The organism is Corynebacterium marquesiae (assembly GCF_030229635.1).
GTDB lineage: Bacteria > Actinomycetota > Actinomycetes > Mycobacteriales > Mycobacteriaceae > Corynebacterium > Corynebacterium marquesiae.
This window is the reverse complement of sequence record NZ_JASPII010000003.1, coordinates 115344-173014: the sequence shown is the minus strand read 5'-3', so window position 1 is coordinate 173014 and position 57671 is coordinate 115344. Positions and strand designations below refer to the sequence as shown.

General features: G+C 58.5%; 55 protein-coding genes and 1 riboswitch (2 of these 56 cut by a window edge). Of the genes, 32 read left to right on the top strand and 23 right to left on the bottom strand.

Going from position 1 to position 57671, the window contains the following annotated elements; all coding sequences use genetic code 11:
- On the top strand, positions 1-148 hold the 3' portion of the coding sequence (locus tag QP971_RS03450) for a hypothetical protein (RefSeq protein WP_049377728.1). The gene continues 41 nt to the left of window position 1, outside the view; 148 of the gene's 189 nt are visible here — the last part of the coding sequence; its start codon lies beyond the left edge, outside the window; the stop codon is at positions 146-148.
- Between the two features lie 59 nt (positions 149-207).
- On the opposite strand, the gene QP971_RS03445 is transcribed toward QP971_RS03450, so the two are convergent.
- Both QP971_RS03445 and QP971_RS03440 read right to left on the bottom strand, forming a co-directional pair.
- Positions 208-1944, bottom strand: coding sequence for a CYTH and CHAD domain-containing protein (locus tag QP971_RS03445; RefSeq protein ID WP_284810873.1), 1737 nt, complete (start codon positions 1942-1944; stop codon positions 208-210).
- Positions 1945-2079: 135 nt separating this feature from the next.
- Positions 2080-3138, bottom strand: coding sequence for a DUF2786 domain-containing protein (locus QP971_RS03440; protein WP_284810872.1), 1059 nt, complete (start codon positions 3136-3138; stop codon positions 2080-2082).
- A gap of 192 nt (positions 3139-3330) precedes the next feature.
- Between QP971_RS03440 and QP971_RS03435 the strand changes: the two genes are divergently transcribed.
- From QP971_RS03435 to QP971_RS03410, 6 genes are all read left to right on the top strand, one after another.
- Positions 3331-4668 (top strand): glutamine synthetase family protein, encoded by a 1338-nt coding sequence (locus tag QP971_RS03435; RefSeq protein WP_005324400.1) that lies wholly within the window; start codon positions 3331-3333, stop codon positions 4666-4668.
- Positions 4669-4675: 7 nt separating this feature from the next.
- Positions 4676-7747, top strand: a complete 3072-nt coding sequence (locus QP971_RS03430; protein WP_284810871.1) for a bifunctional [glutamine synthetase] adenylyltransferase/[glutamine synthetase]-adenylyl-L-tyrosine phosphorylase — start codon at positions 4676-4678, stop codon at positions 7745-7747.
- Positions 7748-7844: 97 nt separating this feature from the next.
- A complete protein-coding gene (locus QP971_RS03425; RefSeq protein ID WP_239273537.1) occupies positions 7845-8189 on the top strand; it encodes a Cgl2226 family protein in 345 nt (114 codons plus the stop codon).
- A 10-nt stretch (positions 8190-8199) separates the two neighbouring features.
- Positions 8200-8649, top strand: coding sequence for a hypothetical protein (locus QP971_RS03420; RefSeq protein ID WP_239273538.1), 450 nt, complete (start codon positions 8200-8202; stop codon positions 8647-8649).
- 145 nt (positions 8650-8794) lie between these two features.
- Complete coding sequence (locus QP971_RS03415) at positions 8795-9013, top strand: hypothetical protein (protein ID WP_239273539.1); 219 nt, start codon at positions 8795-8797, stop codon at positions 9011-9013.
- 10 nt (positions 9014-9023) lie between these two features.
- Positions 9024-9731 (top strand): AAA family ATPase, encoded by a 708-nt coding sequence (locus QP971_RS03410; protein WP_239273540.1) that lies wholly within the window; start codon positions 9024-9026, stop codon positions 9729-9731.
- Between the two features lie 14 nt (positions 9732-9745).
- Here the strand turns inward: QP971_RS03410 and QP971_RS03405 are convergent, their stop codons facing one another.
- Positions 9746-11053, bottom strand: a complete 1308-nt coding sequence (locus tag QP971_RS03405) for an MFS transporter (protein ID WP_284788889.1) — start codon at positions 11051-11053, stop codon at positions 9746-9748.
- Positions 11054-11092: 39 nt separating this feature from the next.
- Here QP971_RS03405 and thrC point away from each other — a divergent pair, with 39 nt between their 5' ends.
- The 4 genes from thrC to QP971_RS03385 are packed head-to-tail and all read left to right on the top strand — an operon-like array spanning position 11093 to position 14071.
- Positions 11093-12535: a threonine synthase gene (thrC, locus tag QP971_RS03400; RefSeq protein WP_284810870.1), complete on the top strand. Its 1443-nt coding sequence runs from the start codon at positions 11093-11095 to the stop codon at positions 12533-12535.
- A gap of 3 nt (positions 12536-12538) precedes the next feature.
- The gene (locus tag QP971_RS03395) at positions 12539-12685 is read left to right on the top strand and encodes a hypothetical protein (protein ID WP_005328137.1); all 147 of its coding nucleotides are present in this window, start codon (positions 12539-12541) and stop codon (positions 12683-12685) included.
- A complete protein-coding gene (locus QP971_RS03390) occupies positions 12663-13496 on the top strand; it encodes a trypsin-like serine protease (RefSeq protein WP_284810869.1) in 834 nt (277 codons plus the stop codon). Before QP971_RS03395 ends, QP971_RS03390 begins: the two co-directional genes overlap by 23 nt.
- A 29-nt stretch (positions 13497-13525) precedes the next feature.
- Entirely contained in the window at positions 13526-14071 is a 546-nt protein-coding gene (locus QP971_RS03385) for an NUDIX hydrolase (RefSeq protein WP_049377718.1), read from the top strand.
- Between the two features lie 2 nt (positions 14072-14073).
- Here QP971_RS03385 and QP971_RS03380 read toward each other — a convergent pair whose 3' ends face one another.
- Genes QP971_RS03380 through QP971_RS03370 form a run of 3 tightly spaced genes read right to left on the bottom strand, consistent with a single transcriptional unit; the run spans position 14074 to position 15647 of the window.
- On the bottom strand, positions 14074-14448 hold the full coding sequence (locus QP971_RS03380; protein ID WP_284810868.1) for a hypothetical protein: 375 nt from the start codon (positions 14446-14448) through the stop codon (positions 14074-14076).
- Positions 14448-14657 (bottom strand): hypothetical protein, encoded by a 210-nt coding sequence (locus QP971_RS03375; protein WP_049377716.1) that lies wholly within the window; start codon positions 14655-14657, stop codon positions 14448-14450. Before QP971_RS03375 ends, QP971_RS03380 begins: the two co-directional genes overlap by 1 nt.
- An 18-nt stretch (positions 14658-14675) precedes the next feature.
- Positions 14676-15647: a TDT family transporter gene (locus tag QP971_RS03370; protein WP_258172066.1), complete on the bottom strand. Its 972-nt coding sequence runs from the start codon at positions 15645-15647 to the stop codon at positions 14676-14678.
- A gap of 576 nt (positions 15648-16223) precedes the next feature.
- Here QP971_RS03370 and QP971_RS03365 point away from each other — a divergent pair.
- Both QP971_RS03365 and QP971_RS03360 read left to right on the top strand, forming a co-directional pair.
- Positions 16224-16628 carry a DUF3800 domain-containing protein gene (locus tag QP971_RS03365; RefSeq protein WP_284810867.1) on the top strand — a complete coding sequence of 135 codons (405 nt, stop codon included), beginning with the start codon at positions 16224-16226 and terminating at the stop codon, positions 16626-16628.
- The gene (locus QP971_RS03360; protein ID WP_239661067.1) at positions 16625-16891 is read left to right on the top strand and encodes a hypothetical protein; all 267 of its coding nucleotides are present in this window, start codon (positions 16625-16627) and stop codon (positions 16889-16891) included. The genes QP971_RS03365 and QP971_RS03360 overlap by 4 nt, the downstream gene beginning before the upstream one ends.
- Positions 16892-17209: 318 nt before the next feature.
- Here the strand turns inward: QP971_RS03360 and glnA are convergent, their stop codons facing one another.
- Entirely contained in the window at positions 17210-18643 is a 1434-nt protein-coding gene (glnA, locus tag QP971_RS03355; RefSeq protein ID WP_284810866.1) for a type I glutamate--ammonia ligase, read from the bottom strand.
- A 118-nt stretch (positions 18644-18761) separates the two neighbouring features.
- On the opposite strand from glnA, the gene QP971_RS03350 reads away from it, so the two are divergent.
- A complete protein-coding gene (locus tag QP971_RS03350; RefSeq protein WP_049377713.1) occupies positions 18762-19235 on the top strand; it encodes an RDD family protein in 474 nt (157 codons plus the stop codon).
- Between the two features lie 73 nt (positions 19236-19308).
- Here the strand turns inward: QP971_RS03350 and QP971_RS03345 are convergent, their stop codons facing one another.
- From QP971_RS03345 to sucB, 7 genes are all read right to left on the bottom strand, one after another.
- Positions 19309-20094, bottom strand: a complete 786-nt coding sequence (locus QP971_RS03345) for a DUF4191 domain-containing protein (RefSeq protein WP_225746687.1) — start codon at positions 20092-20094, stop codon at positions 19309-19311.
- An 80-nt stretch (positions 20095-20174) separates the two neighbouring features.
- Positions 20175-21239 (bottom strand): lipoyl synthase, encoded by a 1065-nt coding sequence (gene lipA, locus QP971_RS03340; protein ID WP_005327094.1) that lies wholly within the window; start codon positions 21237-21239, stop codon positions 20175-20177.
- A gap of 127 nt (positions 21240-21366) precedes the next feature.
- The gene (gene lipB, locus QP971_RS03335; RefSeq protein ID WP_269953171.1) at positions 21367-22170 is read right to left on the bottom strand and encodes a lipoyl(octanoyl) transferase LipB; all 804 of its coding nucleotides are present in this window, start codon (positions 22168-22170) and stop codon (positions 21367-21369) included.
- Positions 22171-22250: 80 nt separating this feature from the next.
- Positions 22251-22643 (bottom strand): glycine cleavage system protein GcvH, encoded by a 393-nt coding sequence (gene gcvH, locus QP971_RS03330; protein ID WP_269953170.1) that lies wholly within the window; start codon positions 22641-22643, stop codon positions 22251-22253.
- A 36-nt stretch (positions 22644-22679) separates the two neighbouring features.
- Entirely contained in the window at positions 22680-23792 is a 1113-nt protein-coding gene (gene gcvT / locus QP971_RS03325; RefSeq protein ID WP_284810865.1) for a glycine cleavage system aminomethyltransferase GcvT, read from the bottom strand.
- 2 nt (positions 23793-23794) lie between these two features.
- Positions 23795-26638, bottom strand: a complete 2844-nt coding sequence (gene gcvP / locus QP971_RS03320) for an aminomethyl-transferring glycine dehydrogenase (RefSeq protein ID WP_284810864.1) — start codon at positions 26636-26638, stop codon at positions 23795-23797.
- 294 nt (positions 26639-26932) lie between these two features.
- On the bottom strand, positions 26933-28966 hold the full coding sequence (gene sucB / locus QP971_RS03315) for a 2-oxoglutarate dehydrogenase, E2 component, dihydrolipoamide succinyltransferase (RefSeq protein ID WP_284810863.1): 2034 nt from the start codon (positions 28964-28966) through the stop codon (positions 26933-26935).
- 125 nt (positions 28967-29091) lie between these two features.
- Here sucB and QP971_RS03310 point away from each other — a divergent pair, with 125 nt between their 5' ends.
- Entirely contained in the window at positions 29092-29502 is a 411-nt protein-coding gene (locus QP971_RS03310) for an oxidoreductase (protein WP_284810862.1), read from the top strand.
- Here QP971_RS03310 and thiC read toward each other — a convergent pair.
- The 3 genes from thiC to QP971_RS03295 all read right to left on the bottom strand — a co-directional run bounded on the left by thiC (position 29494) and on the right by QP971_RS03295 (position 33764).
- Positions 29494-31275: a phosphomethylpyrimidine synthase ThiC gene (gene thiC / locus QP971_RS03305; protein ID WP_284810861.1), complete on the bottom strand. Its 1782-nt coding sequence runs from the start codon at positions 31273-31275 to the stop codon at positions 29494-29496. The genes QP971_RS03310 and thiC overlap by 9 nt on opposite strands.
- A riboswitch (TPP riboswitch) is annotated at positions 31274-31384 on the bottom strand. (Overlaps the previous gene by 2 nt.)
- 317 nt (positions 31385-31701) lie before the next feature.
- The gene (locus QP971_RS03300) at positions 31702-32238 is read right to left on the bottom strand and encodes an isochorismatase family protein (protein WP_284791529.1); all 537 of its coding nucleotides are present in this window, start codon (positions 32236-32238) and stop codon (positions 31702-31704) included.
- 38 nt (positions 32239-32276) lie between these two features.
- Positions 32277-33764 carry a leucyl aminopeptidase gene (locus tag QP971_RS03295; RefSeq protein WP_284810860.1) on the bottom strand — a complete coding sequence of 496 codons (1488 nt, stop codon included), beginning with the start codon at positions 33762-33764 and terminating at the stop codon, positions 32277-32279.
- 103 nt (positions 33765-33867) lie between these two features.
- On the opposite strand from QP971_RS03295, the gene QP971_RS03290 reads away from it, so the two are divergent.
- Positions 33868-34965 (top strand): branched-chain amino acid aminotransferase, encoded by a 1098-nt coding sequence (locus QP971_RS03290; RefSeq protein WP_284810859.1) that lies wholly within the window; start codon positions 33868-33870, stop codon positions 34963-34965.
- A 7-nt stretch (positions 34966-34972) separates the two neighbouring features.
- On the opposite strand, the gene QP971_RS03285 is transcribed toward QP971_RS03290, so the two are convergent.
- Both QP971_RS03285 and QP971_RS03280 read right to left on the bottom strand, forming a co-directional pair.
- Entirely contained in the window at positions 34973-35767 is a 795-nt protein-coding gene (locus tag QP971_RS03285) for a nicotinate-nucleotide--dimethylbenzimidazole phosphoribosyltransferase (protein ID WP_284810858.1), read from the bottom strand.
- A gap of 11 nt (positions 35768-35778) precedes the next feature.
- Positions 35779-36471, bottom strand: a complete 693-nt coding sequence (locus QP971_RS03280) for a DUF3043 domain-containing protein (protein WP_284810857.1) — start codon at positions 36469-36471, stop codon at positions 35779-35781.
- 141 nt (positions 36472-36612) lie between these two features.
- Between QP971_RS03280 and QP971_RS03275 the strand changes: the two genes are divergently transcribed.
- Entirely contained in the window at positions 36613-36957 is a 345-nt protein-coding gene (locus QP971_RS03275; RefSeq protein ID WP_005324455.1) for a HesB/IscA family protein, read from the top strand.
- Positions 36958-37022: 65 nt separating this feature from the next.
- Here the strand turns inward: QP971_RS03275 and asnB are convergent, their stop codons facing one another.
- The gene (gene asnB, locus QP971_RS03270) at positions 37023-38945 is read right to left on the bottom strand and encodes an asparagine synthase (glutamine-hydrolyzing) (protein ID WP_049377674.1); all 1923 of its coding nucleotides are present in this window, start codon (positions 38943-38945) and stop codon (positions 37023-37025) included.
- Between the two features lie 390 nt (positions 38946-39335).
- On the opposite strand from asnB, the gene ctaC reads away from it, so the two are divergent.
- The 12 genes from ctaC (at position 39336) to QP971_RS03210 (ending at position 52544) form a co-directional block, all read left to right on the top strand.
- The gene (gene ctaC / locus QP971_RS03265; RefSeq protein WP_005324460.1) at positions 39336-40409 is read left to right on the top strand and encodes an aa3-type cytochrome oxidase subunit II; all 1074 of its coding nucleotides are present in this window, start codon (positions 39336-39338) and stop codon (positions 40407-40409) included.
- A gap of 19 nt (positions 40410-40428) precedes the next feature.
- Positions 40429-40860, top strand: coding sequence for an aa3-type cytochrome oxidase subunit IV (gene ctaF, locus QP971_RS03260; protein WP_049377673.1), 432 nt, complete (start codon positions 40429-40431; stop codon positions 40858-40860).
- Positions 40861-41406: 546 nt separating this feature from the next.
- Positions 41407-42018, top strand: a complete 612-nt coding sequence (ctaE, locus tag QP971_RS03255) for an aa3-type cytochrome oxidase subunit III (protein ID WP_431831072.1) — start codon at positions 41407-41409, stop codon at positions 42016-42018.
- Between the two features lie 53 nt (positions 42019-42071).
- Positions 42072-42959: a cytochrome bc1 complex diheme cytochrome c subunit gene (gene qcrC / locus QP971_RS03250; RefSeq protein WP_005324465.1), complete on the top strand. Its 888-nt coding sequence runs from the start codon at positions 42072-42074 to the stop codon at positions 42957-42959.
- A complete protein-coding gene (qcrA, locus tag QP971_RS03245) occupies positions 42956-44176 on the top strand; it encodes a cytochrome bc1 complex Rieske iron-sulfur subunit (protein WP_198491715.1) in 1221 nt (406 codons plus the stop codon). Before qcrC ends, qcrA begins: the two co-directional genes overlap by 4 nt.
- Complete coding sequence (gene qcrB / locus QP971_RS03240) at positions 44176-45798, top strand: cytochrome bc1 complex cytochrome b subunit (RefSeq protein WP_284791537.1); 1623 nt, start codon at positions 44176-44178, stop codon at positions 45796-45798. The genes qcrA and qcrB overlap by 1 nt, the downstream gene beginning before the upstream one ends.
- A 962-nt stretch (positions 45799-46760) precedes the next feature.
- The gene (locus QP971_RS03235) at positions 46761-47390 is read left to right on the top strand and encodes a C40 family peptidase (protein WP_198491713.1); all 630 of its coding nucleotides are present in this window, start codon (positions 46761-46763) and stop codon (positions 47388-47390) included.
- Positions 47391-47504: 114 nt separating this feature from the next.
- Positions 47505-48548, top strand: coding sequence for a C40 family peptidase (locus QP971_RS03230; RefSeq protein WP_239273564.1), 1044 nt, complete (start codon positions 47505-47507; stop codon positions 48546-48548).
- A complete protein-coding gene (locus QP971_RS03225) occupies positions 48549-49652 on the top strand; it encodes a glycosyltransferase family 4 protein (protein WP_284810856.1) in 1104 nt (367 codons plus the stop codon). It abuts the gene before it with no gap.
- 38 nt (positions 49653-49690) lie between these two features.
- Positions 49691-50623 (top strand): ROK family protein, encoded by a 933-nt coding sequence (locus tag QP971_RS03220; protein ID WP_284786817.1) that lies wholly within the window; start codon positions 49691-49693, stop codon positions 50621-50623.
- 23 nt (positions 50624-50646) lie between these two features.
- Complete coding sequence (locus QP971_RS03215) at positions 50647-51387, top strand: lysophospholipid acyltransferase family protein (RefSeq protein ID WP_284791539.1); 741 nt, start codon at positions 50647-50649, stop codon at positions 51385-51387.
- Positions 51388-51452: 65 nt separating this feature from the next.
- The gene (locus QP971_RS03210) at positions 51453-52544 is read left to right on the top strand and encodes an acyltransferase family protein (protein WP_239273568.1); all 1092 of its coding nucleotides are present in this window, start codon (positions 51453-51455) and stop codon (positions 52542-52544) included.
- On the opposite strand, the gene QP971_RS03205 is transcribed toward QP971_RS03210, so the two are convergent.
- Positions 52450-53631, bottom strand: a complete 1182-nt coding sequence (locus QP971_RS03205) for a glycosyltransferase 87 family protein (RefSeq protein ID WP_269953160.1) — start codon at positions 53629-53631, stop codon at positions 52450-52452. The genes QP971_RS03210 and QP971_RS03205 overlap by 95 nt on opposite strands.
- 74 nt (positions 53632-53705) lie before the next feature.
- On the opposite strand from QP971_RS03205, the gene QP971_RS03200 reads away from it, so the two are divergent.
- The gene (locus QP971_RS03200) at positions 53706-54215 is read left to right on the top strand and encodes a polyadenylate-specific 3'-exoribonuclease AS (protein WP_269953159.1); all 510 of its coding nucleotides are present in this window, start codon (positions 53706-53708) and stop codon (positions 54213-54215) included.
- Positions 54216-54259: 44 nt separating this feature from the next.
- The gene (locus QP971_RS03195; RefSeq protein WP_239273571.1) at positions 54260-55648 is read left to right on the top strand and encodes a class II 3-deoxy-7-phosphoheptulonate synthase; all 1389 of its coding nucleotides are present in this window, start codon (positions 54260-54262) and stop codon (positions 55646-55648) included.
- Here QP971_RS03195 and QP971_RS03190 read toward each other — a convergent pair.
- The gene (locus tag QP971_RS03190; protein WP_284810855.1) at positions 55645-56997 is read right to left on the bottom strand and encodes a protein kinase domain-containing protein; all 1353 of its coding nucleotides are present in this window, start codon (positions 56995-56997) and stop codon (positions 55645-55647) included. The two genes, QP971_RS03195 and QP971_RS03190, sit on opposite strands and share 4 nt — an antisense overlap.
- Before the next feature lie 10 nt (positions 56998-57007).
- Here QP971_RS03190 and QP971_RS03185 point away from each other — a divergent pair, with 10 nt between their 5' ends.
- On the top strand, positions 57008-57412 hold the full coding sequence (locus QP971_RS03185) for an Rv2175c family DNA-binding protein (protein WP_284810854.1): 405 nt from the start codon (positions 57008-57010) through the stop codon (positions 57410-57412).
- Here the strand turns inward: QP971_RS03185 and QP971_RS03180 are convergent.
- Positions 57381-57671: the end of an alpha-(1->6)-mannopyranosyltransferase A gene (locus QP971_RS03180; protein WP_269953156.1), read on the bottom strand. Its footprint extends 1200 nt past the window's final position; the window shows 291 of its 1491 coding nt (coding positions 1201-1491); its start codon lies beyond the right edge, outside the window; its stop codon occupies positions 57381-57383. The two genes, QP971_RS03185 and QP971_RS03180, sit on opposite strands and share 32 nt — an antisense overlap.

Genomic DNA, 57671 nt, shown 5'->3' with positions numbered 1-57671 from the left:
TAAGGAAGTCAGCCAAGGCAAAACTTCTGGCTGGGAAAATCGGATGGGCCCGTATGACACCCGCGAAGAGGCAGAAAACGCCATCGAAATCGCCCAAGCCCGCAATGATGCGGCAGATGCCGCAGACAAAGAGGATGACTGGAAGTAAATAACCTCCAGCCATCTTTTTCTACGCCGTGTTTCCCAGTAACTGTCTGGGAAGCGCGGCTACTTTAGTTTCTTACGCAGCGGCTTAAACGCCGCCTTGATGTCCTTGAAAGACTCGGCGTAATCATCAAGAGCCTTTAGACCAATGGTTCGCTCGCGCTGGTAAAGCAGGCCGTAGCCAAAGGTATTCTCCCCACGACGGCGAGCGGACTCTGCCAGATCGAGCAGCTTATCGCGCGAAGTCACCGAATCCTGGAAGTCACCGAGCACCGACTGCATCTGCTTGCAGGCCTTGTAGAGGCGCTTGGTCTTGAGGTTGGTGGCAGAACCAGCTGCTTCAGCTGCATAGCGCAGCTTTTTTGCTGCCTTGCGCATATCGTGGAAATAATCCTCGCGCTCGTGCAGGGACAATTCCTGGTTATCCCAGTTCTCCACGGCCTTCTTATGGCGCTTAACCAGCTTTTTATAGGCCTTTTCAAGGTGCTGCGCCATCACGGTATCCATGTCGGCGGACTTGTCCTTGGACTTCTTTTTCTCCGGCTTGTGCTCGGACTTCTCTGCAGCAGGCGCGCTGTCCTCGCTGGATTCGGTAGGGGTAGCGGCGTCCTCTTCCGCAGAGGACTGTTCCTCCGTCGCCTCCGCCTCGCTTGCTGCCGGAACGGACTCCTGCTGCTTATCGGCCGTTGGCGGGTCTGCGAGCAGGCGGTCAAGGGACTCCAGCAGCTCTAGGTAACGCTCGGAATCAAGGGCTGCGATAACGCGGCGGTGCGCACGGCGGTAGGCGGTGCCCATATCTTGTGCAATGTGCTCGCGGGTGGAGTCATCCAAGGTGTCAGAATCTTCGGATTCCAACAGCTTCTGCCAGCGCTCTTCCACAACTTCCGCATCGCGAGCAACGCCCAAGATGCCGGCGAGCTCCTTGAGCTCGGCTTCAATTTTTTCGATTTCTGGGCCGACCACAATGCCGTGGAAGGTCTGAAGGTGGCTGCGCAGCTCGCGGGTAGCTACACGCATCTGATGCACCGAATCCCACTCATCGCGGCGCACGCGAGGGTCGTAATCAACCAGCTTGTCGCGGTTAGCTTGCAGCGCGGTGATCACGGCGGCGGCAGGGGAGTCCGAGTCCACGTCCGGCGTTACCAAGGCCGGGGGAAGCGGGGCGTTGGCATAAGAATCACCCAAGGCCGATTTCAGCTTGGATGGGGAAGAAGATACGCGAGCACCGGCACCGATGAGAAGAGAGGTAGCACGGCGAATGAACTGCGTTCCTTCCTCGGTACCAGGTAGCTCACCCGCGAGCTCTACTTCCCACTCGCGCCACGACTGCTGCTGGCCACCTGGAAGGAAGGAAAAGGCGGTGACGTGGTCATCGCAGAATTCTGCTACCGGCTTATTCTCGGTATCCGCTAGAATCATCTCGGTTCGCTTGTTGTCTACCTGAGCAATTGGGGCGAGCTCATTGTGGCGGATAATGGAGCGGACCTGGTGGAGAAGCTCCTCGGGTACTTCGTAGCGGCCATCGACAGGCTCTCCCAGATCGGCGTGGATTTCGGTGCGGCCAGCCTCGCTAGGAATCTTGATATGCCAGCCATCATCATTGCCACCGGTGCGACGGCGGAGGGTGACCTTTGCGTGGGTGAGGCGGAGGTCTTCAGTGTCGTAGTAGATGGCGGATAGTGCGTGGTGGCGCGTGTCCGCGACGTGGTCAACTCCCTCAAGGCGGGTCAGTTCAGGGAGCTGAGTGGACTCGGCTACGGAGAATTTCGCTTCAACTTCGAGAAAAGACTGTGTAGACATTCACGTACCTTCTACTTTCTAGACCTAATCAATCTCATCGGTGATCTTACCTGTAATGACCTCGTTGTGGTGCCATTATTCGCCCCCCGTTCGCTAGCAGGGAACGGGGGCGAAGATGCGTATTGAACAGGGAAATTACCGTGTAATTTCTGGAACCGAACCGAGCCCTGAGGCGTCTCTTCCTAAGTGAGATTTATCGGCAGCGGCAATGCCATCGTTGATGCCGTGCAGACTGTTCATTGATAGTGACATCTCTGTGAGATTGGGGAAGAGACGGTTGCGGGTATCGATGGCGTGATCGGTGCGTGCTTGCAATGCGGGAAGGGTTTGGGTGGCTACAGCCTCTGCATGGTGTGAGCAATACTGAGACTCACGCAGGTTTTCAGCAATTCCGTCCTCATTGGCTTGGGTGAGCAATTCACCGATGCGGGCTGCATAAGACAGACGGAAGCTGCGGCGATAAGCGGCAGTGGAATTGGTAGCGCGGGCGATTTCCGCTCCATCGCCGTTACGCATAAACCAGTCGCATTGGCGGTTGAGGGAGGCAAAAAGGTCGGCGCAATGGGCGGCATCGGCAGGAGCGCCAATCACACAGGCTAGACCTTTGTCATGGATGAGGAGCGTGGTGCATCCATTGGCGTCGGAGATGGTGCTGAGCAGGGAAGCCTGGTGTTTGATGTAGGGCGGGTGTATGTGCACGCGATGAGAAATGAGATCAGGGAGCTCGGATGTAAGCAGATCCTCGATGCGATACTTCTGTTGCAGGGACTGCGCTTTAGAAATAAGAACCTCGGCCTCATCTTCAAAACTGGTGGACTCAGCCTTGCGTAGAAGGCCTAGGACCTTCGTACGAATTTTGCGTTGTTTATCGCTAAGGCCGTCTTCTCGCAAGGATTCGCCAGAGGCCAAAAGTTCAGTATCGCGTAACCTAGGCAGATGAATTAGCTCTTTAATAATGGCGCGCAGCTTATCGCGCGGAATGAAATTTTCTTCCGGCGGTGCCATTTGTAGCCAAGCCTTGCGTAAGGCAGGGGAGGTAATCCGTGCCGGCACATGAGGGCTAGCACGGTAGATAATGGGATAGGCGTGTGGGCCTAAGATATGCTCTAAATCCGCCGGTGCCCAACCGTGTTGCGCAGCGGTGATGAGGCGTTCGATTACGTGAGCAGAAAGGTCATCGCAGTGTGAGGTCATAAAACTTAGTCCTTTAACAGGTGTACGTGTGTTCGCTTGCTTCCTCAGCAAAGCATGCGCACCAATTGGCACGTGAAGGAAAAGCCCCCGCTAGATACCCCCTAGATACTCTTGCGACCTGCGCTTTTCTCCCTGGAAAAACTGTCGCATGAACTGTACATCCCTCGGAGGTAAGCCGGTAAGGTCTAAGGCATGAATAGCCAACACGAATTTGTCCTACGAACCGTTGAGGAACGCGATATCCGCTTTATCCGCCTGTGGTTTACGGATATTTTGGGTGCCCTCAAATCCGTGGTCATGAGCCCGTCCGAGCTGGAATCGGCCTTTGAAGAAGGTGTTGGCTTCGATGGTTCTTCCGTGGAAGGGTTCTCCCGTATCTCTGAGTCTGACACCATCGCCCTGCCAGATCCCTCCACCTTCCAGATTCTGCCCTTTGATATGGATGAGCCGGACCTGCAATCGGCCCGCATGTTTTGCGATATCGCCCAACCAGATGGCCAGCCCTCCATGGTGGACCCGCGCCATATCCTGCGCCGCCAGGTCACTGAGGCCGCCAACGATGGATTTACCTGCATGGCCTCGCCAGAAATCGAGTTCTATCTTTTGGAGCGCGGCCGCGAACTTACAGACTTGGTGCCCACGGACAACGGCGGTTACTTTGATCAAGCAACGCACGATACCGCCCCGCTTTTCCGCAGGAAGGCAATGTTAGCGCTGGAATCGCTGGGAATTGCCACGGAGTTTAGCCACCACGAAACCGCGCCAGGCCAGCAAGAAATTGATCTGCGCCATGCGGACGTGCTCACCATGGCCGATAACATCATGACCTTCCGGCACGTGATCAAGCAGGTGGCCACCAATTCCAACGTGCGCGCCACCTTCATGCCTAAGCCCTTCGAACATTTGCCGGGCTCTGGCATGCACACCCACTTGAGCCTTTTTGAAGGCCAATCCAATGCTTTCCACGATCCGGATGATGAATTCTCTTTGTCCCAGACCGGCCGCCAGTTCATCGCCGGCATCTTGGAGCACTCCACGGAGATGTCCGCGATTGTGAACCAGTGGACCAATTCTTATAAGCGCCTGATGTTCGGCAACGAGGCGCCGGGCGCAGCCACCTGGGGAGTATCGAATCGCTCCGCGTTGGTCCGCGTTCCCACCTACCGGCTTACCAAGGAAGAATCGCGCCGGGTAGAAATCCGCTCCATTGATGCCTCGATGAACCCCTACCTGGGGTATGCGGTGCTACTAGCAGCAGGCCTGCGAGGCATCCGCGAGGGCTACGAGCTCGATGATCCGGCCGAGGACGATGTCCACCAGCTCACCCGCCGCGAGCGCCGGGCAATGGGCTATAAGGATCTACCCACCAGCTTGGATCAGGCCTTGCGAGAATTTGAAAAATCCGAGTTCATGGCAGAAGTCTTGGGCGAGCACGTCTTTGAGTTCTTCCTGCGCTCCAAGTGGGATGAGTGGCACCACTATCAGAGCCAAATCACCACCTTTGAGCTGCGCAATAACCTGAATTTCTAGGAGAATAATGCGTCCTGCTGCTGTGCCTTCACCGGCCACACTAGGTCTTACCCGCCCGCATGCTGCGCAGGATATTGAGCAGCTGGGGTGGAAGAATCCGGAATCAGCGGATCTGTTGTGGACCCTCGCTGCCGTGGGTGACCCAGACCTGGCTCTCAATAATCTGATCCGCATCTATGAACAAGCCCCAGAGCTAGATGATGCCGTGCGGTCCAATGAAACTTTGCGCGTGCGCCTCTTCACACTACTGGGGGCGTCCACCGCCTTTGGCGATCATCTCGCGGCGCACCCTGAACTGTGGCGAGAGTTAGAAAAACCCCTTCCGCAGCCCGAAGAGATGCTACAAAGCTTGCTTGGCGCCGTCGATGCACAGCCTGCGGATTTTGCTCACGACGTGGACCGGCCCGATCCGGCGTGCGAGGACTTGAGCGCGGCGGGCACCTACCGCGCCGGCGAGGGGGAGCATAAGCAGGCGCTGCGCACGACCTACCGCACTTTGATGATGCGCATTGCCGCCTGCGATGTGGCGGGTACCTTCCATTCCCGCAAGGGCCAGACCAGGCTGCAGCCGGAGGTAGGATTCCGCCAGATTACGGCGCTGACGACCGCGCTTGCCGACGCCGCCTTAACCGCCTCCCTTGCCTGCGCCGTGCGTACCATCTACGGCGATGAACCCTTGGATGCACAGCTGGCAGTCATGGCGATGGGCAAGTGTGGCGCAGGCGAGCTGAACTATATCTCCGATGTGGACGTCATCTTCGTCGGCAGCGAGGCAACCCCTAGGGCCACGCGGCTAGCGGCGGAGTTTAATCGCATTGGATCCACCACCTTTTTCGAGGTGGATGCGAACCTGCGCCCCGAGGGAAAGTCGGGCGCATTGGTGCGCACTTTGGAATCCCACGTGACCTACTACAAGCGTTGGGCGGAGACGTGGGAATTCCAGGCGCTCCTTAAAGCGCGCGCTATGACGGGCTACCTCCCGCTAGGCCAGGACTATTTGGACCAGATCCGCCCGATGGTGTGGACGGCGTCGCAACGCGAATCCTTCGTGGAGGATGTACAGGCCATGCGCCGCCGCGTGCTGGCCAATGTTCCTGATGACCTTAAACATCGCGAGCTGAAGCTAGGCGTGGGCGGTCTGCGCGATATCGAATTTGCTGTCCAGCTCTTGCAATTGGTGCACGGGCGCTCCGATGAGACGCTGCGCGCACTTTCCACGGTGGAGGCGCTGGAGGCGCTGATTTCAGCGGGGTACGTCGGCCGAGAGGATGGCACCCAGCTCATTGAAGCCTATGAGTTCCTGCGCTTGCTTGAGCACCGCCTGCAATTGGAGCGCTTTCGCCGCACGCACACGCTGCCGGAAAAGGACGACGAAGAGGGGATGAAGTGGCTGGCGCGCATCGCCGGCTTTTATCCGCAGGGCACCAAGTCGGCGGCCGAGCGCATGCTGTCGCACCTGCGCCGGATCCGCCTGCGGATCTCCGAGCTGCACTCGCGCCTGTTTTACCGGCCGCTGCTCAATTCCGTGGTCACCATGTCTGCCGATGAGCTCAAGCTTTCGCCGGAGGCCGCCAAGCTGCAGCTGGCCGCGTTGGGCTATAACCACCCCGACCGCGCATTCGAGCACCTGACCTCCTTGGCGGCAGGAACCTCGCGCAAGGCACGCATCCAGGCGATTTTGCTGCCAACCTTGATGGAATGGCTGGCTGATACCGCAGACCCCGATATGGGCCTGTTGAACTATCGCAAGCTCTCGGAGGCCGCGAACGATAGGTCGTGGTTCTTGCGCATGCTGCGCGATGAAGGAATTGTGGGCCAGCGGCTCATGCACATTCTAGGTACCTCGCCGTTTACCTCTGATCTGATTATTAGCGCCCCAGATTCGGTCAAGCAGCTTTCCGACGGCGCCACTGGCCCCAAATTGCTAGAAACCAAGCCCGAACAGGTTTCCAAGGCGCTGGTCAATTCCAGCAAGCGCCACGCCGATCCGGATAAAGCGGTGGCGGTGGCGCGCTCGTTGCGCCGAGTGGAGCTGGCCCGCATCGCCAGTGCGGATTTGCTGGGCTTCATGCCGGTCAAGCAGGTGTGTCACGAGCTATCCACAATTTGGGATGCCGTTCTTGAGGCTGCACTTCGCGCCGAGGTGCGCGCGTGGCGCCTGGCCAACGAGGACGCAGAGCCACCAGCCCGCATTGCCGTCATTGGCATGGGCCGCTTGGGAGGCATGGAGCTGGGATTTGGCTCAGATGCGGATGTGCTCGTCGTAGCAGAACCTCGCGAACCGGCCAATGACTCTGGCGCGGAAGGGGAGGCCGTGAAGTGGGCCATCGGGATCGTCGATAAGCTTCGGCGCCGCCTGTCTAAGCCTTCGGGCGACCCACCACTGGACGTCGACCTAGGCCTGCGCCCAGAGGGCCGCTCCGGTGCGGTGGCACGCACCATCTCCTCCTATGAGCGTTACTACCGCGAGTGGGGCGAGTCTTGGGAGCTGCAGGCTTTGTTGCGGGCGGCCTTCGTGGCTGGCGATAGGGAAGTAGGCGAGCGTTTTATGTCCATGGTCGATAACTTCCGCTACCCAGAAGGCGGCGCGAGCGCCTCGACCATTCGCGATATCCGGCGCATGAAGGCGCGCGTGGACAATGAGCGCCTCCCGCGCGGCGCGGACCGCAATACTCATACCAAGCTGGGGCGCGGTGCTCTCTCAGATATTGAATGGACCGTACAGCTCCTGACCATGATGCATGCTCACGAGTATGCCGAACTGCACGATCCGTCCACTCTGCGCGTGCTCGACGCCTTGGAGGAAAACGCAATCCTCTCTGCCGAGCAGGCCTCGGACCTGCGCGAAGCCTGGCTTATGGCTACCGACGCCCGCAATGCACTGGTGCTTGTGCGCGGCAAGCGCGTGGACCAGTTGCCCGGGCCCGGCCCGCAGCTGGCCCAGGTAGCCGGTGCCGCGGGCTGGCCGCCGGAGGAGAACCAAGAGTTTCTAGAGAGCTATCTGAAACTTACCCGCCATGCCCGAAAGGTTGTGGATGAGGTCTTTTGGGGCGAGGAGGAATCCTTCGAGCATTCGTAGAGTTGGCCTTGAAAGTCCTCGAAGTGCGCATTGTGGCCTTACTTTTTGCACTTTCGGACTCTAAAGTGGGAGGAGAATAAGAAAGGACTGGCTGGTTATGTCTTTCAAATTGCAACTCGATGTGGACACCGCCACGGTGGGCGAGTTATCCGCGCTGCTTTCCGCAGCGCGTGCCGCGGGCGTGCGCGACGGCGACGCCCTCCACCTTGATGGCACCACCTTGACCATCGAGGTCTCCACGCCGCGGGAGGAAAAGCCAGCGCCGCCGCGCCAGGAACCATCGCCCGATAGTTCCCGTCAAGCGCCTCGCTCGTGGGGGCGAGCCGACCGCATAGGGGAGGCCACCATCCGCTCCATCATTGATGCCCTCAATGATCGCGGCGAGAACCCCCGCGGCAATGACTACGGTTCCTTCGGCGGTGGCGCTGGTTACCATGGCTAAAATCAGCGGAGTGCATCGACATAAGCTCATCTACCTGTGGACCTTTGTAGCCGTGGCCGTCATCGTGGCCATTGCTGTCGGGGTGTGGGCCACCAATCGCGATAAGCCGCCCAAGGGGACGAGGACGGTGGGCGAGGCCGTGGCTGGTGGCGTGGTTCAGGAAGACATGCCCGCACAGGTCAATGGTGCTATCAAAGGCGATGATTCCACCGACGCCAACCGCGTGACCTCCCTAGCTAAGGCGCTGGGCATTCCGCTCAATTCCGTCCCGAGGGATATTACCCAGACGGAAAACGGCAAGTCCGATGTGCGCGTCTACCTCGAGCGTGAGCTCAGCAGCGCGGTGGAGGCCGGAGACATCAGCGAATCCGATGAAGAGGCAGTCCTCGTAGCCTTTGAGCGGGGACTTGTGATGCCGGCCAGCGATGGCATCGTGGCTGAAAGTTACCCGGCAAACTAGCCCTTTATTTCCTCGCGAACTGGGTGCAAAAATTCAGGCAACCCGCAGCCGAGCGGCATGGCCTTGGCAGCGATTCTCCCTAAGCTAAAACATCACAAATCGGTAACGGGCAAGGTGCTCGGTGCCGAAGCTTCTGGAGGAGACTATGACTTTCAAGACCACGCTGTCGACCGCGGTGGGAGTGCTTGCCGCTATCGCCATACCTATCACCGGCGGGATAGGGGTGGCCTATGCCGTTAATACCGTGCCGGCCGATACCATTGCCCAATCGGTTCCGTCCGGCGACTTGGGTGACCACCTGAAAGACTTTGGTGCGGCGGCAGCGCAAGAAGACGCGCTGCACGTACTCGATGAACTGAATTAACCTAGGGCCCATGCTGGTTGATGCCCTAAGCCTGAAATTCAAGCCTGATGACTACCGCGCCGAGCTGCCTGTCTTTGACTATTTGGAGGATTTAGGCAGCTTCAAGCTGCGGAGCCCAGTAACTGTTTTCGTAGGTGAAAACGGCATTGGCAAATCTAGCTTGCTCGCGGGCCTAGCTAGTGACTTGGGTTGTTCTCCCTCGGGCGGCCGCATGGGTGACCCAGATGAAATCGTTCCTCGCAGCCCCATCCGCTGCGATACTGAGGAAGTAATCCATCGCGCCTATTTCCTGCGCGCCGAAAAGCACGAGTACTTGATTGAGCGTGGGGATTCAGCGGCCGAACGGGGCGGACGTTCGACTCTTTCTCAGAACGTGGATTTGTCGCGCCGCTCGCACGGGCAATCCGTCTTTGACCTGCTCTATGAGCACATCAATGGCCAAGGCGTCTACGTCCTTGATGAGCCAGAATCTGGGCTGTCCGTTATCCGGCAACTGGCCCTCGTAGGGGAAATTGCCCAAGCAGTTGACCGCGGTGCACAGGTCATTATTGCCACGCACTCGCCGATTCTTCTGGCCTGCCCTGGTGCGGACATTGTGGAGCTCAACGATACTGGCTTTGAACGCATCGCCTTCGACGAAGCGGAAGCCGTGGCGGCGACCCGGGAGCTTTTGGCGGACCCTGAGGGAACCATTCGCTTTATCCTCAACCCGGAGTAATCAACCGACGGTTTCTAGGAAACCTCCACGATGGTGACAGAAGGCCCGTCTTCGCCAGCGCGACGGCGAAGGAAGTGGGTGATGACCACACCAATCATGCCTACTACCCAGACGGCTAGCACCGCAGCCGCGGCGGCAGTGAAATCCGGCATAGAATAATTGGGGGCGTCGGAGGAGTGGTCCAACACCATGCCGAAAAGCTGCGCGCCCAACATGCCAGAGGTAAAACCGCCCATATTTCCCAAGCCCGTAGCCGTGGCTACCACAGAGCGGTCCATGCGTTCGCGCACAATATCGAAGCCGTAATTGGCCGTTGGTGTACACAACGCGGTAATAAAGGACACCACCAAGATTGCCGGCAGCCCGCTGTCAGTGCCAAAGGCAAAGAATACGAGCCAAGTCAGCACGTGAACAGCCACAAATCCGAGGCTCAGCCACGGTCGAACATGCTGTGCGCGAGAGGAAATTTTGCCGTGCAGGGGGCCGACGAAGACCAAGAATACCGCCAGCAAGGTAAGTACCAGGCTGGACTTGGCCTTGGACATCTCCATGCCCTGGGTCATCATGGGCATGCCCCAGAGCATGACAAAGACGATGAGCGGGAGCATGCCGATGTAGTGGATGAAGTAAGCCTGCCAGGCCACCGGGGAGCGGAAGACCTTCTTCAAACGGGCCGGTATGCTGGTGGCCTGCGAGTTGGGTGGTTCCTTCTCCGTGGGAATAATCCCCAACTTCTCTGGTGAGTCTGCCACCGCCACGATAGCGGCGATGGCTACCAAGATTCCTACCGCGCCAAGGGTAACGAAGGCGGCGGTCCATCCGGCCGCACCCAGCAACCACAGGAAGGGCACCGCGGAAATGAACTGGCCCATTTGTCCTAGCGATGACGTCACCTGAGTAAACATCGGCGTGCGGTGTAGTGGGAACCAGTAGGGCAGGATGCGCATCACGGAGAGAAATGCCGTGGCATCGCCCGCGCCGATGAGAACGCGGGCGGCGATGGCCACGCCATAGCTGGTGGTAAATCCCAGGACGACCTGGCCGATGCCCATAATGACGGCACCGACCACGAGGAGTAAGCGCGGGCCGAATTTATCAATCAAGATGCCGGTGGGGATTTGGGCTAGGGCATACACGCCTAGCTGCACAGAGGTAAAGACCGCGATACGGCCGGCATCGACATCGAAGCGCTCAATGGCATCTAAACCGGCCACACCAAAAGAGGTACGGCCGGTAATCGCTACGAGGTAGACCGCCATGGCGGCTACCCAAATGCTTAAAGCCTGAGTGGTAATGACTTCTCTAGGATTCGGCTGCGACATGGCTGATACCTTACGCCTTAACTACTAAGATTCTTTTGTGTGAAGTACATTTCGACCCGCGATACCGCCCGTCAGCCCGCATCTTTTACAGATATTCTCCTCGGCGGGCTTGCCCCCGATGGCGGTTTATACCTGCCTGAGAGCTACCCACAACTGGATCCCGCCACTTTAAATTCATGGCGCACGTTGCTTGCGGATAAGGGCTACGCGGCGCTTGCGGCCGAGATACTTAAGCTTTTCATTGACGATATTCCGGCGCAAGACATCGAGGCCATCGCCGCGCGCGCCTACACCAGCCCCAAGTTCGCCGATCCTGAGATTGTGCCCGTAACGGAGCTAGGCGAGGGCCTTTTCATCGGTCATCTATCTGAGGGACCTACCGCGGCTTTTAAGGACATGGCCATGCAGCTTTTGGGGGAGCTCTTTGAATACGAGCTTGCTCGCCGCGGCGGGACCCTCAATATTTTGGGCGCCACCTCAGGCGATACAGGGTCCTCTGCAGAGTATGCGATGCGCGGGCGCCACGGCATTCGCGTCTTTATGCTCACCCCGGCCGGCCGGATGACGGCCTTCCAGCAGGCACAGATGTTTGGATTGGATGACCCGAATATCTTCAACATCGCCCTCGATGGCGTATTCGATGATTGCCAGGATGTGGTCAAGGCGGTATCGGGAGATGCTGATTTTAAGGCTGCCTACCGCATTGGCGCGGTCAATTCCATTAACTGGGCACGGTTGATGGCGCAGGTGGTCTACTATATTTCCTGCTGGCTCAAGGTCACCGAAAGCGCCGATCAGAAGGTTTCCTTTAGTGTTCCTACCGGTAACTTTGGCGATATTTGTGCCGGCCACATCGCTCGCCAGATGGGTCTTCCCATTGATCGTCTTATCGTGGCTACCAATGAAAATGATGTGCTGGATGAGTTCTTCCGTACCGGAAACTACCGGCCGCGCCCAGCCGCAGAGACCATGGCTACGTCCTCGCCGTCTATGGATATCTCGCGCGCCTCGAATTTTGAGCGCTTTGCGTTCGACTTGCTCGGCCGCGATGCAGCCGAAACCGCGGTTCTTTTCGGCACCAAGGTGAAAGAGGGCGGGTTTAGCCTCGACCACGACAAGATTGCCGCTGCCCGCGAGGACTATGGTTTCTTGTCTGGTTCCTCCAGGCACGCCGATCGCCTAGCCACCATTAAGGACGTACACGAGCGCTTTGATTACCTGGCGGATCCGCACACGGCCGACGGCATCAAGGTGGCTCGCGGCGCACAGCGCGAGGGCGTAAAAACGCCCATCGTGTGTCTGGAGACCGCGCTGCCGGTGAAGTTTGCCGAGACCATCACGGAGGCCATCGGCTCTGCCCCTGAGCCGCCCGAGCGCTTTGCCAGCATCCTCGATACTGAGCGGCACGTCAAGGACTTGCCTAATGATGCCGCGGCGGTCAAGGATTACATCACCACGTCGATTCAGAAAACGGAGGTTTAGACCATGGCCCTAGAAAATTTTGCCGGCCCGGAACACTACACCGAGTTTGATCCGGAGAAGTTCATCCGCGATCTCAAAGCCCAGGCGGAGATGGATGCGGAAGAAGATAATAAGGACAACGCCGGGGATGCGGACGCGGAGAGCAACTAGCGTCTTTGTAGGGTGCACGGCCACGTTCCTTGCGGCCTGCAGCCCGGTACGGGGTGGGGAAGAACCAAGTTTCTCCGCCCTGTCCTATAAAAACCTCATTCCCAATGAGTCCTATTCCCCGGCCACGGCGCCGCTCGCGCCGGGCACCGCCTTGGACCTCTCCGGCGATGAACCGCGGCCGGGCGCCTATTTCAACTACCAGTCGTGTACCGCGGCATGGTCATTTACGCTTGCCGACGCCCGCACGATCGCCGTCACCGCTTCCCATTGCGGCAAACCCGGCGATAAGGTCTGGGCCGGAACCGCCGACGGCAACTTTAGCTACCCCGCCGAACCTATCGGCGAGGTCATCTACTCTGATTTCTATTCCGAAGACAGCCACGACCTCGATGTTGCCTTTATCGAGATCACCGGCAGCGCTGAGTACTATGTCCCCGGGGCGGTAGACAATAGCGTCGCCACCTCCCTGGCTCACCTGCCACATCAGGTGTGCAAGCTTGGCCGCGTGACCGATGAGACGTGCGGCACGCTTTCCCATGATGCAGAGATGGCGCAGCTGAACTCGGAGGGACTCCAGCGGGATTCGCTCGCGGCTAGGGCGCGCGTATGCAGCACCAATGGTGACTCCGGTGGTCCGGTGTACGGCGAAGTAGAAGGAAAACAAACCATTGTGGGCGTGGTCTCGGGAACGACGCAGCGCCTCGAAGAAGGCCACACCTGCCAAACCACGCCGATGGACATGGAGCTGTCTTTCACGTTGGCCACCGATATTCAGCTTCTAGCTAAAGAGGTTTTGGGACCCGTGGCCTAAGTGCGCCGCACTGGTCTACGCTAGGTGGCATGCCGACTCCAGATTTTATTATTCAGCTGCGCGAAAAGATTGGCCACGAGCAGATCTTTGTGCCGGCCTGCAGCGCCATCATCATCCGTGATGTTTCGGCAGACGCCGCGCTCTGGGAAGTCCCCTCCGTGCTCCTAGTAAAGCGTTCCGATAACGGTACATGGACCCCGGTGGAAGGAATCTGCGAGCCAGGCGAGGAGATCACCACCACCGCGCTGCGAGAAGTCAAAGAGGAAGTGGGGCTCGACGCCAAGGTGGAAGCCCTTTTGGGCGTGGGGCAGTCCGGCCCTGTGACCTACCCCAACGGTGATGAGTGCACCTTTATGGGAACGGCGCTGCGCGTATCAGTACCGGATGGCGCAGAGCCGGTCATCAGCGATGAAGAAAATACCGAGGCTGGGTGGTTCTCCGTGGCGAAGCTTCCCGAAAGCGTTTCGCGCCGCCACCGCCTCATGATTGCCGACGCCGTAGCGCAGATGAAACATCCCCGCGGTTTTGCCCCGCGCATGGGCTGGATGAAGCGCAGCGAGCAACCGGGACTGTAGGGCTAGTCTTCTGCGGCGTCGGCAAGCAGACCGCCCAATTGCTGTGGGGTCTCGGCAGCGATGAGCTCTTGTGCAATGCCAGCGCGCGCATCAGCAATGTCGTCTTTGTCGCCGCAGGAAATCACGGTATCGCTGGTAGTGACCAAGAGTTTTCCGCGCCGGGCTAGGCCATAAAAGAGCGGGCAGTCTTCTGCGCTCCAGCGCCAGGCCGTGGCGTAGAAGTCCCGCGCGCCTGAGCCAAGCCACGACGTCTCCAAGAGCAGGTGGCCGCGGCGCAGGAATATGCCGTCTCGCCGCAGGCCAGCGAGTACGTCTCTCACCGCAGTCAGGTTGGCGCGATCCCAAGCGATGAAGGTGATAGGGGAACTTTTATGCATCAGCGGCGCCGGCGACGATTGCCATCTGCGTGGCCACCGGAATAGGCGCGCACGGAATTCTCGCCGCCCTCGGGGCCCAAGTCATCTATGCCCCAGGAATCTTCCGCATAGATTGCGTATTCCTTGCTCCAGTGCTCGCGCCGCGGTCGTGCTTCACGCGTGCGGCGGCGTGTGCGGCGCTTGCCTCGTTCAAAGCTGGCGTCTCGCATAGTGCCTGCGCCTCCTTGCTACCGTTCTGGACCCGTCTTAATGAGTGGTTCTTCAGGGCCGGTTTCTTCCTTTCCTTCCCACACCCAGCTGAGGAAGCGGGTGGAACACAGCGCCCAGTGGGCGGTGAGGAGGACGGGAATGGTGAGCGCAATGGCGTCGATAAGCTCGGAGCCATTGACCAATGCCAGTTGGTGGCCGCCCATGCTTACGGTTCCTGGCGGGAATGTGCAGGACCACCACGCCGGGGAGTACGGAACCCACCGTGCCACATTGGGATAGAAGGTAAACATCGCGTAGATGGACAGCGGAATGGCGATGATAAGCGCCGTAATGCCGTAATAGATGGACACCGGGCCGGGGAAGAGAATCTGCATTGCCGTCGTGGACTGGCCCACCACGCCTAACGGGACCCATGCGGTGGCTGATTTCGCGCCGGTGAAATCCACCTTGCCATGCCATGCGGCCCAGTACACGCGGGCGAAGGTGGGCACCGCCGTCACCAGGGACATGAAGAAAAATACCGTACCCATCACGTGGTAGAGCGGGCCGTAGTCATTAGCTAGCCAACCGGAAACGGAGGCCGAAATCATAGGGCCGACCAGCGGCAGGCCCCAGGTGAACTTCGGTTCGCCATCAAAGCGCGTGAGCTGGATAGCCCACGTGATAACCGTAACCGGGCCACCGATCCAAAAGCCCACTAGGCGGAATGTAGGGATATCCGTCAGACCGGAAAGCGCGGCACCGAGCGCCAAGATTCCGATGAAAAACATCGACCACTCCGCCATAGTGGTGCGCTCAAAGCTAGGGTGGCGGTAGCGCAAGAAGCCCGCGGTGAGAACGACAAAGATGACGCACGCGATGGCGGCAAAAATGCCGGCCAGGATCATCATGCCTTCTTCCACGAGCAGGCGAGAAACGATGGAGGTGCCCATGAGGCTGCCTCCCCACGCGGGGCCAGGGGCTGGGAGTTGGCGGAATCTATCTGTCACACCCACATGTTAATTTCTTTCGGTCGGGTTATCAGAATTTTGCTGTCGTTTTTGCTGGTGAGAACTCTCGCTAAGCGTGCATATAGGGGCGGGGGTCAATCCCACGTGAATGTGTGTCTGGGGTCGCACTATGAAAGTGTTCGGGAGCCAAGGAGGCGATTTTTGGGTACCGCGGGTGGATTGGTCAAAGTTACAGGAAAGACCAATGAAGTGATAAACGCCGCTTTGAGTGCTAGTATCTAAGCGGTAAGCCAGAGTTGAGCGTAAGCAAGAATACTCAGGGCAACAACTCCGAAAGCCTGCGCTTGGCGTGGGCTTTTGTGCTATCGGGAGAATTGGGTGCTGCTAGCATATATCGATGAAATCGGACAGACTGGGGCATTTGTCCATCCTCGGCATAAGAGATTCTCCGACAGCCCCGCATTCGGGTATGGCGGGTTTCTGATACCCGAAGATAAAGATCGGGATTTTGGTGCATATTTTGCTCATTCGAAGCAACAGCTGTGCAAGCATGAAATTCCGAAAGGAACTGATCCCAACCAATAGGAAAAGAAGGGATCAGATTTACTCTATGCATTGGTCTATGAGGAGCGACGGCAAAATCTGCGAGTACTCGGTTCATTAATTTCGAAGCTGAGGAATCTCGGAGGTCAACTCTTCTACTACGCGGAGGAAAAGCCACTGGGTACTCCCGAGGAAACGAACTGCGGACTAGATGAGTTTAAGGGGAGAGAAGAGTCTGCGATGCGCGAGTCTCTGAACCGGCTTGCGCGTGCGGCAGATGCGAACGATGAATCTGTACTTGTTTTGATGGACCAAATCAATGAAAAGTCGCGAAAGCAGCGTCTGCCAGCAATATATGCACATATTCTCGGCCGTGCTTCATGGCATGAAGAGATGCGTAGAATCGTGGAGCCGCCGATGCATATCGATAGCCAGCTATCCGTAAATATTCAGTTTGCCGATTGGTCTGCGCCATGATTAAACGCGCAATCGATTATCAGCTGGTGGAAGACTCGAGATACGCATGGATTGCCGAGGCTCGCGAACTACAAGCAGCATTCGGGGCTTTTACTCACGAATCAAAACTCCATTTATGGCAGCGCAGTATCGACGACCTTCATCACTCTGAGGTTTTAAATAGAGAGCGCCGAGTCATAGCACGGTCAGGTTCGTTGCTTCAAAAAGAGGAAAATCAGAGGATGCTTGAGCGGGTACGTATGGCTAGTCAGAAGAACGCCTAATCCGCTCGCATATTGAGCAATAGAGGCCAACAGCTGGTCTCGAATGAAACGATCGAGGTTGGTACTTTCTCGCGGCCAGCGCAGAGAATTAAGTAACTGCGAGGATTAGCTGCTTCACAGAATGGGGGAGGCGATGAATACTTAGCGCTATTCAAATGACCGAGTTCGTGGGCATCTTTCAGGTTGTAGTGCTGGTTGGTCTTCTCTCTATCCCGCGAAGATCCCGCAGCTTGCTTTGGCACCGACATAGTAGGAAATATTAAAATCCCGTGACCTGCGGCGATAAGGAAACCGCAGGTCAGTTTTAGGGCCCAATAACTAGCAGTCGTAGTACATCTCAAATTCCTGCGGGGTAGGACGCAGGCGAACCGGGTTAATCTCGTTCTCGTACTTGTAGTTGATGTAGGTCTCGATGAGATCCTCGGTGAAGACATCGCCTTCGGTGAGGAAGTCCATGTCCTCCTGCAGGGCCTTGAGGGAAGCCTCGAGGGAGGTCGGTGCCTGGGGGATGGACTCAGCCTCTGCGGGCGGCAGCTCGTAGAGGTCCTTATCAACTGGAGCGTGCGGCTCAATGCGGTTCTTTACGCCGTCGATGCCGGCCATCATCATGGCGGCAAAGCCCAAGTACGGGTTGCCGGATGGATCCGGTGCGCGGAACTCGATGCGCTTGGCCTTCGGGTTGGAACCGGTAATCGGGATACGGATAGCGGCCGAGCGGTTGCGCTGGGAGTACACCAGGTTAATCGGGGCCTCGAAGCCCGGCACCAGGCGGTGGTAGGAGTTCAGCGTCGGGTTGGTGAACGCGAGAACGGCACCAGCGTGGTGGAGGATGCCGCCGATGTAGTAGCGGGCGATATCGGAAAGGCCTGCGTAGCCAGCCTCGTCGTGGAAGAGAGGCTTGCCGTCCTTCCACAGGGACATGTGGGCGTGCATACCGGAACCATTATCGCCGGCCAGCGGCTTGGGCATGAAAGTTGCGGTCTTGCCCCACTGTGCCGCAGTCTGCTTAATCACGTATTTGAAAGTCTGAATGTCATCGCCCGCGTGCAACATGGAGTTGAAGCGGTAGTTGATCTCATTCTGGCCGGCGCCGACCTCGTGGTGGAAGCGCTCGATTTGGAAGCCAACCTTTTGCAGGTTCTCTACCATGGCATCGCGCACCTCACCGTGCTTGTCATACGGAGCGGTGGGGAAGTAGCCACCCTTCATGCGCGTCTTGTAGCCAGTATTCGGGCTGCCGTCGAAGTTGGTTTCGCTATCGCGGTTCCACCAACCCTCATCGGAGTCCACCTCATAAAAACCGTGCTGGGCATCGGTGGCGTAGCGCACGGAGTCAAAGAGGTAGAACTCGGCCTCAGCGCCAAAGTTGCAGGTATCGGCAATGCCGGTGGACTGCAGGTACTCTTCCGCCTTGCGCGCGATGTTGCGCGGGTCGCGGGAGAAAGGCTCAAAGGTAAATGGGTCGTGGACGAAGAATTTGATGTTCAGGGTCTTGGCCGTGCGGAACGGATCGATATGCGCGGTGGCTGGATCCGGCAGCAGGGTCATATCGGACTCATCGATGGTGGTGAATCCGCGGATTGAGGAGCCGTCGAAGGCAAGGCCATTTTCGGCATCTTCTACGGTGAACTCATCTGCTGGGATGGAAAAGTGGTGCTCGGTGCCTGGGACGTCCGTAAAGCGGATATCGACGAACTTTACGTCCTCGTCCTTAATGAATTGGACGATGTCCTGCACTGTCTCGAAAGACACGTTTGTCTCCTCGTTGTTGACCGGTGAATTGTCTCTCTATAGCCTACTAGGTTCCCACCGTTGGCATCGCGATTCCCCTCGTTTCACATCTCACTTTGTGCCCGCTAGATTGGTGAGCATGGCAGATAAGCGTACGTGGCTCGACGGGCCGAATATTCCGGGCGAATACGATGACATGGAAGGCCCCGGCCGCTGGCCGGGCGAAAAGCTCGGCCTTCCGGAGTCCGGGCCGGGGTCACTGGCCCCCGTTGGCCGCCGCGCCGGCGCCGTGGCCATTGACTGGATCGTGTGCATGCTCATTGCCAACCTGATCCACATGTTCACCACGGAACTTGGGGGCGTGGCTTTCTTGGGCTACGCCCTGTGGGTCATCATGGGCATCGTGTGTGGTTGGCTCTTTGCTCGCACCCCCGGCATGCTGCTGTTGGGTATGGGCGTGGCGCGACTCGATGTCCCCGGTGCCCGCGTGGGCCTTTGGCGCGCGGCGCTGCGCACAGTGCTCACAGGTGTGCTGTTCCCAGCGGCCATGGTTGATGCGGATGGACGCGGAATGCATGACCGCGCCACCGGCACCATCGTTATTCGCTCCTAAACAGCCTGCTTTCAAAGGCATAAGAAAATCCCTGCTACGCCGTAGACGGTGTAGCAGGGATTAGCTTTAGCGCTTATTTATTCTTCTTGCGCTGCTGGGCGCGGCGCATGCGGCGGTTCATGCCGGCCATGTTCTGCGCCTGGTGGGGCATCGGGCCCTTGGGCATACCCGGGGTGGTACCCGGCATGGAGTCCATGGCCTCGATGCGGCGGATGTTGTCGTAGGTTTCGTTCTTATTGAAGTTGCGTGGCAGCTTCATGACCTTATTGCGCAGCTTGGATACGGGAACCTCGTCCTCGCCGTTGCCCACGAAGATTTCGTAGATGGGAACGCCGCCGGCGATCTTGTCTACACGCTTCTTCAGCTGGTTCAAGGTGGGGCGGACACGGTTCTTATTGCCCTCGCACACGAAGATGACGCCGGCGTTGCCGATGACGCGGTGGATAAGATCCTGCTGGCGGGTAGCGGCCACACCGGTCTTTACGGACCACACAATACCCACGGTATTGCGCAGCTGCTGCTCCAGCGCCCAGCCGGCAGCGCCCGGTTGGTCCTCCACGCGCTTGTACATATCGCGCTCAAGGCGGCGGGTAAAGAGGAACATGGCGAGCAGCGCGCCGATGCCCAAGCCGAGGATGAGCATGAACCACTCGCCGCCAAAAAGCAGGCCAATGAGGAAGAAGAGCAAGCCCATGCCCAGGAAGGCACCCAGCATGATAGGGATAAGGGCCTTATCCTGCTTGCGCTGCATATTGAATGCTTGCCACATCTGGGACCAGGTTTGCTTACGCTGCTGGCGCTTGGCCGCGCGTTCTTGCTTCTTTGCAGCCTTTAGTGCTGCCTTGTCATCTTTCGCCATGGCTCCTACTTTAAAGGTCAACGGGCATAAATGTTAAAACGGCCCACGCGAAAACGCAGGCCGTTGTGAAAACGTTCGGTTTAGCGGATAGTGGCCGCCGCCGAATTCGCATTAGCCGGGGTCTTGGCCATGCGGGTGGTCACAGGAGTCTCTTCCGATGGGCCGTACTTCTCCAGCAGAGTGGAGGCCTCTTGGGCGGTGGCGCCCTGGGAGGTCTCGGCCAAGTGCTTGAGGTTTTCTGGCAGCTCGAAGCCGCGCTTTTCCATGGCCTGCACGTAGAGGCGGCCGGCGCGGTAGGACGAGCGCACCAGCGGGCCGGACATGACGCCGCCGAAGCCGAGCTCCTTGGCCAGCTTGGAGTGGGCGACGAATTCCTCTGGCCGCACCCAGCGCTCAATCGGGTGGAAGCGCGGGCCGGGGCGCAGGTACTGGGTGATGGTGATGATATCGCAGCCAGCAGAGCGCAGGTCACGCAATGCTTCCTCGACCTCATCCTCGGTCTCGCCCATGCCCAAAATCAGGTTGGACTTGGTAATCAGGCCATAGTCGTGGGCTTGGCGGATAACGTCCAAGGAGCGCTCGTAGCGGAAGGCCGGGCGGATGCGCTTAAAAATGCGCGGCACGGTTTCCAAGTTGTGGGCGAAGACCTCTGGCTTGGCTTCAAAGACCTCTTCCAAAAGGTCCGGCTTGCCGGAGAAATCCGGGGTGAGGTTTTCCACGCCGGTATGCGGGTTAAGCTCGTGAATCTTGCGCACCACCTCGGCATAGAGCCAAGCGCCCTCATCCGGAAGATCGTCGCGGGTAACGCCGGTAATGGTGGTGTAGTTAAGGTCCATTTCCCGGATATTTTCGGCCACGCGGCGCGGCTCGTCGCGGTCTAATTCTTCCGGCTTGCCGGTGGCAATATCGCAGAAGTCGCAGCGGCGGGTGCACTTATCGCCACCGATAAGGAACGTAGCCTCGCGGGATTCCCAGCACTCGTGGATATTCGGGCAGCCTGCCTCTTGGCACACGGTGTGCAGGGAAGCGCCGGCCACACGGGATTTCATGTCCTCGTAGCCCGGGCCAGTGCGGACCTGGTTGCGAATCCAGCGTGGCTTTTGTTCGATGGGTGACTCCGCATTCTTCTTTTCAATGCGGAGCATCTTGCGTCCTTCAGGCTTTACAGTCACAAAAACTCACTTTATCGGTTGACGGTGGTGATGGCTAATAGCTCTTCTAGGTATAAGTCGCCGGGGTCACATCCTATTCCGCGCCAGCCCCGAACGAGGGCTAGTGCCGCGCTTGCCGACGCCTCTCCCGTGCCCTTTCATTCGCCAGCTTCGTGGGATCCGGGGCTGAGCCTAAGGTGTGGTCGGCAACGATGAGACGACCCGAGAGGGCGTCGTCCAGCGCTTCCAACAGCGGCTGCGTGGCATCCTCGAGGCTGACCTGGTGGCCCAGTTCTAGGGACAAGGTGGTGACGTCGGCGTCGTCGATGCCACAGGCCACAATGTGGTCGTAATAGTCCAGCGTATTGCAACAATTGAGCGCCAAGCCGTGCATGGTCACCCCGCGGGTAATGCGGATGCCGAGCGCGGCAATCTTGCGGTCGCGTTTCGGCGCGGATGGATCCTTGGCCTGCGTGGTGGAGGGGACCCAAACACCCGAGCGGCCGTCGATGCGCCCAGCGGTGGTCACTCCCATCTGTCGCACGGTCTGGATGGTGGCTTCCTCTAAGCGGCGGACATAGTCGACGACGTCGACAGGCTCGGCCAGTTTGATAATGGGGTAGATGACCAGCTGGCCCTCGCCATGCCAGGTGATGCGCCCGCCGCGGTCCACGGTGATAACGGGCAGGCCATTATCCGGCATATCCTCTGGCTGGGTGCGCTTGCCGGCGGTATAGACATTCGGGTGCTCGACTACAAGCACCACGTCGCCTTGCTCGCCCTTGGCGCGGGCGGCTGCTATCTCGGCCTGGAAATCCCACGCCTCTTGGTAGTCCATCCGGCCCAAGAAACGGACCTCTAGTGGCTTATCGGAGGCGCGGATGGAGCGCTCGGCGGGGAAGAAAGGATCACGTGGTGCAGTCATAGCCTCAAAGTTTCCTCTGGTGCGGTGGGCAAAGCAAAGCGGGAGGATGCGCGTGGCACACCCTCCCGCGTGGGGCCGAATTAGTCCAGGCCGTTAGCGGATGCGTAGGCGCCGGCATCCATGAGCTCGCCGGCCTCATCTACCTCGACCTCGAAGAGCCAGCCCTCACCAAACGGGTCGTTGTTGATGACCGCGTAGTCATCGTGCACGGCCTCGTTAACGGCCTTGACGGTGCCGGTGACAGGGGAGTAGAGGTCAGAGACAGACTTGGTGGACTCGACCTCGCCGCAGGACTCGCCGGCGGTGACGGTATCGCCCACCTCCGGTAGCTCGGCGAAGACAACCTCGCCCAGGCGATCGGCAGCGACGGAGGTAATGCCGATGCGCACGGTAGCGCCGGCGACGGCGTCAGCGGTGGCGTTGACCCACTCGTGGTCTTCGGAGTAGGAGAAATCTTGTGGAAGGGTAGCCATGGTGATGTAGTCCTTTCGGGCTGGTTGAGAAGATGTTTACTTGTCGCGCTTGTAGAACGGCAACGCGGTTACTTCAAAAGGATAGCGCTTGCCGCGAATATCTACCTCGACTTCGGCGCCGGGCTCGAGTTCGGCGCTGGTTTCCAGCAGCGCGATAGCCACTGGGTGCCCCAGGGTGGGGGAAGGCTGGCCGGAGGTGACGGTTCCGACCTTCTTTTCTCCCACGAATACTTCGGCTCCGGCGCGCGCGGCGCGGCGCTGCGTGGAGGTGAGGCCGGTGATCGCCACCTGTGGGCCTTCGGCGGCGCGCTGGCGGATGACCTCGGCGCCGACGAAATCGGCCTCCTTCTTGGCAAAGGCACGCGCCATGCCCGCCTCTACCGGGGTGATATCGCGAGAGAGCTCGTTGCCATAGAGCGGCATGCCGGCCTCGAGGCGCAGGGAATCGCGGGCGGCAAGGCCGCACGGCTTGAGGTCGTATTCCGCGCCGGCCTTGAGCAGTTCTTCCCACAGCTGCGGGGCATCGGAGTTATACACGATGAGCTCGAAGCCATCCTCACCGGTGTAGCCGGTGCGCGCGATAATGGCGAAGGTGCGCGCTACCTTGCCCATGGTGGCAGCGTAGTAGCCGAGGTTATATACCTCGTCCTGCTTATTGTCTTCTACTAGCGGCACGAGGATTTCTGCGGCCTTAGGGCCCTGGACGGCGATCATGGCGACGTCGCGGGACTCGTTCTTCAGGGAAACATCGAATCCCTCAGCGCGCTTATTGAGTTCGTCCCACACGGTATCGGCATTGCCGGCATTCGGCACGACGAGGAATTTGTCCTCTTCAAAGCGGTAGGTAATCAGGTCATCGATGATGCCGCCGTCTTCAGCGGCAATCATGGAGTACTTGGCCTTGCCCACCTTGAGTGGCTCAAAGTTGGAGATAAAGGCATAAGACAAGAACTTGTCGGCGTCGGTGCCGTTGACCCAGATCTCGCCCATGTGGGACAGATCAAAGAGGCCAGCGGTGCTGCGCACCGCGCGGTGCTCATCCAGCTCGTTCTGGTACTTCAAGGGCATGTTCCACGGGCCGAAGGCCGTGAAAGTGGCGCCGAGCTTCTCGTGCTCGGCATGAAGCGGGGAGGTAAGTAGTTCGGTCATGGTTACTCCTCAGAATCGTCGATGTCGAAAGCTTCTGGTGGTGGGCAGCTGCATACTAGGTTGCGGTCGCCGTAGGCCTCGTCGATGCGGCGCACCGGCGGGAAGTACTTGTAGCTGTGACGCAGGGATTTCACGGGCCACGCGGCCTTTTCGCGGCTGAAGGCGAACTCCCACGTATCGGAGCCGATGGACTCCGCGGTAAATGGTGCGTGGTGGATAACGGAGCCTTCGTAGGAAACCTCGCCGTCGATGATCTCTTGAATCTCGGCGCGAATGGTGCGCATTGCCTCGATGAAGCGGTCCAGTTCGCCCAAGTCTTCAGACTCGGTGGGCTCGACCATGAGGGTTCCGGCCACCGGGAAGGCAAGGGTAGGGGCGTGGAAACCAAAGTCCACGAGGCGCTTGGCTACGTCGGCGGCGGTGACCCCGGAGGCGTCAGTAAGCGCGCGCAGATCCAGGATGCACTCGTGTGCCACCAAGCCAGCGTTGCCGGTGTAGAGCACAGGGAAGGAATCTTCCAAGGACTTGGCCAGGTAATTCGCGCCCAAAATGGCGTGGGCGGAGGCTTGTGCCAGTCCTTGCGCACCGGTCATGGCGAGGTACGCCCAGGAAATCGGCAGCACACCCGCCGAGCCGTACTTGGTATTGGTAATCGGCACGCCCTGGCCTACTGGGGTAGCGGCGGTGGCATCCAGCTGCGGATCCGCGGCGTTGGTGGGCAGGAAGGGGACGAGGTGCTCGGCCACTGCGACCGGACCCACGCCTGGGCCGCCACCGCCATGCGGAATGGTAAAGGTCTTGTGCAGGTTGAGGTGGGACACATCGCCGCCGAACTGGCCTGGGCGGGCCCAGCCGGTCAGCGCGTTCATATTCGCACCGTCGATATAGACTTGCCCGCCCACCGCGTGGACCTTATCGCATACGTCGCGGACCTCCGGATCGAAGACACCGTGGGTGGACGGGTAGGTCACCATGATGCCGGCAATGTGGTTGCTGTGCTTGGCAATCTTGTCATCCAAATCCGCCAGGTCAATAGAGCCGTCCTCGGCGGTCTTCACCACAACAACGCGCAGGTTAGCCAGCGTTGCCGAGGCCGCATTGGTACCGTGCGCGGAGGCTGGGATGAGCACTACATCGCGCTCGTTATCGCCATTGGCTACGTGGTAGCGGCGGATGGCCAAAAGACCCGCCAGCTCGCCCTGGGAGCCGGCATTGGGCTGGATGGAGACCTTGGCGTAGCCGGTGACCTCGGCCAGCCACCCCTCAATCTCTTCTACCAGTGCGCGCCAACCGGCGGTTGTTTCCTCTGGCGCGTAGGGGTGGATGCCTGCAAACTCCGGCCAGGAGATGGGTTCCATGGCGGCGGTGGGGTTGAGCTTCATGGTGCAGGAGCCCAGCGGGATCATGGTGCGGTCGAGCGCCAAGTCCTTATCAGCTAGCTTGCGCAGGTAGCGCAGCATCTGGGTCTCGGAGTGGATGTGGTTGAAGATCTCGTGTTGGAGCGGCTCCTCGCCACGCTGCAGCTTGTCCGGCAGGGCAAAGTCGGCCTCAGTAGCATCGGCGCCGAAGGCTTGGGCGAGCTTGGCGACGTCCCCCTTGGTCGCCGACTCACCAAAGGACACCGATACCTTATCCTCGCCGATGGTACGCACGAGGTAGCCCTCCTTCTGGAGGTCAGCCTTGATGGTGGCGGCGTCTATGCCGGAAACAGTAACGGTATCGAAGAAGTCCTCGGAGACTAGTTGCTGTCCCGCATCCTTGACGGACTGTGCAAAGGAGGAAGCGAGCGCGTGGACGCGCTGGGCAATGGACTTGAGACCTTGCGGACCATGGTAGACGGCGTACATAGAGGCGACGTTGGCCAGTAGCGCCTGCGCAGTACAGATATTTGAAGTAGCGCGTTCGCGGCGAATGTGCTGCTCGCGGGTCTGTAGTGCCAGGCGGTAAGCAGGGCGACCATCCGCGTCCTTGGACACGCCCACGATGCGGCCAGGCATCTGGCGCTTGAGCTTTTCCGTGACCGCCATGTAGGCAGCGTGCGGGCCGCCGAAGAAGAGCGGAACGCCAAAGCGCTGGGAAGAGCCGAGCACAATATCGGCGCCCAGCGAGCCAGGTGCCTCCAACAGGAGCAAAGAAAGTGGGTCGGTGGCCACGGTAGCCAGTGCGCCGCGGGTGTGTAGCTCCTCGATGATGGTGGAGGGGTCAAAGATATCGCCTTCGGTACCGGTGTAGGCGATTACTGCGCCGATGAGATCCTCGCCCACGAGGCCTTCGCGCAGGTCCACGATTTCTACCTCGAGGTCAATCGCGCGGGCGCGCTCCGCGGCGACGGTAAGCACCTGCGGGTGCAAGCGAGAATCCAGCACCACGCGGCGCCCCTTCTTGACCGCGCGGGACATAAGCCCCACGGCTTCCGCGGTGGCGGAGGCCTCATCCAGCAAGGATGCATTCGCGATGGGCAGACCGGTCAGGGACTCAATCATGGTCTGGAAGTTCAACAGCGCTTCAAGACGACCCTGGGAGATCTCTGGCTGATACGGGGTATAGGCGGTGTACCATCCCGCATCTTCCAATAAACCGCGGCGGATGACCGCGGGGGTGAGGGTGTCAGAAAAGCCTTGTCCATAGAAGGACTTCAGCACGGTGTTCTTGTTGGCGTACTCCCGCAATGTAGCCTGCGCCTCATCTTCCGAGAGTGCCTCAGGAAGCTGAGGCAGTTCTGCGGCGCGGATCTTTGACGGAATGGCGGCATCGACCAGCGCGTCCACGCTGTCGTAGCCTACCTTCGCAAGCATGGTGGCCTGCTCCGCAGAATCCGGCCCTAGGTGGCGGGAGATGAATTCCATGTCAGTGAGACTCCTTAATAGGGGGGACAGTGGCTGTAACCGCCCCAATTATATGTTTAACAATGGGTGAACCGATCCCCCTTTGGAAACTTTTATGCAGCGCGTCACTGCATAGGGCTGCGCCTAGTGCGCTCACCATGGGCTTAGGGGCAGAGCTCCCTCTACACCTCGAATAAAAAGGGATGGATTAGTCCGGTGATTTTGGATCCGGCACCCCCACTTGGCACCCCAGGCATAGCTAAAGCCTCTTAGCTCCGCAGTGGGGCTAAGAGGCTTTAAGCGGCGATAGAACCTTTAGACTTCGAGGTCTGCCTGGAAGTCTGCGGTCTGCAGGCGATCCTTGATGGTGGTGATGAAGCGGCCTGCGTCCGCACCGTCAACTACCTGGTGATCGTAGGTGAATGGCAGGTAGCACATTTGGCGGATGGCGATGGCGTCCTGGCCGTTCTCGTTGACAACGACCGGGCGCTTTTCAATAGCCGCGGTGCCCAGGATGCCGGCCTGCGGCGGAACCAAGATCGGGGTATCGAGCATGGCGCCCTCGGAACCGATGTTGGTCACGGTGAAGGTGGCACCGGTGAGATCGTTCGGCTTCAGCTTGTTATTGCGGGCCTTATCGGCCAGCTCTGCAATCTGCTGAGCGATCTGCGGCAGGGTCATATCCTGTGCCTTGTGGATAACCGGGGTGAGCAGGCCCTTCGGGGTGTCAACAGCGATAGCGATGTTGACGTCCGCGTGGTAGGTCATCTCCTTGGTCTCTGGGTTATAAGACGCATTGACGTTCGGGTGGGAGACCAGAGCCTCGGCGGTAGCCTTCACGATGAATGGCAGGAAGGACAGGTTGGCACCGTGCTTGTCGATGAACGCCTGCTTGTTCTTCTTGCGCATATCCCAGATAGCAGTCATGTCGACTTCCTGGACGTGGGTCAGCTGCGCGGAAATCTGCAGCGCCTCCACCATCTTGGCGGCGGTGATTTCGCGGATGCGGTTGACCTTCTGGGTGGTGCCGATGAGTTCCTGCTTGGCCGGATCCACGGACTTGGTGGACCAACGAGCGCGAGGGGAGTTATCGGACTGTGTGCCAGACTTGGCAGGTGAATCGCCCTCGCCAGCAGCGGCGAGCACGTCCTGCTTGCGGATGCGGCCGCCCACGCCGGTGCCCTCAACGGTATTGAGGTCTACGCCGTGCTTTTCAGCCAGCTTGCGTACCAGTGGGGTGACATAAGGAACGTTGTCGCCATTGTTGACCTTGGCAGAGGTGTTCAGGGAGGAATCCTGCGTGGACTCCTTCTTTTCCTCAGCCTTTGGTTCTGGCTTCTTGTCTTCCTTTGGCTCTTCCTTCTTTTCTTCCTGTGGCTCTGGCTTGGCCTCGGAGGAGGATGCGGTGGCGTTTTCGTCGCCGATGCGGGCGATGACTTCGCCGACCTCGATGGTGTCGTCCTCGTCGGCGAGGATTTCTACCAGGGTGCCTGCTACTGGGGAAGGGATTTCGGTGTCGACCTTGTCGGTGGAGACCTCGAGCAGTGGCTCGTCTACCTCGACGGTGTCGCCGACGGACTTGAGCCACTGGGTGATGGTGCCTTCGGTGACGGACTCGCCGAGTTCTGGCATTTCCACGTCGGCTGCGTCGCCAGAGCCGCCGTTGGAGGAGTCAGCCTTCGGTTCGGGCTTCTTGTCTTCCTTTGGCTCTTCCTTCTTTTCTTCCTGTGGCTCTGGCTTGGCCTCGGAGGAGGATGCGGTGGCGTTTTCGTCGCCGATGCGGGCGATGACTTCGCCGACCTCGATGGTGTCGTCCTCGTCGGCGAGGATTTCTACCAGGGTGCCTGCTACTGGGGAAGGGATTTCGGTGTCGACCTTGTCGGTGGAGACCTCGAGCAGTGGCTCGTCTACCTCGACGGTGTCGCCGACGGACTTGAGCCACTGGGTGATGGTGCCTTCGGTGACGGACTCGCCGAGTTCTGGCATTTCCACGTCGGCTGCGTCACCGGAGCCGCCGTTGGAGGAGTCAGCCTTCGGCTCTTCCTTAGCTTCTTCTGCTTCTTCCTCGCCCTTGTCAGCGGAGGAGTCGTTGGATGCGGAGCCTGCCTCATCCTTGTCACCGATGATGGCGATGACCTCGCCAACCTCGATGGTGTCATCCTCGTCAGCCTTAATTTCAATAATGGTGCCGGCTACGGGGGAAGGGATTTCAGTGTCGACCTTGTCGGTGGAGACCTCGAGCAAAGGCTCGTCTACCTCGACGGTGTCGCCGACGGACTTGAGCCACTGCGTGATGGTGCCTTCGGTTACGGATTCGCCCAGCTCGGGCATCTCAACGGAGTTCGCCATGAGTTATAAGACTCCTCGAAAGTTGGTAGTGTTCTATCGCTACCCGACAATCTTACAGCGTGTTGCTCCCCCTCGTGCAGATGTGGGGTTAGTAACTACCCTCCTTCCGGGTAAGCTAAGGAATTATGTTCAACCCCTTCCGCCGCAATAAGTCCAGATCGTCGCTGCGACCACCCCGCGGACCGGGGGAGACCATCCGTCCAGAAGACGCGCAGGATCTGCAACAATGGGCCGCTGAAAAGGTATACGTCGAGGCCTTTGTAGAACCGGAAACAGTAGTCAATGAGATGTCCGTTGTTGTGGTTGATGAAAACGGCGAGTTCATTCGCCGCCGCATCGGTGGGCCCAAAGGCATCGATGCGGTGGCCAAACTATTGAGCTGCGATATTTATGATGTAGAAGAAACCGGCTATCCGCAGCGCATGCGTGAACGCATGGAGCGAAACCGCATTCTGCGCAAGAGAGAAGAGCAAAGAAAACGCCGCGCCCGGTTCGAGCGCGGCGAGAACCCCGATACGGGAACTGAATTAAGCTAGATCGCTCTCTTCGCGTAGATAGACCTGAGACCCATTGCGGCGGAATTCGGCGGACTTTTCCTGCATGCCCTCCTCTGGTGCCGAGCCGTGGGCGGCCGCACGGACCTGTTCGCCCAGCGTCGGCATGCCTAGCTCGGCCATCTGCCCGCCAAACATATCCCGAATGTCTTGGCTGATGCGCATAGAGCAGAACTTCGGCCCACACATGGAACAAAAGTGCGCGGTCTTTGCTGGTTCCGCAGGCAACGTTTCATCGTGATAAGCCTGCGCGGTTTCCGGATCGAGGGAAAGCGCAAATTGGTCATTCCAGCGGAATTCAAAGCGGGCCTTACTCATGGCATCGTCCCAGGCTCGGGCGCCTGGATGCCCCTTGGCGACGTCCGCGGAATGCGCCGCAATTTTATAGGTAATGACACCAGTCTTTACGTCGTCTCGGTTGGGCAGGCCTAGGTGCTCTTTCGGAGTGACATAGCACAACATGGCCGTACCGCCCATTGCGATATGGGCAGCACCGATGGCGGAAGTAATGTGGTCATAGCCGGGAGCGATATCGGTAACTAGCGGGCCGAGAGTATAAAAGGGCGCGTCAGAGGCCCAATCCTGCTCGAGCTCGTTGTTTTCTTGAATCATGTTGAGCGGCACGTGCCCGGGGCCTTCCACCATGACTTGGACGTCATGCTCCCAGGCGCGGCGGGTAAGCTCGCCGATGGTTTTGAGCTCGGCAAATTGGGCGGCGTCGTTGGCATCGGCAAGGCTGCCGGGGCGTAGGCCGTCGCCAAGCGAAAATGCAACATCGTACTGAGCGAAGATCTCGCACAGCTCATCAAAGTGTTCATAGAGGAAAGACTCCTTGTGGTGAGCAAGGCACCATCCCGCCATGATGGAACCGCCGCGGCTGACGATACCGGTCACGCGATTGCTTGCCAGCGGTACATAGGCCAAGAGAACACCGGCGTGAATAGTCATATAGTCCACGCCCTGTTCGCACTGCTCGATGACGGTATCGCGGAAGATCTCCCACGTAAGGTCCTCTGCTACGCCATTGACCTTTTCCAATGCCTGGTAAATGGGGACGGTGCCGATAGGGACCGGGGAGTTGCGCAAGATCCATTCGCGGGTGGTGTGGATATCGTCACCCGTAGATAGATCCATGACGGTATCCGCTCCCCATTGGGTAGCCCAGCGCAATTTGGATACTTCTTCCTCGATCGAGGAGGTGACCGCAGAGTTGCCAATATTGGCGTTGATCTTGGTGAGGAATCTTCGCCCAATGATCATGGGCTCAGACTCGGGGTGGTTGACATTATTAGGGATAATGGCGCGGCCGCGAGCGACCTCAGCGCGAACGAATTCCGGATCGCAGTGCTCGCGCAGTGCTACGAATTCCATTTCGCGGGTAATGATTCCTTGGCGGGCGTAGTGCATTTGGGTTACGCGGCGCCCAGGCTGAGCCTTAAGCGGCGGGCGCTTAGAGCCCTTCCACTCTTGGGAAGACGCCCCGCGGCGCTGTGCGGTACGTCCATCGTCGGCCAGCTCGCGGCCGCGACCGGTGTATTCTTCGATATCTCCGCGCTCGCTAATCCACTCGCTGCGCAGGGCCGGTAGTCCCACTTCTGGTGCGCATTCTGGCCCACGCGTGCGATAGACGCGGAAGGGGTCATTGGGGCCTTGTGGGGAATCATCCAGTTGGATTTCAGTCTCTGGGACCTCTAAGCCGTTGTGGTGAATGGGGGAATAGGAGTGTTTAGGGTGGTTTTCTGGGGCAGCCTTCATGGCAAGCGCTCCTCTCTTCCTTCGTAGGTATTAACCAAACAGGTTCGAACGGTCTATGCGCAGCTTTAGCGCACTCTCAGCCCGTGCTCGGGCACCCGTGGGGACGCAAATCACCCTATAATAAACGCCTAGCGCAACGCAGGGCTTTTGCAATATCAGCGGGCAATCACTCGGCCGAGGGGAGGCGGCAGGAGCGTTGGCGGTAGATTTCAACAGGGAACTTTCAGGTACTTGTCACCCGTGTCCAATATCGATGACCCATACTTAAATCATGCGTTTGAGAGAGCGCATGCGAGAGAGATAGAGAGAACCCCTCCCGTTTCCAGAGGGCGGCTGCTTTAGCTGATAGATGGAAACACCTTGTAGAGAGACGCCAGCGGCCCTCGGACCACGTTCGGTTCGAGGGCCGTAGGCGTTGTCGTGTGCCTAGCAGATGGTGGCACCGGCAGCGGCCAATTCCTGCAACGCAGCTTCGCCACGGGTATCATCGACTGGGGAGCAATACTCATGCAGTACGCGGACAGTAAAGCCTTCCTTAAGGGCGTCGGCGGCCGTGGCGTGAACGCAGTGATCGGTGGCAATGCCTACGATATCCACTGCGTCTATGTGGTGCTCGCGCAACCAGTCAGCGAGCAAGGTACCGTTCGCAGCGCCCTCGAATCCAGAATAGGCGGCGGTGTATTCGCCCTTGCGGAAGTAGGCTTGCGCCGGCCCGATAGCCTCATGCATAGCTGCGCCGTGGGACTCGGCTACGCAGTGCACCGGCCACGAATCGACAAAATCCGGGTCCTTAGAAAAGTGAGAACCCGGATCGATGTGCCAATCCTGCGTGGCTACGACGGTTTCGTAATCCTGTTGCAGGGAAGCGATTTTTACAGCGACCTCATTGCCCCGCTCGGTGCCTAAGGCGCCGCCGGGGCAGAAGTCATGTTGCACGTCAACGATGATTAAAGCAGGCTTCATACTTCTAGGATTCTAAACGCACCAAGCCTGCTGTGGTGCTACTTTAATTCAGCAATCTCGCGCAGGGCGGCAACCACCGTGCGGGTGGGCACGCCGGTGCCCATCTTCGGGGTGTAGCCATAAGCGCCCGTGGTGTTGAAGGAAGGGCCAGCCACATCGATATGGGCCCATTCGATTCCCTCGCCCACGAAGTGCTGGAGGTAGGTGCCGGCGTATTCCATGCCACCCTCACGCTTGGCGTTGATATTGCGGATATCGGCGCTGGCGGACTTCACGGATTCCTCGTGTTCTTCTAGCAAAGGCATGGCCCATGCCTTTTCGCCCACCTCGCGGCCAATCTCGGCCATGCGATCGCGGAATTCTTCCGAGCCCATCACACCGGCGGTGCGCTCACCCAGGGCGACCATCTGGGCGCCGGTCAAGGTCGCGGTTTCGATGAGGAAATCGGGATTGTCCTCGCTGGCGCGCGCAATGGCGTCGGCAAGCACGAGGCGGCCCTCCGCGTCAGTGTTGAGAACCTCGGAGGTAATGCCGCCGTAATGGGTGATGACATCGCCCGGGCGGGTAGCATCGCTGCCCGGCATGTTTTCTGCCAGCGGCAGGGTAGCGGTGATGCCCACCTTCAGGTTCAGCTTTGCCGCAGCGATGATGGAAGCGGCCATTGCAGCGGAACCGCCCATGTCAGAAATCATGTCCCACATCTTGGCGCCCGGCTTCAGGGAAATTCCGCCGGTGTCAAAGGTAATGCCCTTGCCCACCAAAGCGACGTGGCGCTTGGCCTTCTTCGGTTTCCAGCTCAAGCGGACCAAGCGCGGCGGGCGGGCGGATCCACGGCCGACGGCCATGATGCCACCAAAGCCCTGCTTTTCCAGCGCCTTTTCATCCAAGACCTCCACCTCAAGGCCGGCTTCTGCCGCTTGGGCAGACAGGAACGCGGCGTAGGTTTCTGGGTAGAGCAGGTTGGAAGGGGTATTGACTAGGTCGCGGGCGATGAGGACGGCCTCGGCGGTAATCTTGGCGCTGTCGAACTCCTGTTGAGCGGACTTCTCCGCCACCACGGTGTAGGTGGTGGTCTCCGCTGCGGACTCGGAGCGCAGGCCAGAATACTTATAGCCGCCGAGGATAAGGCCTTCCACCACCGGGCTGATTCCAAAATCGCCCAGGGAGGTGGCTACGGTCCTCACCTTGGTGATAGAGCGGGAGGCTTGGCCGGCAGCGCGGCGCAGCGTCTCATCGTCTACCTCTTCCGCATCGCCCAAGCCAACGGCGATGATGGATGCCACACCCGCCTTGGCTGGGGCCGGCACGCGCGTGACCTCACCGGCCTTGCCAGAGGCCCCTACGGCCACCAGTGCTTCATAAGTGGAGCGCAGCGCCGCGCCCCCAAGCAGATCGGTGCCTGGCAGTTCTAGGCCGCCTTCGCCCTCGAAAGCGGCGATAAGTAGAGCTTCCGCCTTCTTAGGAACCTTCTTTCCCAGCTTTACCTGGGGAAAGTGGCCGCGTGCTGGTAGATCGGACTGTGCCATTGTCTCCTCCTTTGTGGAAAGGCTTATCAATCTTCCCACCACTGTACCGCGCGGCGATGAACTTATTCCTGCCTTGCTATAGATAAAGGGGTAGATTGTGGGCATGCTTGATTACACGATTACTCGTTCTGATAGCCCTACGCCCGCGGAAGACTTGAGCGATATCCTCGCCAATCCCGGCTTTGGCAAGCACTTTACAGACCACATGGTCACCATTGACTGGACTGAAGAAAAGGGGTGGCACGATGCTCAGGTGCGCCCGTACGGTCCGATGAGCATGGACCCGGCCAGCAACGTATTCCATTATGGCCAGGCGATCTTTGAGGGTATCAAGGCCTACCGTCAGCCGGACGGTTCTATCGCTACCTTCCGTCCGGACCACAATGCGCAGCGCTTAATCAACTCCGCTGAGCGCCTGGCTATGCCCGAGCTTCCGCAGGAGGAGTTTATCGAGTCCCTGCGCCAATTGGTTGAGGTGGATCAGGAATGGGTACCAGAAGCCGGCGGGGAAGCAGCGCTGTACCTGCGCCCGTTTATGATCTCTACCGAGGTCTCCTTGGGCGTTCACCCCGCCAATTCCTACCGCTACGTGCTTATTGCCTCCCCAGCGGGTTCCTACTTCAGCGGCGGAATCAAGCCGGTTTCGGTGTGGCTGTCCACTGACTACGTGCGCGCAGCCCCTGGCGGCACCGGCGCGGCCAAGTTTGCGGGCAACTACGCAGGCTCACTCTTGGCGCAGGCCCAGGCAGATGAAAAGGGCTGTGACCAGGTGGTCTGGTTGGACGCCATCGAGCGCCGTTACATCGAGGAGATGGGCGGAATGAACCTGATGTTTGTGTATGGCTCTGGTGATAGCGCGGAGATTGTTACACCAGAACTATCGGGCTCCTTGCTGCCCGGCATTACCCGCGAATCCCTATTGCAGGTAGCGCAGGATTTGGGCTACAAGGTCACCGAGCGCCGCATTACTACCGAAGAGTGGCAGCGCGATGCCGAATCCGGCGCGATGTCAGAGGCCTTTGCTTGTGGCACTGCCGCGGTTATTACGCCGGTGGGTCACGTATTGGGAGATTCTGCGGATTTCCAGGTCAATGGCAATGAAGCGGGTGAGATCACCATGGCCCTGCGCGAGCGCCTCACCGGAATCCAGCGCGGCACAGTGGAGGATACCCACGGTTGGCTCCATACCCTAGTGAAGTAGTCCCCGCTTAGGCGTCCGCGGCGATCTCCACTCCGGTCAGCAGCATTGGCAGCGCCGCGAGGGCGCCGAGCGCAGGTTGTGGCTCCATTCCCAGCTTAAGCAGGGGGTGGAGCCCTAGCTTTTCCAGTGCCAACTTATGCGCAGGGGCACTGGACAGCGTGGTGGCGAAGAGCCATTCTTTCACACCGGGATTATCGCGCTCGGCAAGCAGCGCGGCGGTGGCGGTCAAGGGGGCATCGATAAGCAGGGGCGTACGGCGCTCCGCGGCTCGGGCAATGAACCCCACCGTAGCTGCTAGCACTGGGGACTGGCACGATTCAACCAGCTCCATGCCTTCGAGGTTGCGGGCGCGGAACATAGCGTCCCGGATAGCGCAGACCTCGCGCTTCCAGTCTTTCACGCTGCGCTGCTTGCCGACGATCACTACCGGCTCCGTCTGCGTCATCGTTGCCATTACCACGGCCGGTACTCGGGCGAGTTCTTCGCCGCCGGGAATGAGTAGGTCAGCCCCGGCATCAATTTCCGTATCCGCTTTTGCGGCTCCAAGGCTGTAGGCCTGGGAATAATCCGTCACGGTGACTACATTCAGCCCGGCCTCGGCGCGACGCGCAGCGGTCTCAGCGGCCGAAAGCGAGGTCTCTTGATCCGCGAAAATTACGGCGCGCACGCGCTGCGGCTCATGGGCCGGTGCCGCGCCTTGGCAAGCAGCCAGCCATTGCGCGGCGTCGGTCAGGCGCCCCCAAGGGGCGAGCTGCGCGTCCTGTGCAGTATGTGCCTTTTTATCGGGCTGCGGAATGGCCATGAGTAGTCCCCCTAAACGTCAGCACCGAGCTCCACGCGGGGGCGCGGGATGCGCCACTTGCGCGGCTGGCTGGCGCGAGAATACGCATAAAAACCAAGGCTAAAGCCGGCTTCGGTGGTGCCGGGGAACTTGGCGCGCACGGCATTATTGCAGCGGCGGGCCAAAATGAAGCCCTCGATGGCGAAGATGATGAGGATAACCATCGCTACCGCGTTGATGATTGTTGCAATGCTGGGTACCGCGTAGGTCAAGAACATGACCACGATGAGCACCAAGGCCATCGGCATGACCCAGTTGCTCAGGCTGCGGCGGGCATCCACCCAATCGCGCACATAGGCGCGCTCGGTACCCTGGTCGCGGGCGGGTAGGAAGCGCGGATCGCCTTCTGCCATGCGGGCCTGCTGCTCGCGATTTGCCTGCTGGCGCTCTTGGCGCTCCTTTTTCTTATATTCCTTCCACTCGTCCTTGCTCATGGACTTCTTCATGTCCTTGCGGTGCTGGTAGCGCTGTGCTTCGGACATGCCATGGGGATCGCGCTTAACGCCGCGCGCGATCTCTTGCTCTGCGCGCTTTGGCGTAGGGCGACCCTTCGGTGGGGTATAGCCCTTGCGCTGGGGCTCTTTCTGAACTTCTGCCTGAGCTTTGTCCTGTACAGGAGCAGGCTCAGTGGAGGTCTTGTCATCTTTTTGCCACGGGAGTTTCACGTTCCTCACACTACAAGGTTTAGGTGTGAATAGGGGAATAGGCCCGGCCCAGATGGTGTTGTAGATATGGGCTACCTTTTCCCACCTGAACTAACCGGGTAGGGTAGTGGCAACGAATCCAATACTTATTGAGGAGAAGTGATGACCGCTCCAGCTTCCGCAACCGGCGTCATTCTGACTGAAGCAGCAGCCGCAAAGGCAAAGGCGCTGCTTGATCAGGAAGGCCGCGACGATCTCTCCCTGCGCATTGCCGTCCAGCCTGGTGGCTGCGCTGGCCTGCGCTACCAGCTCTACTTTGATGACCGCACCTTGGATGGTGACAAGGTTGACCAGGTAGGCGGCGTAAACCTCGTTGTGGACAAGATGTCCGTTCCCTACCTGACCGGTGCCAAGATTGACTTCGCTGACACCATCGAGTCCCAGGGTTTCACCATTGATAACCCGAATGCCACCGGCTCTTGCGCTTGTGGCGATTCCTTCAACTAAATAGAAGGACAGAAAAGAGGGTGGGTGCCACTGGCACCCACCCTCTTTATGTGTGTGGAAGGCTCTTAGAGCTTGACTGGGTAGTCGCGCTGCTCGATCTGCGGATCGATGCGCCTTTCCACAAAGATGCCGTGCCAGATCATAAAGGACAGCACGGTCCACAAGCGGCGGGAGTGATCGGAAACGCCATCTCGGTGCTCCTTGAGCATCTCGAGAACTTCCTTCTTATTGAAGATGTCCTCGGTCTGGGACTCATTGATGGTGTCCTGGGCCCAGCCATAAAGCTCATCGCCGGCCAGCCAGTGGCGCATCGGTACTGGGAAACCCAGCTTCTTGCGGTGCAGAACATGCGCCGGGACGATCTGCTCCATGGCCTTGCGCAGGGCGTATTTGGTGGTGCCGTGCGAGATCTTCAGGTCATAAGGGATGGACTCGGCAACCTTGAAGACTTCCTTGTCCAAGAATGGCACGCGCAGCTCCAGCGAGTTGGCCATATTGATCTTATCGGCCTTGACCAGAATGTCACCGCGCATCCAAGTGAATAGATCCAGGTGCTGCATGCGGGCAACCGGATCAAAATCCTCGGACTGGGCGTAGATGGGAGCGGTAACCTCGCGGTGGTCCCATTCGCGCTTTGCCCACGGGATAACGCGCTGCATCTGCTCAAAGTTAAAGGAACGAGCGTTGCCGTAGTAGCGCTCTTCCATCGTCATCGAGCCGCGATTAAGCAGCGACTTGCCCTTCATGCCCTCGGGCAGAACCTGGGAGAGCTTGCCCAGACCGCGGCGCAGTGGGGACGGGATCTTTTCAAACGGGGCAAGGGACAGTGGTTCCTTGTAGATGGTGTAGCCGCCAAAGAGCTCGTCTGCGCCCTCGCCGGAAAGAACTACCTTGACGTGTTTGCGGGCCTCCTGCGCCACAAAGTACAGCGGGACCAGCGAGGGATCAGCCACCGGATTGTCCAGGTACCACATGATCTTCGGGATGGACTCGGCGTATTCTTCAGGGGAAACAATCTTGACGATGTGCTCTACACCAATAGCTTCCGCGGACTCTGCCGCGACATCGACCTCAGAATAGCCCTCGCGCTCGAAGCCGGTGGTAAAGGTCAGTAGATCTGGGTTGTGGCGCTTGGCCAGGGTGGCAATAGCGGTGGAGTCAATGCCGCCAGATAGGAAGGAACCCACGGTGACGTCGGCACGCATGTGCTTAGCGACGGAATCTTCCAGCGCCTCTGCAATGCGGTTAAATAGCTGCTGCTCTTCGCCTTGCTTTACCTGTTGCACAGGGAAACGGGGCTTGAAGTAGCGCTCGGAGACGACATCTTCGCCCGGGCGAAGAGTGACAGTGCAGCCGGATTCAACGCGGCGAATATTCGCGTGGAGGGATTCTGGCTCCGGCACGTACTGCAGGTCGACGTAGTGCTCAATGGCGCGTCGGTCAAGGTTGAGCTCTAGACCAATCTCGTCTGCCATTTCAAGGATGCACTTCATTTCGGAAGCGAAGACGGTTCCTGCTGGGGTGGTGGCGTAATACAGTGGCTTGATGCCAAATTGGTCACGAGCAGCAAACATCGTCTTGGTGTGGGTATCCCAGATGACGATGCCAAACATGCCGCGCAGGTGGTTGACTACGTCCTTGCCCCAGTGGTGGTAGCCCACCACGATGGGCTCGCCATCACCCTCGGTGTGGAAGGTGTAGCCGAGGCCTTTGAGCTCCTCGCGTAGCTCTACGTAGTTGTAGATTTCGCCGTTAAACGTCATGGCGTAGCGGTCGGGTTGGTCCTCCGGACCCCAGCGGAGAGGCTGGTGGGAATGCTCCAGGTCGATAATGGACAGACGATTGAAGCCGAACGCGGCATCGCCGTCATGCCACGTGCCGGCCGCATCTGGGCCGCGGTGGCGCATGCAGGGCAGGGAACGTTCCAGCGCGTCAACGTACTTATCTACGTTGCCTGTGGCGGCGAGCATGCCAAGAAGTCCGCACATGTAAAGATTGCTCCTTATATATAAGCGTCTATTGCTAGTCACCCACTTTACGGCTAGAGAGCGTGAAACCAGAACACGCCACGGCTTAAGGAAACCTGCCGACTGCCTTGGAATTAGCTTCCCCGATAGGGGTGCGAACTTTCGGATGATGGTTTCACGGTGTTCCTGTGAATTGTCACACACGGAGTCTATGTCTACTGGGGGTGCGGTTGGAACATTGTGCAGGTGGGGCGGTAACCTACCGGAAAGGGAATATGAAATGAGCGCACTAGGTGCCCTTTTGTGCCTTTAAACAGGCTGGGAATCTGGCAATTATCCTCTATTCTGATTGGGTAAGAGTGCTCTGTGAGTATTCGAGAAGTTTTGTGTGGACAGAAAGGCAGAACACACGTGGGACAGCGTAATAAGCGCACCTTTGCCCGTAAGGCGGGCGTAGCTGGCGCACTTGCCCTGGGTGGACTCGCTCTGGCAGGTTGTGACGTTCAGGCGCCAACTGCTGTAGAGAACCTCCTGGGATTCGGTTGGCCGAAGGGCATTACCCCTGAGGCAGAGGCCATGTACAACTTCTGGATTTGGGTCTGGGTTGCCGCATGGATCGTTGGTTTTATTATGTGGGGCCTGTTCCTCACTGCAATCTTCCGCTGGAGCGCGAAGAAGGCAAAGAAGGATGGCAAGGGCGAGTTCCCGCGCCAGATTCAGTACAACGTTCCGCTGGAGATGGTTCTGACCATCGTCCCGATCCTTATCATCATGGGCCTGTTCTTCTTCACTGTTCAGACTCAGCAGAAGGTTACCGCCTTGGATAAGGATCCGAAGGTTGTCGTCGACGTCACCGCGTTCCAGTGGAACTGGAAGTTCGGTTATGCCGAGAACCATGTCAATGGTGAGAACTACGACGGTGCCGATAAGGAGCGTCAGGCTGAGGCAGAGAAGACCGCTCACGACCCTGAAGGTGTGGACAACCCGAACCCAATCCACGGCAAGTCCATGGGCGATCTTTCCTACCTGAACTACAATAAGATTGAGACCGTCGGTACCACCGAAGAGGTTCCGGTTCTGGTTCTTCCTTCCGATACCGCGATTGAATTCCGTCTCGCTTCGGGCGACGTGTCCCACGCATTCTGGGTACCGGAGTTCTTGTTCAAGCGTGACGTCTACGCACACCCTGAGGCAAACGCTCAGGAGCGTAGCTTCCAGGTAGAAAAGATTGAGAAGCAGGGCGCATTCGTTGGCCGTTGTGCTGAGATGTGCGGTACCTACCACTCGATGATGAACTTTGAAATCCGCGTTGTCTCTCCGGAGGACTTCAACACCTACCTGAAGTTCCGCGAGGACAACCCAGAAGCCACCAACGCGGAAGCTCTGGAAGAAATCGGCCAGGACCCATATGCGGTAACCACCCACCCGTTCTCCGGTGAGCGTGATACCGCTAAGGGCGACAACTACGTGAACACCGCGGCATAAGAGATAAGGACACAACACAATGCGTGCAACATCGAAAGTCTTTTACTCAATCGCGACGTACCTTCTTGTCTCGCTGATTGTCTACATCTTCGGCGTCACCTTCGTTAAGGATGACGGCTACCTCTACGGTGCCGAGTGGGTCGGCATCGTGGGAATGTTCCTCGCCTTCCTGCTGTGCATGATGCTAGGTGCCTACCTCCACTTCACTGATGACCGCAGTGACGTCCTGCCAGAAGATTGGGAAGAAGCGGAAACCGAAGATGCTGCCGGTATCTTGGGCTTCTTCTCCCCAAGCTCCATCTGGCCGCTGGCCATGGCCGGTGCAATCGGCATCCTTGGCTTGGGTGTCATCTTCCTTTACTTCTGGCTGATTGCCCTCGGCGCTGTTTGCCTCATCGCGGCCTGCACCGGCCTGTCCCTGCAGTACGGCCTGCCGAAGGAAAAGCACTAATTCCTCGATATAAAGGAATCCCTGCCTAAAACTTCTCCGCCCTCCTAGTCATCATGGCTAGGAGGGCTTTGGCGATCCAGCGTCGTTCGCGCCGTCAGAAAGTTCCCGAAAGTTCCAAAAAGATTTACCGGTGGGGGAGGGGTAACTGACTATTCCGCATGTACGCGATAGCGTTTCTTCTGCATTCTGCCACGTAGGAGTAGATTTTTGCGGGGGTCGTTCGAAAGTTGTAAAGCTGGGCGTTTAGGGGGCTCGCGGAATGTGATTTATCTCTCCAGACAATGGGGTCTGGCACTCCGATAGGAATATCGATAAGTGGGGGCGTCGGGTGTCTGAGATACTTCGGAATTTCAGGGCGGGGCCCGACGTGTGGTGTCACCTGCGTCAATGGGGCGTCGTAAAGCAGGGCGAAAAGTTCCCGATTGGAAAAATAAATTTTTTCACGTATTCGCGCTGAACGTTTACTGGATAAAGCATCAAAAACGAATAGAGATAACGGGGGGAATCGAGGTGACTTCAGCGCCCGGAACAGCCATAATAGCCACTGTGACGAGCGTAGTTTCTAACCAAGGTATGACAGCACCACGTGCTGCCTCACTGAACCGACCCAATATGGTCAGTGTGGGCACCATCGTGTTCCTGTCTCAGGAATTGATGTTCTTTGCCGGACTGTTCGCGATGTGGTTTACCTCGCGAGCAAACGGTCAGGAAGGCGATTGGGCGGAGCACACCGCTCATATCAACCTGCCCATGGGTTTCCTCATTACGGCAGTGCTGATTTCTTCTTCTGTGACCTCGCAGTTCGGTGTGTTTGCCGCAGAAAGGGGTGACGTTTACAAGCTTCGACTCTGGTACACCGTGACGCTAGTACTGGGCGTTGTGTTCCTGGGCATCATGGCGTTCGAGTGGACCGAGTTGATTCACGCAGGTGTGACTATCCAGGCCAGCGTCTTTGGCTCGGTGTTCTACATCATCACCGGCTTCCACGCTGCGCACGTGACCGCGGGTTTGATTTCTTTTGCAATCATTCTCGCGCGCGTTGCTAAGTCCAAGTTCACGCCGGCACAGGCGACCGCAGCAATGGCAGTGTCCTACTACTGGCACTTCGTTGACGTCGTGTGGATCGGCGTTTTCACCGTTATTTACTTGGTCCAGTAGCACTGGCCAAGATTCCCAAACAGTCCTCCCGTGTTCGAGTTATCTAAAGGAAAATGATGGATAACAATTCGCAGTCCGTGGCAGTGGAGCAGACCACTGCGGCGGCTAAGAAGACCCGCCGTCGCCGCAAGGCGAAGCGCACCCTTGCCGGTGGCTTCGCTTTGGCGATTGGCCTGTCCGGTGCGGGCGTCTTGGCTTCTGCCTTGACCCCGGACGCACAGGTCGCCACGGCGGAAAAAGATGACCAAGCCCTCGTCCAAGAGGGTAAGGACATCTATGACACCGCTTGTATCACCTGCCACGGTGCCAATCTGCAGGGCATCGAAGGTCGTGGTCCGTCCCTCGTTGGTATCGGTGCTGGTTCCGTGTACTTCCAGGTGCACTCCGGCCGTATGCCGATGATGTCTAACGACGCACAGGCAGAGCGCAAGGCTCCCCGCTACACCGAGCAGCAGACTCTGGCCTTGGCTGCATATGTTGCAGCTAACGGTGGCGGCGCTGACATTGTCTACAACGACGACGGAAGCGTTGCCCAGGAATCGCTGCGTGGTGCTAACTACAATGGCGAAATCCAGGCAGAAGACGTAGCGAAGGGCTCCGAGCTCTTCCGCATGAACTGCGCCTCCTGCCACAACTTCACCGGCCAAGGCGGCGCGCTGTCCTCCGGTAAGTTCGCTCCGGAGCTTGCTCCGGCGAGCGAGCAGGAAATCTACCAGGCAATGCTGACCGGCCCGCAGAACATGCCTAAGTTCTCTGACCGCCAGCTGACCGCAGATGAGAAGAAGGACATCATTGCCTACCTCAAGTCTGCAAAGGAAACCCCGTCTCCTGCCGGTTGGGACCTTGGTGGTCTCGGCCCAGTAGCGGAAGGCCTGGCAATGTGGATTATCGGCATTAGCGCCCTGTGCGCTGCCGCTATGTGGATTGGATCGCGCTCATGAGCAATGTGAAGAAGAATTACACTAATGCTGAGCTCGACAAGATGAGCAACGATGAACTCGCTGCTCTTGGTACCGAGCTCGACGACGTCACCGTTGCGTTCCGAAAGGAGCGATTCCCAGTCGAAGGTGACCCGGCTGAAAAGCGCGCTGGACGTAACGTTGCTATCTGGTTGTTCCTGTCCGTCATCGGCGGCCTCGGGTTCCTCGGCGTTTATCTGTTCTGGCCGTGGCAGTACAAGCAGCTAGGGGAGGAGGGCCACATTTGGCACACTCTCTACACCCCTCTGCTGGGCATTACTGCAGCCCTCGCAATTTGCGGCTTGGGCATCGCCATCGTTCAGTACGTTAAGAAGATTCTCCCAGAGGAGATTTCCGTTCAGCGTCGCCACGACGGTCCTTCCGAAGAGGTTGACCGCCGTACCCTGACCGCCCTTCTGAACGATTCTTGGAAGACCTCGACCCTGGGTCGCCGCAAGACCGTTCAGGGTCTGTTGGGCGGCGCCGGCGTTCTGTTCGGTCTTACCGTGATTGCTCCGCTCGGCGGGGCAATTAAGAACCCTTGGAAGGTTCGCCACAATATGAACTACGCCGGCGACGGCACCCTGTGGACTTCCGGTTGGACCCTGCACAATGAAGGCGTCAAGCTCTACTTGGCCCGCGACACCGGTACTATCGCCGAGAAGCACTCCGGTGAAACCGGTGAGCACTACAGCACCAAGGGCGTAACCCGCTTGGTTCGTGTGCGCCCGGAGGATCTGGCGGCAGGCGGTATGGAAACCGTCTTCCCGCTGGCAGAAGAAGACGTCAACGATGGCGACAAGTACGATGCCGAGCGCGATGTCTACGAGCACCACATGCACTCGATTCACGGCAACCGCAATGCGGTCATGCTGATTCGCCTGCGTCACAACGACGCCCAGAAGGCAATCGAGCGCGAAGGTCAAGAAGACTTCCACCACGGCGACTACTACGCCTACTCCAAGATCTGTACCCACATCGGTTGCCCGACCTCTCTGTACGAGGCTCAGACCAACCGAATCCTGTGCCCGTGCCACCAGTCGCAGTTCGATGCTTTGCAGTACGGCAAGCCGGTCTTCGGTCCTGCTGCTCGTGCACTGCCACAGCTGCCTATCACGGTGGATGACGAGGGCTACCTCGTAGCACAGGGCAACTTCATTGAGCCTGTCGGCCCGGCATTCTGGGAGCGTAAGTCATAATGAGCAATAAACTCGCCCAAATGGGCAACAATATGGATGAGCGCTATAGCGCCGCCGGCGTGCTGAGGACTCAGCTGAACAAGGTCTTCCCGACCCACTGGTCCTTCATGCTTGGTGAGATGGCGCTATACAGCTTCATCATTCTTGTACTGACCGGTATCTACCTGGCGCTGTTCTTCGACCCGTCTATCACCAAGGTCATTTACGACGGCACCTACGCACCGCTTAATGGTGTAGAAATGTCCCGCGCATACGCCACCGCGCTGGATATCTCCTTTGAAGTTCGTGGTGGCTTGTTCGTGCGCCAAATGCACCACTGGGCAGCTCTGTTGTTCATGATGTCCATGGTTGCGCACATGCTGCGTATCTTCTTCACCGGCGCATTCCGTCGTCCGCGTGAAGCAAACTGGATTATCGGTTGCGCACTTATCCTGCTGGGCATGATCGAGGGCTTCCTTGGTTACTCCCTGCCGGATGACCTGCTTTCCGGTGTTGGTCTGCGAATCATGTCCGCCATTATCCTGGGCCTGCCGATTATCGGCACCTGGCTGCACTGGGCAATCTTTAGCGGTGACTTCCCGTCTGACCTGATGCTGGATCGTTTCTACATCCTGCACGTTCTGGTTATTCCGGGCATCATCCTTGGCCTGATTGCAGCCCACCTGATTATGGTTTGGTTCCAGAAGCACACCCAGTTCCCTGGACCGGGCCGTGCAGAGAATAACGTGGTTGGCGTCCGCATTATGCCGGTCTTCGCCACCAAGGCTATTGGTATGGGCATGATGGTGGCTGGCGTACTGGCGCTGATGTCTGGTCTGCTAACCATCAACGCCATCTGGACGCTTGGACCTTATAACCCATCCCAGGTTTCCGCTGGTTCCCAGCCAGATATCTACATGCTGTGGACTGATGGTGTTGCCCGTGTCATGCCGGCATGGGAGCTGTACATCGGCAACTACACCATTCCTTCCGCGTTCTGGGTAGCTCTGCTGTGTGGTCTCATGGTTGTCCTACTTATGGCGTACCCGTTCTTGGAGAAGAAGTTCACCGGTGACGATGCACACCACAACCTGCTGCAGCGTCCGCGCGATGTTCCTACCCGCTCCGCTATCGGCGCGGCTGCCATCGTGTTCTTCCTGCTGGTTACCCTGTCCGGTGGTAACGACCACGTGGCACACTTCTTCCAGATTTCGTTGAACGCTATGACCTGGGTTGGTCGTATCGGCCTCATCGTGCTACCTCCGATTGCGTACTTCATGACCTACCGCATTTGCGTTGGTCTGCAGCGCTCTGACCGCGAGGTACTGGAGCACGGTATTGAAACCGGCGTTATCAAGCAGATGCCGAATGGTGCCTTCATTGAGGTTCACCAGCCGCTCGGCCCAGTTGATGCCGAAGGCCACCCGGTTCCGCTCGAGTACGCAGGCGCTCAGGTACCGAAGCAGCTGAACCACCTCGGACTCGCCGATTCCGAGACCCAGGGCACCTTCAGCCCTGATGATTCGGCCCTCATGCACCGAGTACACGAAATCCACTCGGATAACCAAGACGAGGAAGCGGAAATGTTCCGCCGCCTCAATGAGGCTAACCGCCGTGAGGACGAGGAAAACGGCCGCATCTAACCGGCTTTTCCTGAGGATTACTCGAAACGCGCTCACAGACCCGCCCTGCTCCTGTTGAAGGAGCACGGGCGGGTCTTGCGTATATACGGATTCATTCCGAACCCAGTCCTTATTTTTCTGGCTGCTCCAAGAGCTGTTGAAAGAAATCCGTTGCGTGTCTGTCAGTCTTTATGAATCTTGAAGGATCTGAAGAACTGCTGCTGAAGCTTGTTGCGCAGTCGGTTTAGTGCGCGGTCTGGTGCGCGTGTTGTCGGTGGTTAGTGGTTTGCTCGTGCTTTACAGCACCAAGGGGCCTAGTGCGTGGGCTCAGGGAGGTGTGAATGCCCGAAAGGTTTTATTGCCTGGAAGCACGCTGCACTCGTCGATTGAGCGACTTAGGGGGGCGTCGGAAAGCGGTTTAGCTAGAACCACCATAAGGAAGGGTGCCGAAGCGGGGCGTGGTTGGGATGAAAGCTAGTTTCTAGGCGTGCGGTAAAAGGAGTGAATTGGTGGGGGAGAAGGGGCCGCTAAAATACTCTAGTGTTGAAAGTCACAATTTAGAATTCTCTTAATTGTTGAGGTTTTTCCTAGCGAGGGTGCACCTTTGTCGGGCGACAGTCGTCCGACTTTATTTGTGCAGCTTGTGGCCATAAGTGTTTTAATTCCGGTGAGCGATTTCTTCTATGTGGGGGTTAAATCTCGGCGAGGTCAACGGAAGGTAACGAAGCGATAACAAACGTTATTTTGGTGTCGCGAATGGACATTGCTTGTGATGATTTCGTAACCTATTCGAGACATTGAGTTACCGCCCGAAAGGTGCTCAATCTAAACAGAAGAATTACAGCGCCGCATCTGGCCCCTCCTACTGAGGGGCCGAGTGGAGGAAATCCTAAAGGAACGGATTCCCAACGAACGCTAGTCCCCCAGGGTCAGAGCTTCCTTTACAAGGGAGTAGGCGCGCAGGAAGATTTGGAGTTTTACTCATGGCACAGCACCGTCGTCAGGGCATGAAGAACACCCGTCGCATCGCATCTACTGCAGCACTGGCTGCAACCGCAGCCGTCGTCGCTCCGGGCGTTGCACAGGCAGCAGAGGTCGTCGTACCTAATACTGACTACCGCTTTGAGGTAGCAGGACTGGAAAACGTCCCGAACATTGACCAGGTTCCGAACATTGACCGCTACGTTCCGTCCCTGGGTCAGGTTTCTAACCAGCAGAACACCAATTACGCAGCCGCTGGGCACAAGCAGGCCGCTCCGGCACAACAGACCGTTGGTCAGAAGGCACTGGCAGCAGCACGCTCCGTCATCGGCTCCCCGTACGTATACGGTGCCGCTGGCCCAAACGCCTTTGACTGCTCCGGTCTGACCAGCTGGGCATACGCTCAGGCTGGCAAGCAGATCCCGCGCACCTCTCAGGCACAGGCTGCCGCCGGTACCCCGGTTTCTCTGGATCAGCTGCAGCCGGGTGACATCATTGCTTACTACGGTGGCGCTTCCCACGTTGGTATCTACACCGGCCACGGCACCATCATCGACGCCCTTAACTCCGGCGTCCCGGTTCAGGAGCGCGACCTGAACTACATGCCGATTCACTCCGCAGTTCGCTTCTAAGAAGCGGCGGATCTTGCCCTCCCCTTCGTGGGGAGGGCTTTGTCGTGCATTAGGGGGTAAAACCCGCTATAGTGAGTACGATTTTTAAAATTTTCTTAGTCTAAGGGTCCTTACGTGTCTAAACGAGTACTTCCTGCAGCTGCACTTGCAGCGGCTCTTGCTGTTACGTCGGTTTCTGGGATTTCGCAGGTTGTTGCGCAGGAGGCGGCTCCGCAACAGGAGGGCGCCACCGAAGATGTAGACGCCTTGGTAGAGCGCGTTGGCGAAGTCGCGCGCAAGGTTTCTGCCAAGAACGAAGAAGTAAAAGAGCTCGAGGTCAAGCTCGAGGAAAAGCAGGCTGAGGTTGCTGAATCTGAGCAGGCTGCCGCTGAGGCACAAACGCGTGCGGATGATGCGAAGGGCGATGTTTCCACCCAGCAGGACCGTGTCAATGGCATCGCCCAGTCGCGCTACCGCGGTGATTCCCGTTCGGCAGTGTCTGGTGCCTTGGCCGCGGAAGATCCTTCCGATGCAGTAGAGCGCATGGGTTACCTCGGCGCGCTGTCCCGCAAGGCCCAGCGCACTCTTGATGCGAAGGCTAATGCCGCCTCCATGGCGGAAGAGGAAAAGCATAAGGCTGCTGACGCCGCTGCGAAGGTGCGCGAGGAAAAGAAAGCGCTGGAAGCGCAACGCGAGGAGCTTCTCAAGGAAAAGGAGGAGCTGGAAAAGCAGCAAAGGGACATCGAAAAGCAGGTGGATGCTCTCGATGATCAGCAGCGCGAGGCCTGGGAAGGCCAATTCGGCGGATCCGCGAAACCAGATATGGATCTGGGTGAGGTAGCTGACGGTGCTGCCTCTGCTGCCTTGTCCAAGTTGGGTGCGCCGTATGGTTGGGGTGCGACCGGTCCCGATCAGTTTGACTGCTCCGGATTGATGTTCTGGGCGTATCAACAGATTGGTAAGTCCATTCCGCGTACGTCGCAGGCTCAGATTGCAGGTGGCACGTCGGTACCGTTGGAAGACCTACAGCCGGGCGATATCGTGGGATATTATCCTGGGGTAACGCACGTTGGTATGTACATCGGCAATGGGCAAGTGGTCCATGCTTCCACCTATGGTGTGCCTGTTCAGGTAGTACCGCTGAAGTCCATGCCGATTACCGGAACGGCGCGGTACTAAGTGGCCCGCGTTCTGCTGGTAACTAATGACTTTCCACCCAAGATTGGCGGGATTCAGTCTTACCTGCGCGATTTCGTAGCAACCTTAGATCCGCGTGATGTCGTGGTCTTTGCCTCTACCCAGGAATCGCCGGAAGAATTCGATGCCGCGGTGGACTACAAGGTTATCCGCTGGCCTCGCCGCGTGATGTTGCCGACGCCCGCCACGGTGCGTCGGATGCAGGAGATTATCCGCGCAGAAAATATTGACATCGTCTGGTTTGGTGCAGCCGCGCCCCTTGCTTTGATGGGTAGGGCCGCAAAAGAGGCGGGGGCCACTCGTGTTGTAGCTACGACGCACGGGCACGAAGTGGGGTGGTCGATGGTGCCCGTGGCTCGGCAGTGCCTGCGCCGAATTGGTGACCATGCTGACGTGATTACCTATATCTCCGACTACACCCTGCGTCGGTTGCGTCGACCATTTGGACCGAATCCGCGCTGGGAGCACCTGCCTTCCGGAGTGAGCGTGGAAGGCCTTTCTCCAGCCACGCCGGAGCAACGCGCAGCGGCAAAAGCTGAGTTTGGAGTCGACGGGCCGACCATCGTCTGCATTTCGCGGTTCGTTCCACGCAAGGGGCAGGATCAGCTTCTACGTGCTATGCCTCTAGTGCGTGAAGAATTTCCGGATGCGCAGCTCTTGCTCATCGGGCGCGGACGCTACCGCGCGGCTTTAGAACAGTTGGCGGAAATCTACTGTCCAGACGCAGTGATTCAGGAAGCGGAAAGCATTAAGACTGCATTGCATGCAGCGGATGTATTTGCCATGCCGGCACGCACCCGTGGCGGTGGGCTAGACGTGGAGGGCTTGGGAATCGTGTATTTGGAGGCCCAAGCGTGCGGCCTGCCGGTTGTCGCTGGAGACTCCGGTGGTGCACCGGAGACGGTAACGGGGGAGACGGGGGTCGTCGTCAAGGGCGGGGCTGTGCCGGAACTAGCTGGAGCGTTGAAAGCTCTCTTGGCCGACCCGCAGCGTAGGCTTCGCATGGGGCAGGCGGGGCGTCGCCATGTGGAAGAGAAGTGGACGTGGCGGATAATGGGGCAGCGATTGCGGCAGCTGATGTCTTGATGTGACCCTAACCCGGTTGTCGGTATATTCTGTTATGCATGCTTAAGAACAACTCCGCCGATCTGACTATCGGCTTCGACGTCGGTGGCACCAACGTGCGCGGCGGAGTGATCACTCGGGAGGGTGAGATTCTCGCGAGCCGCACGGTTCCTACTTGCATGGACGCCGAGCAGCTGGAAGCGGATATTGTGGGCATCGTCGATGAACTGCGCGCTGACTATGAGGTAGACGCCGTTGGCCTCGCCTTGGCGGGATTTTTGAATCCTACGTGTGAGGTAGTGCGCTTCGCCCCGCACCTTCCCTGGCGGCACGCCAATGTCCGGGAATCGCTCTCGCAGAAGCTCGGTATACACGTGCGTTTGGAGCATGATGCCAATTCCGCCGCGTGGGGTGAGTGGCGCTTTGGTGCTGGCCGGGGTGCGGAGGATTGGGTTTTCTTTGCGGTAGGAACAGGTATCGGCGCCACGCTGATGACGCATGACACCATCTACCGCGGTGCGTTTGGTACCGCTCCAGAATTTGGGCATATCGTGGTAGTCCCTAATGGCCGGCAGTGCTCCTGCGGCAAGCGCGGCTGCTTGGAACGCTATGCCTCTGGTACCGCGTTGCCGGATACTTGCGCTGATCTGCGAGGGAGCTATGAGACTTCGCTGCCGGCTGATCCCACAGGCAAGGAAATTACCCAGGCGGCGCGGCGCGGAGATCCACTTGCTGTCGCGGTGATGGAAGATTTCAGCCGGTGGCTGGGCCAGGGCCTTTCCATTGTTGCTGATGTGTTGGATCCGGAGCTCATCGTTCTCGGGGGTGGCGTATCCCAAGATGCGGACCTCTACCTCGAGGGTGCCGCCCAAGCTATGGGACAGGACATTGTCGGGGCAGGGCATCGCCCCCTCGCACGTGTTGCCACCGCAGAATTAGGGTCGGCAGCGGGTATGATTGGCGTAGCCGATTTGGCCCGCAGCGGCCGTTAAAACTAACAAAGGACGACCTGGCGATGAAAAACAAGTGGTACTGGGCTTTTAAGCACATCTTCTTCGGACCCGCCCTGCGAGTATGGAATCGCCCGTGGAGCGAGGGCATCGAGAAAATCCCCGCTAAAGGGCCTGCGATTTTGGTGTCGAATCACCAGGCGGTTATGGATTCCTTCTTCTTTCCTTTGGTGTGTCCGCGCCAGATCACGTTTCCGGCTAAGTCGGAATACTTCACCACTCCGGGTCTTGTTGGCAGCCTGCAAAAGTGGTTTTTTACCGCGGTAGGCCAAGTCCCCATCGAGCGCGATAGCGAGGACGCTGGCGACGCCATTGTGGAAACCGCAGAAGGTATTTTGTCCCGCGGCGATCTCTTCGGTATCTATCCGGAAGGAACTCGTTCCCCAGATGGCCGTGTGTACAAGGGCCGTACCGGCATGGGGCGTATCGCCATGGAGACTAACCAGCCAGTATTTCCCATCGCGATGATCAATTCGCGTAAGGCCAATCCCATTGGCTCGTGGATCCCGCGCCCGTTTAAGGTCGGCGTGCGGGTAGGTGATCCTATCTGGCCGCATGACTGGGCCAAGGAGCGCGGCATGAATCCGGCCGAGCACGCGACTATCCGCGCCTTCACGGATTTTGTGATGCGCAATTTGGCCGAGCTGAGCGATAAGCCTTATGTTGATGTGTACGCCTCCGATGTGAAGGCTTCGCTCAAAGCCGGCCATGGTTACCCCGCCGGCGCTGAATACAAGGGGAGGTAATCACTATTCCCAAGGCCCGTTTAGCTTGGCCAGATACCGCTAAAGGCGTATCCATTATCGGCGTCGTGCTCTTGCACGTCACGCTGGTGGTTCCGGAAGGTGAGCTAACGTGGTTGGCTGACCTAAACGTGTGGCTGGACCCGCTCCGCCTACCCTTGTTTTTCCTCGTATCCGGCTATTTCTCTACCAAGATTTTTCGCTATTCTTTCAGCGAGCTTTTTACGCGCCGCCTCTGGTTTTTCCTCGTCCCATACACGGTGTGGATGACCGTTGAACTGTGGACTAAGCGCATCGAGTACCACTGGGTATTTGGCGATCCTTATCTGCAGCTTTCTGATCTGCTTTATAACCTGCTGTTGGGCCATACCATGGCGTGGTTCATTCACGCGCTTATCTTTTTCAATATATTTTTGTGGGCCGTGCGCAGGTTGCCGGCGTGGGCGGGCATAAGTCTGAGCTTTGCGCCGTTGCTGTTTATAGCTTGGCAGGATCATTACTACTTTATTGGCAAGGCAATCATGTTTTTGCCCATCTTCGTCGGTGCGGCCTATCTGCGCGGGCCTATTACGCGGTTTGCCGACGCCGCCGAAGCACCCTTCAAAGGCACCTTCCGCAAGGGCTCTATGTGGGCTTATGGCACGGCGATCATCAGCTACATCGCGGGCCTATCCTTGCGGCAAACCTGGGATGCCGTCGAAGGCGAGGTAGCAGTGCAGTGGCCACTGCCAGGCGGGGACATGCTTGGCCGAGGCGATCTCAACCTGCTTATCCGTTTTGCAGAGCAGACGCTTGAAACCCCAGCGGGCATCGTTGGTGCTGTCCTTATTAGCCATATTCCGGCTCTGTCCACTTTTGTAAAGTTCGTGGGCCGGCATACCCTGCCCATTTACTTGGCCCACCCAATCGGCATGACGCTGGGGTACGGCTTCTTCATGGCCCACCGCGATTATGCGGTGAGCCTTGCTGGCCAGTGGCCGATGGAAAATACCTGGTTCTGGATCGGAATGTGCTTCTTCTACTCCGCTGCGGCATCGGTAGCGCTCTGGGCCCTAGGGAAGGTTCCTATCCTTGGCTGGACGCTGGTTCCGCCGCGGATTGATAAGCGCCGGCCCGTCGTAGAGCCAATGGTAGCGAGCAAAGAACCAGCAGAGCGGTAACGATGGCGTAGTCGTTGCCCACGATGTGCTGCCACCATGCCCAGTTCAGCTCTTGGTCATTGGCATGAGGGACGAGCCAGTGACCGCGGGCCAAAAGCGCCAGCCATGTCAGCGCAGCGAGTGCCCAGTGGCGCTGCGCCACTAGCAGCACGCCCGCCAATACCAGCCAGGTGAAGTGATGCGACCATGACACGGGCGAGCACAGGAGCGATACTGAAGCGGCCAGCAGCATGAGTACCGCCTGATTCTCGTGGGAGAGGCGCTCCATGGCAAACCACACGATGGCAACGACGAGGACAATGGCTACAAGCCACAGCTTTTCAGCGTGTTCAGGGGCTAGGCGGCTAAAGAAACCGCGCAGAGATTGGTTGGAGCTATAGGCAAGTCCACCGATGCGGTTGGAATCGCGCAGCGTTTCGCTCCAGTACTGGATGGAGCTATGTGGATTGCAGGCGAAGGCGATGAGCCCAGCTGCCAGAAAAGAACCGAGAGCGGCGAAAAATGCGCGCCATTCGCGGCGGACGAAAAATACGGCAAGGAATACCGCAGGGGTGAGCTTGATCGCCATAGCGATACCGGTAAGCACGCCTCTGCCGCGTCCGGGGCGCAGCCAGAGAATATCGACCACTACGAGTGCAGTGAGCAGGATGTTGACCTGCCCGAAGCTAAAGGTCTCCGTAATCGGTTCAGTAAGCATCGCCGCTAGAAGCGCCCAGCCTGCCCAGCCCGGGCAGCCAAAGGAGCGCAGCACCAGGGCAACGCAGACCCAGAGAGCAAGAAAGGAGGCGACAGATACGAGGATGCTCGCGGCGGTGAGGGGAATCCAGCTCAGTGGGGCAAAGAGCAACGCCGCAAAGGGCGGATAGGTGAAGGGAAGAGAGACATCGCGATTGCTGCCAACGAGGTAGTCCTTGGTGTAGAGGTCGCTGCCAAACCCGGCCCCACCCTCACGGTAAACATCGAGGTCAATGTGGTAGTAGGTGGAGAAATCGCCGGAGAAAAGCGACGGGATATCGATGAGCCACCAAAGGGCCACGAGGGCAGATAGGCACAAGGGCAAAGCAGTAAACCACAAAGATTTCTTCACGCCAGAAGTGTACAACCGTCTCTTTAAGGGGCCAATTTATCGCTGCAGATTAGGCGGCGCTAGGCTTGGGAGACGTGCGCTACTTCTATGACACCGAATTTATCGAAGATGGACAAACCATTGAATTGGTCTCCATCGGCATCGTCGGTGAGAATGGCAGCGAATACTACGCTGTGTCTACGGATTTTGATCCGTCCAAGGCCAATTCTTGGGTCAAAGACAATGTATTGGCCAAATTGCCCAGCCCGCGGGACCCAGTGTGGAAACCTCTAGAGACGATTCGCACGGAGGTCTTCGAGTTCCTGACCCAGAGCTCAACTCCGGTAGAGCTGTGGGCATGGGTGGGCGCTTATGATCATGTGGTTTTGGCGCAGCTGTGGGGCGATATGGCCGGATTACCTAGGCGCATGCCACGTTATACCCGCGAGCTGAAGCAGTATTGGGAGTTTGCGGGACGTCCGAGCTTGCCGGCCGTGCCTAAGGGCAATCACGATGCGCTTGTCGACGCCCGTCATAACCTCGCCAAGTTCCGTGCCTGCGCCCAGGTGCTTCCGCTGTCTAAGGGTAATAGAATTAATATCTAGGATTTAACTAACGCGCGATAGGCTATTGATGGTTAAATAGCAGTGTGAGTTGGACAGTAGATATTCCGCAAGGCGTTCTGCCAGACCTCCCGCCATTGCCTGCCGGGATTAACGAGGTCTTCCAGGACGTCATCAAGCGTGACGCAAAGCAGCAGCCTAGCTGGGATACTTCCCAGGCCGATAACGTGCGCAAGATTCTCGAGTCCGTGCCGCCCATTGTGGTCGCGCCAGAGATCGAGGCGCTCAAGAAGAAGCTGGCAGACGTTGCCTTGGGCAACGCCTTTTTGCTGCAGGGTGGCGATTGCGCGGAAACCTTTGAGTCCAATACTGAGCCGCATATCCGTGGCAATGTGAAAACGCTGCTGCAAATGGCCGTGGTGTTGACCTACGGCGCATCCGTTCCCGTGGTAAAACTCGGCCGCATCGCCGGTCAGTACGCCAAGCCGCGTTCCTCCGATACGGATTCCAATGGTTTGCTGAATTACCGCGGTGACATTGTCAATGCCGTGGAGCCGACCGATGAGGCTCGTCGCCACGACCCGGCCCGAATGATCCGTGCTTACGCGAACTCTTCGGCGGCAATGAACCTCGTGCGTTCTTTGACCTCTTCTGGTACTGCGGATCTTTACCGTCTGCATGAGTGGAACCGCGAGTTCGTGCGCAAGTCCCGCGCGGGTGCCCGCTACCAGGACTTGGCCCGGGAGATTGAAAACGGCTTGAACTTCATGAATGCCTGTGGCGTGCACGATGACACCCTGCGCTCGGCCGATATCTACTGCTCGCATGAGGCATTGCTGAAGGACTACGAGCGCTCCATGCTGCGCTTGGGCCAGGACAATAACGGCGATACCAAGCTCTACGATCTCTCTGCGCACCAGGTATGGATTGGTGAGCGCACTCGTGGCATCGAAGATTTCCACGTGAACTTTGCGGCGATGATTGGTAACCCAGTGGGCATCAAGCTGGGACCGGGCGTCACCCCGGAGCAGGCCGTGGAATACGCGGAAAGGCTGGACCCGAATCGCGAGCCGGGGCGCCTAACCATGATCTCGCGCATGGGCCACGATAAGGTGCGCACAGTCCTGCCTAGCATTGTGAAGGCGGTGGAAGACTCCGGCCACAAAGTGGTATGGCAGTCCGACCCGATGCACGGCAATACCTTCACCGCTTCTAATGGCTACAAGACTCGCCACTTTGACAAGATCGTGGATGAGGTCCAAGGCTTCTTCGAGGTTCACCGTGAACTGGGTACCCACCCAGGTGGCGTACACCTTGAGTTCACCGGTGAAGACGTCACCGAGTGCTTGGGCGGCGCCGAGGACATTACCGACGTGGATCTGCCAGGCCGCTACGAGTCGGCTGTGGATCCTCGCCTTAATACGCAGCAGTCGCTCGAGCTGTCCTTCCTTATCGCGGAGATGCTACGTAACTAAATCCATAGGTTCGGCGTCATGCCGTAGAGCGAGGAGCCGAACCACCACCCGCCGATAGCCACTGTGCCCACCGCAATCGCGACCACTACTAAGTACAGCACTAGTGACAGCGGATTGCGGTTGGTCAGCGGACGCTCGGCGGGCTCTTCATGCGCGCTGTGGACCGACTGCTCGGGGGCAGGAGCAGGTACCGGTGCAGGCGCAGAGGCAGCTGCCGGCGCGAATGGTTCGCGTGGTGGCTCGGTCGCAGAATACGGCTGTGCCTGGGGGCGTGACAATGATTGCGGCTCCGGTTCTGGAGCGGGCTCTGCCTGTGGCAAATCCAGTTTGGTCTCAAAGCTTAGGCGTTGCGGCGGGATGACTTCTGTCGGACCGCCGTCGAGATGCTCCGTTTCGCCCTGTGGAATGCTGCGGGTGGGCTCGAAAATTTCCGTGGCTCCGGTGCCAGAAAAATCCGTGGGGGCTTGTGCCGTGCGCGCTGCAGCAGCGTTCCTCGGCACAGGAATGGTCACGTCCGGGAGATCGAGCTCCCGGCAGACATCATCGAGCGCCTCGAGGAATTCTCCGGCGTCAGCGAAGCGCTCGCGGGGAGCGCGGGCAGTGGCGGTGGCCACGAGGGCGTCGACAAGCTTGGGCACCCCAGAAATCCGCGAGGACGGCGCGGGGACGTCAGAATCCAAGCGGGCCGTGGCATGGGCCAGGGGAGTATCCCCCGAGAATGGAACGGTGCCGGTAAGAAGCTCGAAGAGGACAATGCCGGCTGAATATACATCCGAGGCCGGGGTAATTTCCTCACCTGTGACTTGCTCGGGCGCAAGGTAGGACACGGTGCCTACAATCATGTCTGTCGTGGCTTCGGCATTGGTGGCGCGCACCAGCCCAAAATCGCCCACCTTTACTCGGTGGTGCGAGGTAATAAGCACATTATCGGGTTTGATGTCGCGGTGGATGAGCCCGGTGGAATGCACCTCTTCCAAGCCGCGCAGAACATTGCGCAGGGTAGAGGCGGCCGCCTGCACCGGAAAGGGGCCGCCCTCGGCCAGTAGCTCGCGTAGCGTACCGCCATCGATGAGCTCCATGATGAGATAGATGGGCTCGCCGTCAGCGGAAAAATCGTGAATAGCCACGAGATTGGGATGCTGCAGGCGGGCCATGGCGCGAGCCTCGCGAGAAAAACGCTTGATAAAGACCGGGTCATCGGAATAGCGCTCGTCCATGACCTTGGCCGCGACCGCTCGTCCCAGCCGCATGTCCACGCAGCGATAGACGGTAGACATGCCACCGCGGGCAATGGGGCGATCGATCCGGTAACGATTCTCCAGAACGTCACCAATTTCCAACCTAGTCATACTTCCCAGTATGGCCGATCATCTAGCCCGCGTTAAAGTAGAGAACGTGACTAATCAAGAAAAATCCCTCGATTCCTTGCTCGCTAACGAAGAACTGCTCAGCATGCAGCAGGTGGCAGAAAAGCTAGACCTGCCCATTACACGCGCTTATGACCTGCTGCAGGACCGAAAGTTCATTGCCTGGGATTCCCCAGAAGGAAAGCGCGTACCGCTGGCCTTCTTTAACGACAAGGACGTCATTGCCAAGCATGTAACTGCCGCAATTACCGTGTTGACAGACGGCGGCTATAAGGACGACGAAATTTTCAGGCATCTCTTTACCGAGGATGACTCGCTGCCGGGCCGCCCGATCGATGCCCTGCACGGTCACCTTGCCCGCGAGGTTATTCGGCGCGCGCAGGCTGCCGCTTTTTAGGCACGCCTTCAAAGATCCACTGGGTGGCAAACCACACCACCACAATCATGCCGATGACCCAGAACCAGTTGTAGAGCTGGTGATTGCCATCGCCGGAGAAGGAGACGCCAATAAACAAGGCCACGCCGGTGGTGAATTTGATGAGCCAGAGCGGCGGCCGGAAGGTGCCCATCAGGGTGAAGATTGAGGCGTAGTACCACGGTAGGGTCACGGCATTGAAAACGAAGGCAACTTGGTATGCGGCCGCGGTCCCCATAAT

Coding starts and splice junctions, on each gene's coding strand:
- QP971_RS03380 (WP_284810868.1), bottom strand. CDS start 14,448: ATGCATAAAAGTTCCCCTATCACCTTCATCGCTTGGGATCGCGCCAAC.
- QP971_RS03440 (WP_284810872.1), bottom strand. CDS start 3,138: ATGACCTCACACTGCGATGACCTTTCTGCTCACGTAATCGAACGCCTC.
- QP971_RS03445 (WP_284810873.1), bottom strand. CDS start 1,944: ATGTCTACACAGTCTTTTCTCGAAGTTGAAGCGAAATTCTCCGTAGCC.
- QP971_RS03185 (WP_284810854.1), top strand. CDS start 57,008: ATGGCCGATCATCTAGCCCGCGTTAAAGTAGAGAACGTGACTAATCAA.
- QP971_RS03295 (WP_284810860.1), bottom strand. CDS start 33,764: ATGGCACAGTCCGATCTACCAGCACGCGGCCACTTTCCCCAGGTAAAG.
- QP971_RS03235 (WP_198491713.1), top strand. CDS start 46,761: ATGGCACAGCACCGTCGTCAGGGCATGAAGAACACCCGTCGCATCGCA.
- gcvP (WP_284810864.1), bottom strand. CDS start 26,638: ATGGAATTCATCTCCCGCCACCTAGGGCCGGATTCTGCGGAGCAGGCC.
- QP971_RS03215 (WP_284791539.1), top strand. CDS start 50,647: ATGAAAAACAAGTGGTACTGGGCTTTTAAGCACATCTTCTTCGGACCC.
- QP971_RS03285 (WP_284810858.1), bottom strand. CDS start 35,767: ATGGCCATTCCGCAGCCCGATAAAAAGGCACATACTGCACAGGACGCG.
- QP971_RS03290 (WP_284810859.1), top strand. CDS start 33,868: ATGCTTGATTACACGATTACTCGTTCTGATAGCCCTACGCCCGCGGAA.
- QP971_RS03385 (WP_049377718.1), top strand. CDS start 13,526: ATGCCGACTCCAGATTTTATTATTCAGCTGCGCGAAAAGATTGGCCAC.
- QP971_RS03345 (WP_225746687.1), bottom strand. CDS start 20,094: ATGGCGAAAGATGACAAGGCAGCACTAAAGGCTGCAAAGAAGCAAGAA.
- qcrB (WP_284791537.1), top strand. CDS start 44,176: ATGAGCAATAAACTCGCCCAAATGGGCAACAATATGGATGAGCGCTAT.
- QP971_RS03220 (WP_284786817.1), top strand. CDS start 49,691: ATGCTTAAGAACAACTCCGCCGATCTGACTATCGGCTTCGACGTCGGT.
- QP971_RS03395 (WP_005328137.1), top strand. CDS start 12,539: ATGGCCCTAGAAAATTTTGCCGGCCCGGAACACTACACCGAGTTTGAT.
- gcvT (WP_284810865.1), bottom strand. CDS start 23,792: ATGACCGAACTACTTACCTCCCCGCTTCATGCCGAGCACGAGAAGCTC.
- QP971_RS03410 (WP_239273540.1), top strand. CDS start 9,024: ATGCTGGTTGATGCCCTAAGCCTGAAATTCAAGCCTGATGACTACCGC.
- sucB (WP_284810863.1), bottom strand. CDS start 28,966: ATGGCGAACTCCGTTGAGATGCCCGAGCTGGGCGAATCCGTAACCGAA.
- QP971_RS03375 (WP_049377716.1), bottom strand. CDS start 14,657: ATGCGAGACGCCAGCTTTGAACGAGGCAAGCGCCGCACACGCCGCCGC.
- QP971_RS03430 (WP_284810871.1), top strand. CDS start 4,676: ATGCGTCCTGCTGCTGTGCCTTCACCGGCCACACTAGGTCTTACCCGC.
- QP971_RS03310 (WP_284810862.1), top strand. CDS start 29,092: ATGTTCAACCCCTTCCGCCGCAATAAGTCCAGATCGTCGCTGCGACCA.
- asnB (WP_049377674.1), bottom strand. CDS start 38,945: ATGTGCGGACTTCTTGGCATGCTCGCCGCCACAGGCAACGTAGATAAG.
- QP971_RS03300 (WP_284791529.1), bottom strand. CDS start 32,238: ATGAAGCCTGCTTTAATCATCGTTGACGTGCAACATGACTTCTGCCCC.
- QP971_RS03390 (WP_284810869.1), top strand. CDS start 12,663: ATGCGGACGCGGAGAGCAACTAGCGTCTTTGTAGGGTGCACGGCCACG.
- QP971_RS03405 (WP_284788889.1), bottom strand. CDS start 11,053: ATGTCGCAGCCGAATCCTAGAGAAGTCATTACCACTCAGGCTTTAAGC.
- QP971_RS03190 (WP_284810855.1), bottom strand. CDS start 56,997: ATGACTAGGTTGGAAATTGGTGACGTTCTGGAGAATCGTTACCGGATC.
- QP971_RS03360 (WP_239661067.1), top strand. CDS start 16,625: ATGATTAAACGCGCAATCGATTATCAGCTGGTGGAAGACTCGAGATAC.
- ctaF (WP_049377673.1), top strand. CDS start 40,429: ATGCGTGCAACATCGAAAGTCTTTTACTCAATCGCGACGTACCTTCTT.
- QP971_RS03425 (WP_239273537.1), top strand. CDS start 7,845: ATGTCTTTCAAATTGCAACTCGATGTGGACACCGCCACGGTGGGCGAG.
- QP971_RS03350 (WP_049377713.1), top strand. CDS start 18,762: ATGGCAGATAAGCGTACGTGGCTCGACGGGCCGAATATTCCGGGCGAA.
- lipA (WP_005327094.1), bottom strand. CDS start 21,239: ATGCTCCGCATTGAAAAGAAGAATGCGGAGTCACCCATCGAACAAAAG.
- QP971_RS03415 (WP_239273539.1), top strand. CDS start 8,795: ATGACTTTCAAGACCACGCTGTCGACCGCGGTGGGAGTGCTTGCCGCT.
- QP971_RS03275 (WP_005324455.1), top strand. CDS start 36,613: ATGACCGCTCCAGCTTCCGCAACCGGCGTCATTCTGACTGAAGCAGCA.
- lipB (WP_269953171.1), bottom strand. CDS start 22,170: ATGACTGCACCACGTGATCCTTTCTTCCCCGCCGAGCGCTCCATCCGC.
- thiC (WP_284810861.1), bottom strand. CDS start 31,275: ATGAAGGCTGCCCCAGAAAACCACCCTAAACACTCCTATTCCCCCATT.
- QP971_RS03435 (WP_005324400.1), top strand. CDS start 3,331: ATGAATAGCCAACACGAATTTGTCCTACGAACCGTTGAGGAACGCGAT.
- qcrA (WP_198491715.1), top strand. CDS start 42,956: ATGAGCAATGTGAAGAAGAATTACACTAATGCTGAGCTCGACAAGATG.
- gcvH (WP_269953170.1), bottom strand. CDS start 22,643: ATGGCTACCCTTCCACAAGATTTCTCCTACTCCGAAGACCACGAGTGG.
- qcrC (WP_005324465.1), top strand. CDS start 42,072: ATGATGGATAACAATTCGCAGTCCGTGGCAGTGGAGCAGACCACTGCG.